This window comes from Antarctobacter heliothermus (assembly GCF_002237555.1).
GTDB lineage: Bacteria > Pseudomonadota > Alphaproteobacteria > Rhodobacterales > Rhodobacteraceae > Antarctobacter > Antarctobacter heliothermus_B.
On sequence record NZ_CP022540.1, the window covers coordinates 4,626,873 to 4,682,093 of the forward strand.

The 55,221-nt window shown below is 62.1% G+C and carries 52 protein-coding genes, 1 tRNA gene and 4 pseudogenes (2 of these 57 running past the window's edge); 27 read left to right on the forward strand and 30 right to left on the reverse strand.

Features of this window, described 5'->3' with window-relative positions:
* The 4 genes in view from ANTHELSMS3_RS22000 to ANTHELSMS3_RS22015 are tightly spaced (at most 59 nt apart) and all read right to left on the reverse strand, a layout consistent with a single transcriptional unit that may run on beyond the window.
* On the reverse strand, positions 1-947 hold the 5' portion of the coding sequence (locus ANTHELSMS3_RS22000; RefSeq protein ID WP_094036745.1) for an ABC transporter ATP-binding protein. Its footprint begins 682 nt before the window's first position; only the first 947 of its 1,629 coding nucleotides appear in the window; the start codon lies at positions 945-947; its stop codon lies beyond the left edge, outside the window.
* Positions 940-1,860: an ABC transporter permease gene (locus tag ANTHELSMS3_RS22005; protein ID WP_094036746.1), complete on the reverse strand. Its 921-nt coding sequence runs from the start codon at positions 1,858-1,860 to the stop codon at positions 940-942. Before ANTHELSMS3_RS22005 ends, ANTHELSMS3_RS22000 begins: the two co-directional genes overlap by 8 nt.
* Positions 1,861-1,863: 3 nt before the next feature.
* On the reverse strand, positions 1,864-2,778 hold the full coding sequence (locus ANTHELSMS3_RS22010) for an ABC transporter permease (RefSeq protein ID WP_094036747.1): 915 nt from the start codon (positions 2,776-2,778) through the stop codon (positions 1,864-1,866).
* A 59-nt stretch (positions 2,779-2,837) separates the two neighbouring features.
* A complete protein-coding gene (locus ANTHELSMS3_RS22015; RefSeq protein ID WP_094036748.1) occupies positions 2,838-4,343 on the reverse strand; it encodes an ABC transporter substrate-binding protein in 1,506 nt (501 codons plus the stop codon).
* Positions 4,344-4,545: 202 nt separating this feature from the next.
* Between ANTHELSMS3_RS22015 and ANTHELSMS3_RS22020 the strand changes: the two genes are divergently transcribed.
* Entirely contained in the window at positions 4,546-5,457 is a 912-nt protein-coding gene (locus ANTHELSMS3_RS22020; protein WP_094036749.1) for a LysR substrate-binding domain-containing protein, read from the forward strand.
* A gap of 17 nt (positions 5,458-5,474) precedes the next feature.
* On the opposite strand, the gene ANTHELSMS3_RS22025 is transcribed toward ANTHELSMS3_RS22020, so the two are convergent.
* Positions 5,475-6,308, reverse strand: coding sequence for a DMT family transporter (locus ANTHELSMS3_RS22025; RefSeq protein WP_094036750.1), 834 nt, complete (start codon positions 6,306-6,308; stop codon positions 5,475-5,477).
* Between the two features lie 330 nt (positions 6,309-6,638).
* On the opposite strand from ANTHELSMS3_RS22025, the gene ANTHELSMS3_RS22030 reads away from it, so the two are divergent.
* The 5 genes from ANTHELSMS3_RS22030 to ANTHELSMS3_RS22050 are packed head-to-tail and all read left to right on the forward strand — an operon-like array spanning position 6,639 to position 11,737.
* Positions 6,639-7,778 (forward strand): sialidase family protein, encoded by a 1,140-nt coding sequence (locus tag ANTHELSMS3_RS22030; protein ID WP_094036751.1) that lies wholly within the window; start codon positions 6,639-6,641, stop codon positions 7,776-7,778.
* Positions 7,775-8,722: a 4-hydroxythreonine-4-phosphate dehydrogenase PdxA gene (pdxA, locus tag ANTHELSMS3_RS22035; RefSeq protein WP_094036752.1), complete on the forward strand. Its 948-nt coding sequence runs from the start codon at positions 7,775-7,777 to the stop codon at positions 8,720-8,722. The genes ANTHELSMS3_RS22030 and pdxA overlap by 4 nt, the downstream gene beginning before the upstream one ends.
* Positions 8,719-9,624 (forward strand): dihydrodipicolinate synthase family protein, encoded by a 906-nt coding sequence (locus ANTHELSMS3_RS22040; RefSeq protein ID WP_094036753.1) that lies wholly within the window; start codon positions 8,719-8,721, stop codon positions 9,622-9,624. The genes pdxA and ANTHELSMS3_RS22040 overlap by 4 nt, the downstream gene beginning before the upstream one ends.
* 11 nt (positions 9,625-9,635) lie before the next feature.
* Positions 9,636-10,757, forward strand: a complete 1,122-nt coding sequence (locus ANTHELSMS3_RS22045; protein WP_094036754.1) for an iron-containing alcohol dehydrogenase — start codon at positions 9,636-9,638, stop codon at positions 10,755-10,757.
* An 11-nt stretch (positions 10,758-10,768) separates the two neighbouring features.
* The gene (locus ANTHELSMS3_RS22050) at positions 10,769-11,737 is read left to right on the forward strand and encodes a ketopantoate reductase family protein (protein ID WP_094036755.1); all 969 of its coding nucleotides are present in this window, start codon (positions 10,769-10,771) and stop codon (positions 11,735-11,737) included.
* Positions 11,738-11,777: 40 nt separating this feature from the next.
* Here ANTHELSMS3_RS22050 and ANTHELSMS3_RS22055 read toward each other — a convergent pair whose 3' ends face one another.
* Genes ANTHELSMS3_RS22055 through ANTHELSMS3_RS22070 form a run of 4 tightly spaced genes read right to left on the reverse strand, consistent with a single transcriptional unit; the run spans position 11,778 to position 15,158 of the window.
* Complete coding sequence (locus ANTHELSMS3_RS22055) at positions 11,778-12,518, reverse strand: FadR/GntR family transcriptional regulator (RefSeq protein ID WP_094036756.1); 741 nt, start codon at positions 12,516-12,518, stop codon at positions 11,778-11,780.
* A complete protein-coding gene (locus ANTHELSMS3_RS22060) occupies positions 12,515-13,540 on the reverse strand; it encodes a four-carbon acid sugar kinase family protein (protein ID WP_094036757.1) in 1,026 nt (341 codons plus the stop codon). The genes ANTHELSMS3_RS22055 and ANTHELSMS3_RS22060 overlap by 4 nt, the downstream gene beginning before the upstream one ends.
* Before the next feature lie 53 nt (positions 13,541-13,593).
* On the reverse strand, positions 13,594-14,403 hold the full coding sequence (locus tag ANTHELSMS3_RS22065; protein WP_198319856.1) for an SDR family NAD(P)-dependent oxidoreductase: 810 nt from the start codon (positions 14,401-14,403) through the stop codon (positions 13,594-13,596).
* On the reverse strand, positions 14,400-15,158 hold the full coding sequence (locus ANTHELSMS3_RS22070) for a GntR family transcriptional regulator (RefSeq protein ID WP_094036758.1): 759 nt from the start codon (positions 15,156-15,158) through the stop codon (positions 14,400-14,402). The genes ANTHELSMS3_RS22065 and ANTHELSMS3_RS22070 overlap by 4 nt, the downstream gene beginning before the upstream one ends.
* A gap of 162 nt (positions 15,159-15,320) precedes the next feature.
* Between ANTHELSMS3_RS22070 and ANTHELSMS3_RS22075 the strand changes: the two genes are divergently transcribed.
* The 10 genes from ANTHELSMS3_RS22075 (at position 15,321) to ANTHELSMS3_RS22120 (ending at position 27,446) form a co-directional block, all read left to right on the forward strand.
* Entirely contained in the window at positions 15,321-16,361 is a 1,041-nt protein-coding gene (locus tag ANTHELSMS3_RS22075) for a TRAP transporter substrate-binding protein (protein ID WP_094036759.1), read from the forward strand.
* A 137-nt stretch (positions 16,362-16,498) separates the two neighbouring features.
* Positions 16,499-18,574, forward strand: coding sequence for a TRAP transporter large permease subunit (locus tag ANTHELSMS3_RS22080; protein WP_094036760.1), 2,076 nt, complete (start codon positions 16,499-16,501; stop codon positions 18,572-18,574).
* 13 nt (positions 18,575-18,587) lie between these two features.
* On the forward strand, positions 18,588-18,710 hold the full coding sequence (locus tag ANTHELSMS3_RS22085; protein ID WP_094036761.1) for a dihydroxy-acid dehydratase: 123 nt from the start codon (positions 18,588-18,590) through the stop codon (positions 18,708-18,710).
* Between the two features lie 10 nt (positions 18,711-18,720).
* The gene (gene araD / locus ANTHELSMS3_RS22090; RefSeq protein ID WP_094036762.1) at positions 18,721-20,454 is read left to right on the forward strand and encodes an L-arabinonate dehydratase; all 1,734 of its coding nucleotides are present in this window, start codon (positions 18,721-18,723) and stop codon (positions 20,452-20,454) included.
* Positions 20,455-20,560: 106 nt separating this feature from the next.
* Positions 20,561-21,460 carry a dihydrodipicolinate synthase family protein gene (locus ANTHELSMS3_RS22095; protein WP_094035096.1) on the forward strand — a complete coding sequence of 300 codons (900 nt, stop codon included), beginning with the start codon at positions 20,561-20,563 and terminating at the stop codon, positions 21,458-21,460.
* Between the two features lie 124 nt (positions 21,461-21,584).
* Positions 21,585-22,310 (forward strand): ribonuclease activity regulator RraA, encoded by a 726-nt coding sequence (locus ANTHELSMS3_RS22100; protein ID WP_198319857.1) that lies wholly within the window; start codon positions 21,585-21,587, stop codon positions 22,308-22,310.
* Positions 22,311-22,599: 289 nt separating this feature from the next.
* On the forward strand, positions 22,600-24,120 hold the full coding sequence (locus ANTHELSMS3_RS22105) for an aldehyde dehydrogenase (NADP(+)) (RefSeq protein ID WP_094036763.1): 1,521 nt from the start codon (positions 22,600-22,602) through the stop codon (positions 24,118-24,120).
* Between the two features lie 21 nt (positions 24,121-24,141).
* Positions 24,142-25,536, forward strand: a complete 1,395-nt coding sequence (locus ANTHELSMS3_RS22110; RefSeq protein ID WP_094036764.1) for a hypothetical protein — start codon at positions 24,142-24,144, stop codon at positions 25,534-25,536.
* 18 nt (positions 25,537-25,554) lie between these two features.
* The gene (locus ANTHELSMS3_RS22115; protein WP_198319961.1) at positions 25,555-26,457 is read left to right on the forward strand and encodes a 5-dehydro-4-deoxyglucarate dehydratase; all 903 of its coding nucleotides are present in this window, start codon (positions 25,555-25,557) and stop codon (positions 26,455-26,457) included.
* An 11-nt stretch (positions 26,458-26,468) separates the two neighbouring features.
* On the forward strand, positions 26,469-27,446 hold the full coding sequence (locus ANTHELSMS3_RS22120) for a phosphoglycerate dehydrogenase (protein ID WP_094036766.1): 978 nt from the start codon (positions 26,469-26,471) through the stop codon (positions 27,444-27,446).
* 249 nt (positions 27,447-27,695) lie between these two features.
* Here the strand turns inward: ANTHELSMS3_RS22120 and hpaD are convergent, their stop codons facing one another.
* Genes hpaD through ANTHELSMS3_RS22140 form a run of 4 tightly spaced genes read right to left on the reverse strand, consistent with a single transcriptional unit; the run spans position 27,696 to position 31,004 of the window.
* Complete coding sequence (hpaD, locus tag ANTHELSMS3_RS22125) at positions 27,696-28,679, reverse strand: 3,4-dihydroxyphenylacetate 2,3-dioxygenase (RefSeq protein ID WP_094036767.1); 984 nt, start codon at positions 28,677-28,679, stop codon at positions 27,696-27,698.
* An 11-nt stretch (positions 28,680-28,690) separates the two neighbouring features.
* Positions 28,691-29,107, reverse strand: a complete 417-nt coding sequence (locus tag ANTHELSMS3_RS22130; protein WP_094036768.1) for an HD domain-containing protein — start codon at positions 29,105-29,107, stop codon at positions 28,691-28,693.
* Positions 29,104-30,618, reverse strand: coding sequence for a 5-carboxymethyl-2-hydroxymuconate semialdehyde dehydrogenase (gene hpaE, locus ANTHELSMS3_RS22135; RefSeq protein WP_094036769.1), 1,515 nt, complete (start codon positions 30,616-30,618; stop codon positions 29,104-29,106). The genes ANTHELSMS3_RS22130 and hpaE overlap by 4 nt, the downstream gene beginning before the upstream one ends.
* Complete coding sequence (locus ANTHELSMS3_RS22140) at positions 30,615-31,004, reverse strand: 5-carboxymethyl-2-hydroxymuconate Delta-isomerase (protein ID WP_094036770.1); 390 nt, start codon at positions 31,002-31,004, stop codon at positions 30,615-30,617. The genes hpaE and ANTHELSMS3_RS22140 overlap by 4 nt, the downstream gene beginning before the upstream one ends.
* Positions 31,005-31,112: 108 nt before the next feature.
* On the opposite strand from ANTHELSMS3_RS22140, the gene hpaR reads away from it, so the two are divergent.
* Positions 31,113-31,550, forward strand: a complete 438-nt coding sequence (hpaR, locus tag ANTHELSMS3_RS22145; protein ID WP_094036771.1) for a homoprotocatechuate degradation operon regulator HpaR — start codon at positions 31,113-31,115, stop codon at positions 31,548-31,550.
* A 129-nt stretch (positions 31,551-31,679) separates the two neighbouring features.
* On the opposite strand, the pseudogene ANTHELSMS3_RS22150 reads toward hpaR, so the two are convergent.
* Positions 31,680-31,868 (reverse strand): annotated as a pseudogene (locus ANTHELSMS3_RS22150) (IS5/IS1182 family transposase); the annotation flags it as partial.
* A gap of 61 nt (positions 31,869-31,929) precedes the next feature.
* Here ANTHELSMS3_RS22150 and ANTHELSMS3_RS22155 point away from each other — a divergent pair.
* Positions 31,930-32,773: pseudogene (locus ANTHELSMS3_RS22155) on the forward strand (transposase); the annotation flags it as partial.
* A gap of 202 nt (positions 32,774-32,975) precedes the next feature.
* Here the strand turns inward: ANTHELSMS3_RS22155 and ANTHELSMS3_RS22160 are convergent.
* A pseudogene (locus tag ANTHELSMS3_RS22160) lies at positions 32,976-34,267 on the reverse strand (IS110 family transposase).
* A 137-nt stretch (positions 34,268-34,404) separates the two neighbouring features.
* Between ANTHELSMS3_RS22160 and ANTHELSMS3_RS22165 the strand changes: the two are divergent.
* A pseudogene (locus tag ANTHELSMS3_RS22165) lies at positions 34,405-34,758 on the forward strand (integrase core domain-containing protein); the annotation flags it as partial.
* A 193-nt stretch (positions 34,759-34,951) separates the two neighbouring features.
* Here ANTHELSMS3_RS22165 and ANTHELSMS3_RS22170 read toward each other — a convergent pair.
* From ANTHELSMS3_RS22170 to ANTHELSMS3_RS22195, 6 genes are all read right to left on the reverse strand, one after another.
* A tRNA-Gln gene (locus tag ANTHELSMS3_RS22170) sits at positions 34,952-35,026 on the reverse strand.
* A 59-nt stretch (positions 35,027-35,085) separates the two neighbouring features.
* Entirely contained in the window at positions 35,086-36,084 is a 999-nt protein-coding gene (locus ANTHELSMS3_RS22175) for a GGDEF domain-containing protein (protein WP_094036772.1), read from the reverse strand.
* Entirely contained in the window at positions 36,081-36,680 is a 600-nt protein-coding gene (locus ANTHELSMS3_RS22180) for a heme NO-binding domain-containing protein (protein WP_094036773.1), read from the reverse strand. Before ANTHELSMS3_RS22180 ends, ANTHELSMS3_RS22175 begins: the two co-directional genes overlap by 4 nt.
* 110 nt (positions 36,681-36,790) lie before the next feature.
* Positions 36,791-38,365 carry a trimethylamine methyltransferase family protein gene (locus ANTHELSMS3_RS22185; RefSeq protein WP_094036774.1) on the reverse strand — a complete coding sequence of 525 codons (1,575 nt, stop codon included), beginning with the start codon at positions 38,363-38,365 and terminating at the stop codon, positions 36,791-36,793.
* Between the two features lie 83 nt (positions 38,366-38,448).
* Positions 38,449-39,156, reverse strand: coding sequence for an HAD family hydrolase (locus ANTHELSMS3_RS22190; protein WP_439098661.1), 708 nt, complete (start codon positions 39,154-39,156; stop codon positions 38,449-38,451).
* Positions 39,153-39,437 carry a DUF3572 domain-containing protein gene (locus ANTHELSMS3_RS22195; RefSeq protein ID WP_094036775.1) on the reverse strand — a complete coding sequence of 95 codons (285 nt, stop codon included), beginning with the start codon at positions 39,435-39,437 and terminating at the stop codon, positions 39,153-39,155. The genes ANTHELSMS3_RS22190 and ANTHELSMS3_RS22195 overlap by 4 nt, the downstream gene beginning before the upstream one ends.
* 112 nt (positions 39,438-39,549) lie before the next feature.
* On the opposite strand from ANTHELSMS3_RS22195, the gene ANTHELSMS3_RS22200 reads away from it, so the two are divergent.
* Positions 39,550-41,004 carry a diguanylate cyclase gene (locus ANTHELSMS3_RS22200; protein ID WP_094036776.1) on the forward strand — a complete coding sequence of 485 codons (1,455 nt, stop codon included), beginning with the start codon at positions 39,550-39,552 and terminating at the stop codon, positions 41,002-41,004.
* A 31-nt stretch (positions 41,005-41,035) separates the two neighbouring features.
* Here ANTHELSMS3_RS22200 and ANTHELSMS3_RS22205 read toward each other — a convergent pair whose 3' ends face one another.
* The 4 genes from ANTHELSMS3_RS22205 to ANTHELSMS3_RS22220 all read right to left on the reverse strand — a co-directional run bounded on the left by ANTHELSMS3_RS22205 (position 41,036) and on the right by ANTHELSMS3_RS22220 (position 43,217).
* Positions 41,036-41,578, reverse strand: coding sequence for a periplasmic heavy metal sensor (locus ANTHELSMS3_RS22205; protein WP_094036777.1), 543 nt, complete (start codon positions 41,576-41,578; stop codon positions 41,036-41,038).
* Positions 41,579-41,581: 3 nt separating this feature from the next.
* Positions 41,582-41,983 carry a hypothetical protein gene (locus tag ANTHELSMS3_RS22210; RefSeq protein ID WP_094036778.1) on the reverse strand — a complete coding sequence of 134 codons (402 nt, stop codon included), beginning with the start codon at positions 41,981-41,983 and terminating at the stop codon, positions 41,582-41,584.
* Positions 41,976-42,563, reverse strand: a complete 588-nt coding sequence (locus tag ANTHELSMS3_RS22215) for an RNA polymerase sigma factor (RefSeq protein ID WP_094036779.1) — start codon at positions 42,561-42,563, stop codon at positions 41,976-41,978. The genes ANTHELSMS3_RS22210 and ANTHELSMS3_RS22215 overlap by 8 nt, the downstream gene beginning before the upstream one ends.
* Before the next feature lie 84 nt (positions 42,564-42,647).
* Positions 42,648-43,217 (reverse strand): EF-hand domain-containing protein, encoded by a 570-nt coding sequence (locus tag ANTHELSMS3_RS22220; RefSeq protein ID WP_094036780.1) that lies wholly within the window; start codon positions 43,215-43,217, stop codon positions 42,648-42,650.
* Positions 43,218-43,432: 215 nt separating this feature from the next.
* Between ANTHELSMS3_RS22220 and ANTHELSMS3_RS22225 the strand changes: the two genes are divergently transcribed.
* The 3 genes from ANTHELSMS3_RS22225 to ANTHELSMS3_RS22235 are packed head-to-tail and all read left to right on the forward strand — an operon-like array spanning position 43,433 to position 45,379.
* Positions 43,433-43,822 (forward strand): DUF983 domain-containing protein, encoded by a 390-nt coding sequence (locus ANTHELSMS3_RS22225; protein ID WP_094036781.1) that lies wholly within the window; start codon positions 43,433-43,435, stop codon positions 43,820-43,822.
* Between the two features lie 9 nt (positions 43,823-43,831).
* The gene (locus ANTHELSMS3_RS22230) at positions 43,832-44,563 is read left to right on the forward strand and encodes an NUDIX hydrolase (protein WP_094036782.1); all 732 of its coding nucleotides are present in this window, start codon (positions 43,832-43,834) and stop codon (positions 44,561-44,563) included.
* Positions 44,564-44,611: 48 nt separating this feature from the next.
* The gene (locus ANTHELSMS3_RS22235) at positions 44,612-45,379 is read left to right on the forward strand and encodes an alpha/beta fold hydrolase (protein ID WP_094036783.1); all 768 of its coding nucleotides are present in this window, start codon (positions 44,612-44,614) and stop codon (positions 45,377-45,379) included.
* Between the two features lie 217 nt (positions 45,380-45,596).
* Here the strand turns inward: ANTHELSMS3_RS22235 and ANTHELSMS3_RS22240 are convergent, their stop codons facing one another.
* Entirely contained in the window at positions 45,597-46,562 is a 966-nt protein-coding gene (locus ANTHELSMS3_RS22240; RefSeq protein ID WP_094036784.1) for a LysR family transcriptional regulator, read from the reverse strand.
* Between the two features lie 65 nt (positions 46,563-46,627).
* Here ANTHELSMS3_RS22240 and hisD point away from each other — a divergent pair, with 65 nt between their 5' ends.
* The 3 genes from hisD to ANTHELSMS3_RS22255 are packed head-to-tail and all read left to right on the forward strand — an operon-like array spanning position 46,628 to position 49,663.
* Positions 46,628-47,941, forward strand: coding sequence for a histidinol dehydrogenase (hisD, locus tag ANTHELSMS3_RS22245; protein ID WP_094036785.1), 1,314 nt, complete (start codon positions 46,628-46,630; stop codon positions 47,939-47,941).
* Positions 47,942-47,946: 5 nt separating this feature from the next.
* The gene (locus ANTHELSMS3_RS22250) at positions 47,947-48,957 is read left to right on the forward strand and encodes a D-cysteine desulfhydrase (RefSeq protein WP_094036786.1); all 1,011 of its coding nucleotides are present in this window, start codon (positions 47,947-47,949) and stop codon (positions 48,955-48,957) included.
* Positions 48,958-48,997: 40 nt separating this feature from the next.
* A complete protein-coding gene (locus tag ANTHELSMS3_RS22255; protein WP_094036787.1) occupies positions 48,998-49,663 on the forward strand; it encodes an aspartate/glutamate racemase family protein in 666 nt (221 codons plus the stop codon).
* Between the two features lie 37 nt (positions 49,664-49,700).
* Here the strand turns inward: ANTHELSMS3_RS22255 and ANTHELSMS3_RS22260 are convergent, their stop codons facing one another.
* The 4 genes from ANTHELSMS3_RS22260 to ANTHELSMS3_RS22275 all read right to left on the reverse strand — a co-directional run bounded on the left by ANTHELSMS3_RS22260 (position 49,701) and on the right by ANTHELSMS3_RS22275 (position 53,677).
* Entirely contained in the window at positions 49,701-50,054 is a 354-nt protein-coding gene (locus ANTHELSMS3_RS22260) for an arginine transporter (RefSeq protein ID WP_094036788.1), read from the reverse strand.
* An 89-nt stretch (positions 50,055-50,143) separates the two neighbouring features.
* On the reverse strand, positions 50,144-51,811 hold the full coding sequence (locus tag ANTHELSMS3_RS22265) for a tetratricopeptide repeat-containing sulfotransferase family protein (protein ID WP_094036789.1): 1,668 nt from the start codon (positions 51,809-51,811) through the stop codon (positions 50,144-50,146).
* A gap of 67 nt (positions 51,812-51,878) precedes the next feature.
* Positions 51,879-52,064 (reverse strand): hypothetical protein, encoded by a 186-nt coding sequence (locus tag ANTHELSMS3_RS22270; RefSeq protein ID WP_094036790.1) that lies wholly within the window; start codon positions 52,062-52,064, stop codon positions 51,879-51,881.
* 320 nt (positions 52,065-52,384) lie between these two features.
* Complete coding sequence (locus tag ANTHELSMS3_RS22275) at positions 52,385-53,677, reverse strand: hypothetical protein (RefSeq protein WP_157733608.1); 1,293 nt, start codon at positions 53,675-53,677, stop codon at positions 52,385-52,387.
* Between the two features lie 114 nt (positions 53,678-53,791).
* On the opposite strand from ANTHELSMS3_RS22275, the gene lepA reads away from it, so the two are divergent.
* On the forward strand, positions 53,792-55,221 hold the 5' portion of the coding sequence (gene lepA, locus ANTHELSMS3_RS22280) for a translation elongation factor 4 (RefSeq protein ID WP_094036792.1). It continues 376 nt past the right edge of the window; the window shows 1,430 of its 1,806 coding nt (coding positions 1-1,430); its start codon is at positions 53,792-53,794; its stop codon lies off the right edge, out of view.

Below are 55,221 nucleotides of genomic sequence, written 5' to 3' on the forward strand. Positions count from 1 at the left end.
GACTTGCCTGACCCGCTTTCGCCCACAACGGCGACGGTTTCCCCGGGCAGGACGGTCAGGCTGGCGTTGTCCAGCGCCACAAATGCGCCGAAATGTTTGGTCAAGCCGTTGATTTCAAGGATCGGAGTGATCCCGGTATCAAGCGGGGCGGTGATCTCACCCGACCCGGGCACTGCACCGATCAGCTTTTTCGTATAGGGATGCCTTGGGTTGGCATAGACGTCGGACGCACTGCCGGTTTCGACGATCTGGCCCGAGTTCATCACGACGACCCGGTCAGCCACCTCTGCCACAACCCCCAGATCATGGGTAATCAGCAACAGACCCATGCCGGTTTCCTGCTGCAACTCGTCCAACAGCGCTAAGATCTGGGCCTGAACCGTCACATCCAGAGCAGTCGTCGGTTCATCCGCAATCAGAATGTCAGGCTTCAGCGCCAACGCCATGGCAATCATCAGCCTTTGTCGTTGACCGCCAGAAAACTGATGGGGATAGGCGTCGACCTTGTTGGCAAAATCAGGGATGCCGACCCGTTCAAGCAGTTCCAAACACCGCGCGCGGGCCTGATCTCGTGGTGTGCCATGGGCGGTCATGATCTCTTCGATCTGCCAGCCCACCTTGTAGACTGGGTTCAGGTGGCTCAGCGGATCCTGAAAGATCATCGCAATGCGTTTGCCGTTCAATTGGCGGCGGTCTTCATTGCTCATCTTCAGCAAATCGCGCCCGTCGAACAGGATCTCGCCAGAGACGATTTCCCCTGGTGGGCAGTCGATCAGGTTCATGATCGCAGAGGCAGAAACCGATTTCCCTGATCCGCTCTCGCCCAGAATGGCAAGGCATTCACCCCGGTCAAGATGCCAATGCACGTCACGTACCGCGTGAACGGTGCCTTGTGCGGTATGAAAATCGACCGATAGGCCGCGCACCTCCAGAAGATGATCAGCCATTCTTTTTCCTCCGCATTTCCAGCCGCCAGCGCTGGACCGGGTCCAGTGCGGTGCGCATCCAGTTCGACAGCAGGTTCAGGCTGAGCGTGGTCAGGACAATCGCCAGTCCGGGCCAAAAGCTAAGCCACCACGCGCTGGTCAGATAGGGGCGCCCCTGAGACACCATCAGGCCCCAAGTGATTTCGGGCGGTTGAATACCGATCCCAAGGAACGACAGCGAGCTTTCGACCAAAACGACCAGCGCAAAATCCAGCGTGGCGATGGTCAGGACCGTCGGCAGGATGACCGGCAGGATATGGCGGAACACGATACGCGACCCGCTGGCCCCCATGACGATGGCGGCCTGTACGAACATGCGTTCGCGGACCTCCAGCACTTCGGCCCGGGCGGTGCGCAGGTAAACGGGCAGACGGGTGATCGCCAGCACGATCACCAGATTGAAGACCGAAGGCGGCAGCATGTACAGCACCAGAACCGCCAGAAGCAGCGACGGGAAAGACATGATGATGTCGGCCAGACGCATGATGATCTGGCTTGGCAGGCGCGACGTATACCCTGCGATCAGTCCCAGACATGTGCCGATCGTGAGCGAGCAGAACACCGCGCCGGCGGCCACCATGATGGTGTTTTGCGCCGCGACGATGATCCGCGCCAACAGCGGACGGCCCAGCGCATCAGCCCCAAGCCAATAGACCCAAGGTCTGGAAAAATCAAAACTCGGAGCATTGCGCCCGCGCAGGTTTTGCTTGGTGGCGACCTCTTCAAGCAGCATCGGTCCGAAAATCGCGAAGAAGATCACAATCAGCAGGAAAACGGCGGCGACAAAGGCAAATTTGTCCCGCCAGAGCATTCGTAGCATCGAAATATAGGCAGGCGGGGCGTCTGGAGCGGTCTTGCTGTCTGTCGGGGTCATGGGTCAGTACCGGATGCGCGGATCAAGCACGGTGTACAGGATGTCGATCAGCACGTTCATGAGAAAGATCGCGAAGGCCGTCACCATGATCGCGGCCAGGATCACGTTGAAGTCACGTTGAAGAATTGAATCAATCATCAGCTTGCCGATCCCCGGAAAGCCAAAGATCGTCTCGACCACCACCGCGCCGTTGAGAATGGCTGCGGTCTGATCACCAAGCACGGTGATCACCGGCAACAACGCGTTGCGCAAGGCATGGACAAAGATGATCGGTCGGTTGCGAACGCCCTTGGCGCGGGCGGTCTTGACATAAGCCGAATTGAGCGCGGCAATCATCGACCCGCGCACCACCTGCAAGATCAACCCAAACGGCCGGATGAACAGGACGGATACCGGCATGACCCAGTGCCAGATTGTGCCGGTTCCTGACGTTGGCAGCCAACCCAGATTGACCGAAAAAACCACGATGGCGACGATTGCGATCCAGAAATCCGGTGCGCTGGCCCCGATCAGGGAAAAGAACGTCGCGACCCGGTCAAAGAAACCGCCAACATGAAATGCTGCTAGTGACCCAACGACAATGGCTGCCACTGTCACCAGCGACATGGTCACCGCACCCAGTTGCAAAGTCCAAGCAAACCCGCGCAACACGGAATCGATAGCAGGTTCGGACCGACGCACGGACTCGCCAAAGTCAAAGCGCAGCAGGTCCCCCAAATAGGAAAAGAACTGGATGATCAGCGGTTGGTCCAGCCCATGAATGGCGCGAAATTTGTCGCGCGCTTCTTGGCTGGCGTGTTCAGGTAGGAACAAGTCGGTGGGATCGCCCGTCAGACGGCTGAGAAAGAAGACCAGGATCACCAGCCCGACAAGCGATATGGCACTGGCAACAGCGCGTTTTCCCAAAAAGGATTTCATGGTGATCAGCCCCTGTGGCACGGGGGACGGACAGCATCCGCCCCCCGGCTCTATGTGGTTTACTTAAAGCCAACCTGGCTCAGCTGAAGTTCCGAGTTGGTCCGGATTGTCGGAGTAAACTCCAGACGCGGGTTGACGCGGCTGAACCCCACCATGTGGAACAACATGACATCAGCAACCAGATCCTGCTGGATGTACTTGAACGTCTCGCTCCACTTTGCTTCGCGATCCGCGCCGGTAAGGGCGGTGGCATCCGCGATCAGACCTTCCAGTGTTTCGTCGCAAGTTGCCGACTGAAGCCCGTCACAAGCATACTTGAAGTACATCGAAAACACCGGATCACCGTTGGCGTTGTCGTGCTGTGCATTGACGATTTCCGGGCCACGGCCCTCGGCAAAAGGCTGGGAATAGTGGTCCAGCCATTCCGCGACCTCGACCATCCGCAGTTCCATGTTGAACCCGGCTTCCTGCCACATGGACAGGCTCGCCTCCATTGTCTCCAGCACGTTGCCATAGTTACCGATACGGCCGATCAGGGTGATCTTGGTGTCCACCGGAACGCCGTCAGCGGCGGCTTCGGCCAGCAGGGCTTTGGCCTTTTCCAGATCATAGGGGTAAGGCTCTAGATCCGTGTTATACCCGATGGTCGACGGTGGTGTGAGACCGGTGGCCAACAGGGTGCCGTTCGCAAGGATGGTACCGACAAAGGCTTCGCGGTCGATGGCATAGTTCAATGCCTGACGCACTCGAACGTCATCCAACGGCGCGGTGTGCGTATCCGGCCGCATGTAGACGGTCTCCGAGTTTGGATAGGAATAATCCATCGCCGGATCGGTGGCATCCTGAAGCGCGATGTTCGCCGCGATGTCCGCCTCGCCTGCGGCGACCATGGCCGCCCGGACCGCGCTGTCTGACCGGAACAGATAGGTCGCGCCGGTGACAGCCGGGGTTTCGCCCCAGTAGCTATCGTTTGCCGACAACTTGATATATTCGCCGCGCGCGTATTCTTCCCAGACAAAGGGGCCGGTGCCGATAGGCGTTTCGACAAAGGAATCCATTGCCGTTTCCGACGGGACAACCGTCACGGTGGACATCAACAGCGGCAAAATCGGCTGTGCCGGATCCGCGGTGATGTCGATGGTAGTGTCATCGATGACCTCCGTCGTCAGATCGATCCCGCCAAAGAACTTGGCGCCGATCTCACAGCTAATCGCGTCGCCCTGAAAGCGGGCGATGGAGTGGGCCAGATCGCCGGCATCCAGTGCTGTGCCGTCCGAAAAGGTGACTCCCTCACGCAGTTTGAACCGCCATGTGCCGTCGCCCTTGTCCTCCCAGCTGACCGCAAGGCGCGGCTGAAGCCCAGAGCCGGGCACCAGCTCCGTCACGGTCTCCGAGATGTTTTGCAAGAGCACCCGACCAAGGTTGGAGCGTGACGATTCACATGGATCGACAATGTCCAGTTCCTCGGACAGGACGATGGTCACCGAGGTATCTTGCGCCAGCGCGGTCCCGGCAATGGTTGTGGCGAGTAGAGCCGCAGAAATGCGGCCAACAATATGGGTCATGGTTTTCCTCCCTATTCCCTTGTTCCGGTAGACGGGTTCCTCCCCCCGTCGTCCCGGTTCACCGGTTTCCGATCCAAAGATCGTTCCGATGTTCCGTTGAGTATACGATGCAAATTCAAAGCCAACGTTCCAACCTTGGATTGATACGATCCAAATCTTGTATCAGACTAACAGTCCGCACTTTTTCTTCGGAGGCCGCAACATGGGCACATCCTCGTATGAACTGTTTCAGTTGCGCTGCTTCGTTGCAGTGGCCGAAGAACTGAATTTCAGGCGCGCGGCTGGGCGGCTGAACATGACCCAGCCGCCGCTGTCGCGGCAGATCAAACTGCTGGAACACGCTGTCGGAGAGGTGCTCTTGTTCCGCACAAGCCGCGAAGTTCGACTGACGTCCGCCGGGGCAAGTTTTCTGGTCAGCGCCAACAGCCTTTTGCAGCAGGCCGAACTGGCGGTGCTGGTGGCGCGACAAGCCGCGCGCGGCGAGGCCGGCGACGTGGCGCTTGGGTTTGTTCCCTCGGCGGGCATCAACTTTGTCCCCCGCATCGCATGTGCTGTCATGGAGCACCTGCCCGATGTGAACTTTAAGCCCATCGAGATGATGAGCTATGAAATCATCCAGTCGCTTCGGTCCGGCCAATTGGACATGGGATTGACCCGCACCTCGCGGCGGCATGCAGAAATCGAAAGCCTGCAAGTGGTCAGCGAACCCTTTGTCCTGGCCGTTCCGTCCGATCATCCGCTGGCCCGATCCCCGGCGCCAGAGATTGCCGACCTCGATGGATTGCGCTTTGTCGGATATTCCGCCGACCGTGGCGGGTACTTGTGCGAACAACACAAGGTGCTGTTCATCGGCCTGGGCATCACGCCGAGAATTGTGATGGAAGTCAGCCAGACCATGACCATCCTGTCCTGCGTGAACAGCGGCATCGGTGTATCGCTTGTGCCACGCTCGTCGCTGGCCGTGCAAATGAGCAACCTCACTTTCCGTGAGATTGAAACACCGGACCGCCTGCGATCCACGCTGTACCTGACCATCGGCCCCCGCAGGCGGGACACGCCGCTGTCTAACCGGATGCGAGACATCATCGCCGACGTGCTGCGGGACGCACGGTAGCAGCGGTTTCATGGCTTTCATGGCTGCATCCTTGCTGCTGCCCGCGCGCTGCGGGCCATCAAGACAATTGCAGCAAAGATGACCGCCGCCCCGATCCATGTCGTGATCGGCGCGACCTGAGCGAAAAAGAAATAGCCCATCGCCGCGACCAGAGGCAGGCGCACGAAATCCACCGGCACGATCAGCGAAGCTTCGGCGAAATAGAACGCCCGTGTGATGCACCCCATGGCCCCCGCACCGACCACACCCTGTAGCGCGAGAATCAGCCACTCGGTCAGCGTTGGCGTGGTCCAGACCATTGCGGCGGGCAGTGCCGCAATCGGCACCATGGCAATCAGGTTCCATGCCACAAGTGTTTCAGTCGAATCGCGCCCCGACATAGGCTTGAGGATCAATTGGATCAGCGCCGTCAGCAGTGCCCCCAACAGCGCAAACGCCAGACCGCTGGAAATCCCCGCCTGACGTCCGGGGCTGAGCACGATCAGTACCCCGATGAACCCAAGGAGAACTGCAATGATCCGGAGCCTGCGGGGACGTTCCCCCAGAAAGATCCAGGCCCCGATGGTGACAAAGATCGGCGAGGTAAAGGCAATCGCGGTCACATCGGCCAGCGGCGCGGTCGTGAAGGCAACGAAAAACGCCAGCAACGAAGCCAGTTTGAGTCCGGCGCGCAATGCATGGCGAAAACGGAAACTTGAGCGCAAAATATCGGGCCGCGCAATGATCCAAGGCAGCACAATCAGCAAACCGAACAACGCGCGGGTAAAGCCCATGACAAACGGGTGCACAGACCCCGCCAAGGCGCGCACCAGAACAGAATCGATTGCCCCAAACGCTGCGGCCCCAACCATCAGACTGACCCCGAAAACCGCTGACCGATCCAAGTCCCGCCCCACCTTGCCAACACCGCTCCGCCCCGAGACAGTCCCCTTGCGAGGACGCTATCATTCGAAACCTGACAGGAGCGTCTCAACACGCTCCATATTTGTCAACATCTTTGATCGGTCGAGACCAAACATGAGTGAGATTTATTTTTATCCATATCCTGTCAGATATTTACGTCTTCATTTTGATATTCAGAATCAATTTCCAACTTGACAACTTATACTCACAGACACGATCCTGTGCCAAAACCACCTGCCTTGATCACCCGCCCCTTTTTCAGCAAAAAGCCACTCGTAATGCCCAACCCTGAAGACATCGCAAACCGTATGGACGGTCGCCCAACAGTCGTTGGAATAGGCCGGGTCGAGGCTTCTCTTCCGTCTCCTTGCGATCAGAACCACGCCGCCTTTCTGTCTTTGGGCGCGGACGGGCTGTCATGCCTGTGGTTCGGCGGCTCGCTTGAGGGCAAGGCTGACATCTCGATTTGGCGCGCAACAATGTCCGGCGACGGCTGGTCGCAGGCCGAGCGCCTCACCGACGACCCAGAGCGGTCTGAACAGAACCCGATCCAGTTTGACGCGCCGGACGGGCGGCGATTGATCCTGCACACCGCGCAGCCCGGAGGCAATCAGGACGCCTGCGTCGTGCGGATACGCGAGGACGGACTTGCCCCACGCGACCTGCCCTTGCCGCGCGGCACCTTTGTCCGCGCGCCCATCCTTGTCCGCGACGATGGTGCCTGGCTCATGGGCCTTTTCAACTGCGTGACACGCCCCGGACAACGCTGGACCGGCAGCCACGACACCGCCGCCCTGGCGATCAGTCAGGACAATGCAGAAACTTGGCGGGTGGTTCAGGTGCCGGGGTCCATGGGATGCGTTCACATGACTCCTGTCGCGCTTGGCCCGGACCACTACGCGGCGTTTTTCCGACGCCGCCAGTCAGACGCAGTCTACCGCACTGAAAGCACCGATGGCGGCGAAAGCTGGAGCGTGCCGCAGCCAACGGATGTGCCCAACAACAACTCTTCCATCTCGGTGATTCGCTTGCGCGACGGACGTCTTGCCATGGCCTGCAACCCGGTCAACGCGACGATGTTTCCCGACGCGCGACGCGCCTCTTTGTATGACGAACTTGGAGATGGCGATGACCGACCAAACGCGAATGGCGGCTGCAACCCGATCTGGGGTGTGCCGCGCGCGCCCATGGTTCTGGCCCTTTCAGACGACGACGGGCGCAGCTTTCCGCGCCGCGTACTGGTCGAGGAGGGACCGGGGGATTGCCTGTCGAACAATTCGGTGGACGGTCAGAACCACGAAATGTCCTACCCTTCACTCCTAGAAGACGCGCAGGGCACGCTGCATCTGGCCTATACCTATCACCGCCGCGCGATAAAATATGTGCGGCTGACCCGCGACTGGCTGGAGGCGCAATGATCGGCATCACCATGGGCGACCCTGCAGGGGTCGGCCCGGAAATCATCCTGAGGGCCGTGGCCGCGATGTCACCGCAAGACCGCGCCAAAACCCGCATTTTTGGCTGCCAGCGCACCCTTCAGACGGCAGAGGATGCGGTCCAGAGCGGTTTGGTCCCGGGCCGTGACGTGTCGGTCACGGACGTTCCGGTCGACGGCGCGCCGCTGCCTTGGGGGCAAGAGGACGCGCGCGCCGGCGATGCGGCGTTCCGCTTTATGCGGGCTGCGGTGGATGCGGCGCTTGATGGGCAAATCGGCTGCATCGTGACCGCGCCACTGAACAAAGCCGCGCTGAACGCAGCGGGCCATCATTATGACGGCCACACTGGCATGTTGGCACATCTGACCGGCACGCCCAAGGCATGGATGATCCTCGCCTCAGAGCGACTCAAAGTCATTCACAACTCGACCCATGTCAGCCTGCGCGATGCCATCGACCGCGCCACGCCGGACTCGATCCTACAAACCATCCGCACCGGCAATGATCATCTCAAACGGCTGGGCTATGACGCGCCGCGTATCGCCGTCGCGGGGATCAACCCGCATTGCGGCGAAGGCGGGTTGTTCGGGACAGAGGACGACACCCAGATCGCGCCCGCCGTGCACGCGGCACAGGCCGAAGGTATTGATGCCCACGGACCGATCCCCGCCGACACGGTGTTTCACCGCGCCTACAACGGGGCCTTTGATCTGGTGGTCGCGCAGTATCATGATCAGGGGCACATCCCGGTCAAGCTGGTGGCCTTTGACACGGCGGTGAACGTCTCACTGGGCCTGCCGATCGACCGAACCTCTGTCGATCATGGCACCGCCTTTGACATCGCGGGCAAGGGCATTGCCAGCCACGAGAATTTGGAAAAGGCCATCGCCTATGCGCGCAAACTGGCCACCGGGAGGGGACATTGACCCATGCAATCCAAGGCGTCCATTGTGCCGCCGCCACACCAGTCACCACCGACGGCGCGCCAAACCTGACGCTGTTTGCCGCCCATTGCCGCGCCCTGCTGGATGAGGGCTGTCATGGCATCGCGATGCTAGGGACAACCGGAGAGGCCAACAGCTTTGGCATCCGCGACCGCATGGCGCTGCTGGAGGCGGCCGTTGACCATGGCACCCCCGCCGATGCGCTGCTGCCCGGCACCTCAACCCCCGCCATCAGCGATACTGTTGAGCTGACGCGCCACGCGGTTCAGGCCGGGGCCAAGGGGGTCGTGCTGTTGCCGCCCTACTATTTCAAGGGCGTCAGCGACGAAGGTCTGTTCCGTTTTTACGCGCGGGTGATCGAGGGCGTCGGCGACGACCGCCTGAAGGTGGTGCTGTACCACATCCCCCAAGTGACGCAGATCCCGATCTCACATGATCTGATTGACCGGCTGATGTCGGCCTTTCCCGGCATTGTCTGCGCCATCAAGGACAGCGCGGGCGACATCGACAACATGAAAACGCTCTGTGCGCGCTTTCCCGATCTTGCGGTTCTGGCTGGGGCCGATCCGTTGATGTTGCCCCTGTTGCAGGCCGGCGGCGCGGGTTGCATCACCGCCACATCCAACCTGCGGGCCGATGCGCTGCGCGTGATCTGGGAGGGCTGGAACGATCCGGCCCGCACGGAACAGATTGAGGCCGCGCAGGCCCGGATCGACGATTGGCGCGGGCTGACAAATGCCTATGTGCAACTGCCCACCGTCAAAACGATGCTGGCACGGTCGCGCGATGATCTGGGCTGGCTGAACATGATGCCGCCGCTGGTCGATCTGACCGAGGCCGAACAGCAATCGGTCTGGGCGCAAATGGCGCGCCTTGGAGCGTGAAGGAGAACGGCATGGACATCTCACGCGCAATCACCCTGCACCTGCCGAAACGGTTCGAGGTCGGCACCGGAACCGCCGCGCGCCTGGGCGACTGGGTGCCCGAAGGGGCGCGCGTTCTGGTCATCGCGTTGCCGGTCACAGCGGCGATGGTCGGCAAACTGGGACTGAAAGGATCTGTCACTGTGTTTGACGCGGTTCAGCCGGAACCCAAGGACACCTGCCTGGATGCCGCGCTTGCCGCCGCGCGGGCATGCAGACCCGATGTCATCGTCGGTCTGGGCGGCGGGTCTGTCATGGACGTGGCCAAGCTGGTGGCCGCGCTGTGGAACAGCGATCAGACACTGGCCGACGTGGCTGGGCCAAACAAAGTGGCCCAAAAGGGCGCGTTGCTGGCGCAGGTGGCAACAACTGCGGGCACCGGATCCGAAGGCGGCATTCGCGCCCTGATCACCTCATCTGAGACCGGAATGAAGGTGGCGGTGGAAAGCCCGCATCTGGCGGCCGATATTGCCATCCTTGACCCCGAGCTGACGATGAGCGTCCCGCCTGCCATCACTGCCGCCACCGGCGTGGACGCACTGGCACATTGCGTCGAGGCGTTCACCAACATCAATTCGCATCCGCTGATCGACGACTATGCCCGCATGGGCATCCGTCTGGCGGGCCGCTTTCTGCAACGCGCTGTAGAAGACGGTAGCGATGCCGAGGCCCGCGCCGGTATGCTGCTGTCCAGCTTTTACGGCGGGCTGTGCCTTGGCCCCGTCAACACCGCTGCCGGCCATGCGTTGGCCTATCCACTCGGCACGCGCGCGGGCATCCCGCATGGGCTGAGCGTGGCGCTGCTTTTCCCGAATGTCCTTGGGTTCAACGCTCCGGCGCGTCCCGAAAAGACCGCCGAGGTACTGACCGCGCTTGGCCTGCAAGCCTCTGAAGATCCCGAAACCGTGGTGCAAGGCACCCGCGCCTATTGCACTGCACTGGGGATCAAGATGTCGATGCAGGACCACGGCGCGGCAGAGGCGGAGTTGCCCGGCTGGGCAGCAGAGGCGCACGCGATCCGACGCTTGATGGACAACAACCCGCGTGACATGTCTGTCGGTGAGGTCGAGGCGATCTATCGCGCGGCATTCTGAAAGGGCACACTATGCGGATCATCATCTTTGGCGTTGGCGCGGTCGGCGGCGTGATTGCGGCCTCACTGGCCCTGACGGGCCAAGACGTGCTTGGCATCGCACGCGGCGCGCGGGTGCAGGCCATCCGCGACAAGGGTCTGACCCTGCGCAACCACGATGGCAGCGTAACCACTCCCCTGCCCTGCGTCGAAAGCGCGGCTGAGATCACGCCGCGCCCCGACGACGTGATCCTGCTGACAACCAAGACACAGGACACGCCCCGCGCGCTGGACGATCTGCGGGCTGCGGGCTTTGCCGATCAGGCCATCTTTTGTGTGCAGAACGGGGTGGAAAACGAGCGGCTGGCCTTGCGTGTTTTCCCCAATGTCCACGGTGTGAACGTGATGATGCCCGCCGAATACTTGGCCGCGGATGAGGCGGTCTGTTTTGGGCGCACCAATTTCGGTGTCTTCGACATCGGGCGCTATCCGCAGGGTGCCGATCAGACCGACACCGCGCTGTCCGAGGCGCTGACAGCGGCCCGCATCAAGTGTTTTGTCGATGAGGATGTGATGCAATGCAAACACGGCAAGCTGCTGGTGAACCTTGGCAATATTGTCGAGGCCGCGCTTGGCCGGGGCGTTGCCGCGAAAGAGATCAAGACCGCTCTGATGGAAGAGGCACAAACGATCTATCGCGCGGCTGGCATCAAATGGCGTGACATGGGTGCGGGCGATCCGCGCCGGGGCACCTTACTGGTGGTCGAACCGATCGACGGCCTCGACCGCATCGGCAGTTCGACCTCGCAAAGCCTTGCCCGGGGGGCCGGTTCAATTGAGACGGATTTCCTGAACGGTGAAATCGCCCTGATCGCCAGACTGGCGGGAACGGACGCGCCGATCAATGCCCGCGCCGCCCGTCTGGCGAACCGGCTTGCCCGCGAGAAACGCCCGGCAGGCTCACTGACACCACAAGACATGGCGGCGGAACTGGGCTTCTGACACACCGACCGCGCGCCCGGCCCGGCGGACAGGGCCATCCCTAGCCGCCGGTTTGCCGCCGACCGTCGAACAAACGGGCGCGCGACCCTTTCAGGTGTCGGCGCATCAGGTCACGGGCCGTGTCCGATTGCCCGTCGCGGATTGCGTCGAAAATGGCGCAATGTTCAGCGTAGACCGCACTCAACCCGTCAACTGACGCCTTCAGCGAAACGCCGTGAAACTGCATCCCCACTGCGATGTGATCCTTGAGCGCCTGCATCGCCGTTGCAAAATACTGGTTCCCGCTGGCCTCCGAGATGGCCAGATGAAAGGCAAAATCGGCGTCTTCGCGATGGCGCGACTGCGCAGTGGCGTCGCGCATCAGATCCAGAGCATCGGCTATCGCGGCAAGCCCTGATCGGGTGCGCCGCAAGGCGGCCTGAGCGGCTGCCTCTGGCTCCAGCGTGACGCGAAACTCATAGCAGCGCTCAAGATCGGATATGCTTTCGAGGTGGCCAAATCCCAACGGCTCACGCAGACCGGCCTGCCGTATGAAACTGCCCGCGCCGCGGCGAGAATAGATCAGGCCCTGTTCGCGCAGCCTTCGCAATGCCTCGCGGATGGTCGGACGGGACACCTGAAACTCTGCGGCAAGGTCATGTTCGGTCGGCAGCCGCTCATCCGCGCCATAGGCGCCGGATTTGATCGAGCGCATCAGCTTTTGAAACACATCATCTGCAAGACTCTTGCGATGAACCCCAGCGGCAGACCCCGGAGCGGCCTGTGGCGTGCGATCCGTCATGATCCCCTGCCCTCCTGCAATCGTGTCATGTTCAGCAACCGGACAAAGGTATCCTCGGCACCAAAACCACCGGATTTGCTGATAATGCAGCGACGCCCGACCCGACAGCAAGGCAAACCCGGCAGCCCCTCTCCTTCGATGGTCAAAACCTTGATCCCCAGTGCATCAAGGACCGCCTCTGCGGTTGCGCCGCCAGACACCAGAAGGGTCCCCCTGTCGGGTACAAACCGCGCCACACCCTTGGCAAACCGCCGGGCGACCTCATCCGGTGCGGTTTCCGCGCCCGGGACGATACGCAACAACGTGGCTGCTGCATCCCTGCCGATACCCTCGGGGACCGTGCCGGACGGCGCGTCGATCACCTGCAAACCGGGGTGATGGTGCCGCAAGGCGTCCATCTGCGCCAAGGTGATCGGATCTGCTGACCCCACCGCAAAACACAGTGGCCCCGGCAAGGACGTGATGTCGGGTGCCGCCCCGGGCATAGAGACGCGCAGCGCATGGGCCAACCCGCGCGCGCCGACCAAGATCTCATCCGGGGTCAGTGCGGCAACGGCGGTCAGCATGTCCTCGGCGCTTTGTACATCGGGGATACGGGCGCGGGTCGCGTGATCGCCCAACACAGAGGAAACCCTGATCGGATGCGCGACGCCAAAACCGGTCAGGCATCCATCGACCACGACGCGCCCGAATTCGGGGATCGCCGGGGCGACCAGCATAGGCGCGGCCGCAAACGCGGTCAGTTCGGCGGCGATGTTGCCCTTCAGGCGCGAGTCGATTTTCTTGAACAGGCGGGCACCGACCGGCATCTGCCGCAGGACGGAACGCACACGCGCCAACGCCTCATCCGCAGAAATATCACGCGAGCGGGTCGAGACAGCGACAACATCAGGGTGCTCACGCAGCGCAGCGCCCAAAGCAGACGGGTGGCTGGCGACAACAACCTTGCCCGCCCCGGCAAACGGCACGGCACTGTCCAGTGCACCGCTCAGGTCGTCGGCAATGAGGGCAAGATGAGGCATCGGGGACGCGACTTGTCAAAGTTGTCCTATGGTCTGCCCTTTTTCCTTTAGTGTCAAAGGGAGACTGGAGGAAACTTGTAAAGCAACGCAAGCCCCATATGCATCAGTTCATATAGGTCCCTCCATTTGCGTTCAGGGTCTCCCCCCGTGACGAACGACGACAAATCCGACGCCAGAAACAAAACGGTGCCGGCAACGTCATCGGCCTGTCCCAACCGGCCCAAAGGGACGGCGGCCGCGACCCTATCGCGATACTCGGCGCTCCATTGGCGGGACATGTCGGTTTCGACCGGGCCGGGGCAAACACCGTTCACCCGAATGCCATGCGGTGCCATTTCCTGTGCAAGATGCATGGTCAGGTAATTCACCGCGGCCCTGGAGGCGCCATAGGCCGGGGCTGCGTTATTGTGCGGCGTCTTGGCGGTGGTCGAACTGACGTTCACGATGACCCCACCTTTTCGGTCCATCATGCCCGGCAGGGCCGCCCGACAAAAATGAAGCGTTCCATTCAGATTCACGTCAAGAACGCGGTGCCAATCCTCCAACGGCATTTCCAGCGTCGAAGAGCGCGCGTTGATCCCGGCGTTGTTGACCAGAATCGCCACCGGCCCCAATTTGCGCTCTGCCAGCGCGACCGCCTCCTGCGCGGTTGCCGGGTCGGTCACATCGCCAGCAAAGACCTGCGCCTGCCCACCACCTTGCGTGATGACCTGCCGCACCGCATTCAGCCGGTCCAGATCGGTTCCGTGCAACAGGACGGAGGCGCCCGCCTGCGACAACCGCAAGGCACAGGCCCGCCCGATGCCCCTGCTTGCGCCGGTAACAATGGCCGTCTGCCCGGCCAGTAAACCCTCCAGTTTCATTCCTCGGATCCGGTTTCGGTCCAGGTCAAGACCGGCCAGGTTTTGCCATCCGTGAAAAAATCCGGGTGCGCTGCCCGCAACGCATCGACCCGGTTGATCGTACCCGAAAGGTGCCGCCGAACCGCCTCTGCCGCGGCGGTCTGATCGCCGGACGCGATTGCGTTCAGGATGGCCTCGTGGTCGGCGACGATCATGGCCATCTTGCCCTGTGACGGTAGGTCAAGTTTCTGGCAACGCAACAGGTGACCAAGACGCCGTGCCAGCATTTTCTGGATGGTGCCGACACCCACCGCATCGAACAACGTCTGGTGAAACGACCGGTCCAGGTCCTGAAACAACTCGGGCTGATCCGTGTCGCTCATCAGTGCCTTTTGCATCTGGAGGATCGCGCGGGCGCGCGCAACGACATCTTCGCGCGGTGACGCAGCCAGCCTCCAGACCACCTCGACCTCGACCGCAACGCGCAGGAAATGCGTTTCGTTCAGTTGTTGAACGTCGATACGGCTGACCACGGTCCGCGATTGAGGGAACACCTGCACCAACCCGTCCTGATCCAGCATTTGCAGGGCCTCGCGGATCGGCGTTTGACTGACCGCATATTGTTTTTCCAGCGTCGCGCGCGACAGCACAGAGCCGGGGGCCCGCTCAAAAGAGATGATCTCCCGCCGGAGCTCGTCATAGACCCTGATTGCCGCACCATCACCGCGCGCGCCACCCGGCACCTTACCCGCGTCGCGCCCCGTATCGCTTGCCATTTCCAGTCTCCTGACCGTGATCGCATGGTGTCCGGGAAAAACACAACCTGACGTGAGAACCAATTGGACAGAGTGCAGATACTAATATATCAGTTAGACCTGTCAAGCGTGACACAGGCCAAGAATCCGGCACGCGACAGTGAAAACGGAGGAGGGAAATCCATGAAAATCAATACTTTTACCAGATATTCCATGATTGCCGCAGTGGCCGCAGCAATGGGATTCACCGGGGTGTCGGCAGAGGCGGCAGATCGCGTTCTGAAAATTCAGACATCGTCCAACGCCAGCCATGCGTCGCTGGCCTATCTGAACGATGTCTGGGTCCCCAAGCTTGAAGTGATGACCGGCGGAAGCCTGACTGTGGAACTGCTGCCGATCGACGCGGTTGTGCCGCGCCGTGAAACCGCCGAGGCGATTTCAGTTGGCATTCTTGACGGTGACCTGACCTCGATCAACTACTTTGCGGGCATCGACCCGGCCTTTGCGCTGATGGGCGACCTGATTGCCGGCTATGACAGCGCCGATCAGATTCAGGCGTTCTGCGCACAGGGCGGCGGCAAGGAAATGCTGCAAAAACTGTACGACGCACATTTCGAAGGCGTCCATGTGATCGGCTGTGGCGCCTATGCCCGTGAGGCGTTTGTATCCAAAGTGCCGGTGCGCACCGTTGAGGACCTCAAGGGCCTCAAGATCCGCTCTCCCGAGGGTCTGGCTGCTGACGTGTTTAAGCGCGCAGGCGCTGCCCCCGTATCCATGTCCGGATCGGAAACATACGGCGCGCTGGACAAGGGCGTGATCGATGCGGCGGACAACTCGGCCTATGCCAACAACGACGCCAACGGCATGCACAAGATCGCCAAGTTCCCGATCTTTCCCGGCATCCATTCGACCCCGATCCTGCAATTCACTGTCTCCGAAGCGGTCTGGGAAGAGCTGACAGCGGCAGAGCAGGTCGCGCTCGAAACCTGGTATCTGGCCGCCTACAACGGTCTGCGTCAGCATTTCGACCGTCTCGACCGCCAGTTGGTGGCCCGCGACAAGGCTGCAGGCGAGATCGAAGTGATCGATTGGCCGCAGGGCGAACGTGACAAGCTGCGCGCCATCGCTCAGCAAGCCTGGGAAGCCTTTGCCAGCCAGTCCGATCTGGCGAAAGAAACTTATGAGGCACACATTGCCTTCATGAAGGACGCGGGCCTGCTGTAACGCTGCCCAGCCCTCCACGCTGACTTGCCCGCCATACATCGCGCGGGCAAGTCAACGCCATCGCCGCCCATTGGACATCGCAGAACCACAGTGACCGTGCACCCAAAAGGCGCGCGGCCGGACAGGGACATTACCGCATGACTCGCAATCTGGACGACGCTCTGAAAGACACGGAGATCGGCATCGCGGACCAGGACCCGCTCCACGAAGAGACCGATCTTGATCGTAGCCAGTACACGATTGTGGATCATGTCAGCCATGTTTCTGGCATCGCGATATCCACATTTTATCTGATCGCAGCCACCGCGACATTGTGGGAGGTGTTTTCCCGCTATGTCCTGCACACGCCGACGCTTTGGGCGTTTGAGACCGTCATGGTAACCGTCGCCGCGGCCTGGATGCTGTCGGCCGGCTATGTGACGATGAAAAAGCGCCATATCGGCATCACCGTCATCCACAATCTTGCCAATCCCGTGCAACGCTGGTGGCTGGACCTTTTTGCCATGGTTGTGGGTGTTCTGGCCTTGTACATGTTGCTGAGTGATGCGTCCGTGCGCGCCTATATCAGCGTCGGCCGGCTGGAGAAATCCGGCTCTGCCTTCAACTCTCCCCTGCCGATGATGATGAAAAGCCTAATGGTGATCGGCGGGTTCATGTATCTGGCGCAGTTGACGGTCAATTTGCACCGGCATGTCCAGTCCAAGGCCGCGCGCCTGATCGTCAAGGCCGTCGGCCTTTACTTTGTCATCTACTTTGTATCGGCCTTTCTGGCACACGCACTGGACGTGCAAATTGCAGTCATGTTCTCTGACTTCATCTCGGAGATCGGCAAATCGATGGACCCATCCAAGGCGCTACAACTGCGCAGCATGGATCTGGGTACGATCTCTGTCATCATGGTTGTCCTGCTGATTGCACTGATGATGACAGGCATGCCGCTGGGTATGGTCACGTTGCTGGTGTCCGTCATCATGGCGGTCGGCTTCTTCGGGCCGCGGGGGTTGTTCCTTGTCAGCTCGAACGCTGTGGGCTTGCTGGAACACTACAGCCTAGTTGCGGTGCCATTCTTTGTTCTGATGGCCTCTATCCTCGAGCGCGCGGGGATCGCCGAGGATCTTTTTGATGCCATGTCGATCTTTGCCGGCAACCTGCGCGGCGGGGTCGCCGTGCAAACCACGGTGGTGGCGGTGATCCTGGCCGCCATGTCCGGCGTCATGGGCGGAGAGATCGTCATGCTGGGTCTTGTCGCCCTGCCCCAGATGTTCCGGCTGGGTTATGACCGCAAGCTGTCCATCGGTCTGATCTGTGCCTCTGGCGCGCTGGCCACACTGATTCCGCCATCCATCATCATGATTGTCTACGGGCTGTCTGCAGAGGTCGGCATCGGCGAATTGTTCATGGCAGGCGCGCTGCCAGGCATCATGCTGGCGGTGTTCTATGCGGGCTATGTGCTGATCCGCGTCAACCTGAACCATTCGCTGGCCCCTACCGCCGCTGAGGTCGCGCAGATCACAGGGTCGGAAAAAAAGCTGTCCAAGGACCGGATGATCGCCGTTGGCCTGTGTATCCTGTTGATTGGCGCGGTGATGGGCTCAATCTACGGCGGCGTCGCCTCGGTGACAGAGGCCGCAGCGGTTGGTTGTGTCGGCGCGCTTATCGTGGCGGCAGTGCGTAACAAGTTCAACTGGGACGTTCTGTCGGCCGCCATGCTGGGAACCATGACCACCGTTGGTACGATCATCTGGCTTGTTCTGGGCGCGGTCAGCTTTGTCGGTATCTTCAACCTTGTCGGCGGCGGCGAATTCATGCGTTCACTGTTCCTCGACATGGGTCTGTCGGCCATGGGCACCGTGATCGTGATGATGCTGATCCTGATGGTTCTGGGCACCTTCATGGAATGGATCGCCATCGTGCTGATCACCGTTCCGGTCTTTGCGCCGGTGGTGATGACGCTGGCCCCGGAATTGGGCCTGACAGAGGATCAGGCCAAGATCTGGTTCGGCATCCTGTTTGTCATGAATATCCAGATCTACTTTCTGTCGCCGCCCTTTGGTCCGGCCTGCTTCTGGTTGAAATCCGTCGCACCCAAGGATGTCACCTTGCAGGAAATCTTTGTGGCGGTGCTGCCCTTCATCGGGCTTCAAATCGTGGGACTCTTTCTGGTGATGTACTTCCCGCAGATTGCCCTGTTCCTGCCTGAACTGTTGAATTGAGGAGGCAAAAGCCATGATCGGACGCGACAGCCACGACGATATCAACGGCTACGGCGCTTGGCCCTGGATACTGGGTCTATTGCTAGCCGGCTTGATCATCTTCCTGATGTTCATGTTTTCGCAGCCTATATCTTGAGGGGATTGAGATGTGTGTTAAGAGACCTGAAGATCTTCGTTCCGCGCGTTGGTTTGCGCCGGATGATTTGCGCAGCATGGGTCATCGGAGCCGTGCGATGCAGATGGGGTGGTCTGCGGATGACTGGGAGGGCAAGCCGGTTGTCGCGGTGATCAACACCTGGTCGGATCTGTCGCCGTGCCACCATCACCTGCGCGACCGGGCCGAGTGGGTCAAGCGCGGCATCCTGAAGGCGGGGGGCACGCCGGTCGAGATGCCGGTGCATTCGTTTTCCGAACAGTTCCTGAAGCCGACCTCGATGCTGTATCGCAACATGGGCGCGCTGGAGGTCGAAGAGACGCTGCGCAGCCATCCCATCGACGGGGCGGTGCTGCTGGGGGGCTGCGACAAATCCACTCCGGCGCTGGTCATGGGTGCGGTCAGCATGAACCTTCCGTTCATCTTCATGCCGGCAGGGGCCATGCTGCGCGGCAATTACGCGGGGGAAAAGCTGGGCTCGGGGACCGACGTCTGGAAGTACTGGGATGAGCGCCGCGCGGGCAATATCACCAAGGACCAGTGGGACGGCGTGCAGGGCGGCATCGCGCGCAGCTATGGCACCTGCATGACCATGGGCACCGCCAGCACGATGATGTCGATTGCCGACGGCTGGGGGCTGACGCTGCCCGGCGCCTCATCGATCCCGGCGCCGGATGCGGGGCACAAACGCATGGCTGCCGCCTGTGGCGCGCGCGCGGTCGAGATGGTCTGGGAGGACATGACGCCGGACAAGATCATGACCTGGGAAAGCACGCGCAACGCGGTCACCGTGGCCATGGCGACGGGCTGTTCGACCAATGCGATCATCCACCTGATCGCGATGGCGCGGCGCGCAGGCGTCGACCTGACGCTGGATCACCTCGACGAGATCGGCCACACCACGCCGGTGCTGGCCAATATCCGACCCTCGGGCAAGGACTACCTGATGGAGGATTTCTATTACGCGGGCGGCCTGCCGGCACTGATGAAAGAGCTGGGCGACAAGCTGGACCTGTCGGTGATGACGGTGAACGGCCAGACCATGGGCGACAACATCGCAGAGGCGGTGAACTACAACGACGATGTGATCCGGCCGCTGTCCAACCCGGTGTACCAGCAGGGGTCGCTGGCGGTGCTCAAGGGCAATCTGGCCCCCGATGGCGCGGTGATCAAACCCGCCGCCATGGACCCCAGGTTCCAGACCCACAAAGGCCCGGCGATTGTCGCCGACAGCTATGCCGAGCTGAAGACGATCATCAACGACGAAGATTATCCGATGACACCGGACCACGTTCTGGTGCTGCGCAATGCCGGGCCGCTGGGCGGGCCGGGGATGCCGGAATGGGGCATGATCCCGATGCCCAAGGCGCTGCTCAAGGACGGCCACCGCGACATGGTGCGGCTGTCGGATGCGCGCATGTCGGGCACATCCTACGGTGCCTGCGTCCTGCATGTGGCCCCCGAGGCCTATATCGGCGGCCCACTGGCGCTGATCCAGACCGGCGACATCATCGAGATGGACATCCCCAACCGGACGCTCAACGTCGTGCTGACGGACGCAGAACTGGAGGCGCGCCGCGCCGCCTGGACAGCGCCCGCCCCACGGTTTGAGCGCGGCTATGGCCAGATGTTCAGCAAACATGTGGAACAGGCGGACAAGGGCTGCGACTTTGACTTTCTGCGCAGCGATTTTGGCGGCCCCGTGCCGGAACCGGAGATCAATTGATGGCTGTGACGAACACCGCCCCTGACCTGATCCGGAACCTGATCCGGGGCCTGCACCTTTCCCGCCGGGAGGTCCCGGGACAGGCCCGGGACGCGGGGCTTCTGACATGAGCGCTCTCGCCAAGGCGCTGACCGGCGTGTCCGGCATCCTTGTCACGCCGTTTGACACGGCGGGCGAGATCGCGCCGGACCTGCAAAAGCCACTGGTCGACCGCGCCATTGCCGCAGGCGTGCATGTGCTGACCGCCAATGGCAACACCGGCGAGTTCTACGGGCTGACGCTGGACGAGGCCTGCGCCATGGTTGCGGCCAGCGGCACGCATATCGCGGGCCGCGTGCCGCTGGTGGCGGGCGTCGGACGCGGGGTGCGCGACGCGCAGACCCTGGCCGAGGCGTCGCGCGCGGCGGGGGCAACTGCGCTGATGATCCACCAGCCGCCCGACCCCTTTGTCGCGCCGCGCGGCGTCATCGCCTATGTGCAGGCGGTGCGCGAGGCCGGACAGGGGTTGCCGCTGATCCTCTACCTGCGCAACGATGCCATCGGGACTGATGCCATCGCCGCGCTGTGCCGCGTCGAGGGCGTGGTGGGGGTCAAATGGGCCACGCCCAACCCCATGCGGCTGAAGGCCGCCATGGCCGCCGCCCCCGATCACATCACCTGGACCGGCGGTCTGGCCGAGGTCTGGGCGCCGACGCTCTACGCCGTTGGTGCGCGCGGCTTTACCAGCGGGCTGATCAATGTCTGGCCAGAACGGTCGGTGGCGATCAACACCGCACTGGAGGCGGGAGACTACGCCCGCGCCCGCGCGCTGATCGCCGACATGCAGGTGTTTGAGGATATCCGCGCCGAGGAACAGGGCGGGGCCAATGTGCCCGGCGTCAAGGCGGCGCTGGCGCTGATGGGCGAGGACTGCGGCGTGGCGCGCCCGCCCGCCGCCTGGCCGCTGACCGACGACCAGATGATGCGCCTGCGCGGCTTCATGGCCGGCAACGGACTGCTGGCATGAGCCGCCCGCTGCGACACAGGCGGGACCAGGCGGCGGTCGAGCCGTCTGAACCGCGTTTCGAACCGCGTTCGAAGAGTTTTTGCCAAAGCCTGTCGAACGCAGATGTCACCCGAAGGAACCAGAGATGACCGATCACCCCCTGACCCCCGACACCAAGGCCAAGCTGGAACAGGTCTCTGTCGCCACGCTGGCCACCGCGCTGTACAAGCGCGGGCTACGCCATCAGGCGATCCAGGACGTGCGCCCGGTGGCCGCCAAGGGCCGCAACATGGTCGGCCCCGCCTTTACCCTGCGCTACATGCCCGCCCGCGAGGACCGCAACCAACTGGTCGAGTTCCGCAACCCCGAACACCCCCAGCGCGTCGCCATCGAGACCTGCCCGCCGGGCCATGTGCTGGTCATGGACAGCCGCAAATCGGCCACCGCCGCCAGCGCGGGCGACATCCTGATCACCCGCCTGATGATGCGCGGCGGCGCTGGTGTGGTCACCGATGGCGGCTTTCGCGACGCGATGAACATCGGCGAACTGGAGATGCCGGCCTATCACAGCCGCCCCTCCAGCCCGACCAATCTGACCACCAACGAGGCCATCGACATCAATGTCCCCATCGGCTGCGGCGACGCGCCGGTGTTTCCGGGTGACATCGTGGTGGGCGACGACGACAGCGTCATCATCCTGCCCGCGCATCTAGCCGCAGAGATCGCCGACGAGGCGATCGAGATGACCGCCTATGAGGATTTTGCCCTGGAGCAGGTCAAGAACGGTGCGGCGATCATCGGACTGTATCCCGCCACGCAGGAGGAGAACCTGGAAAAGTTCGCCGCCTGGCGCAAGGCAAACGGCCGCTGATGTCCTGACGGGCCCCGCGCCGGTGCTGCGCAGGGGGCCCGTCACGCGGCGCGGCACCGGTCTGTGGTGATGATCTTTGGCGCCATGCCGTTGGGGGCGTCATGCGGTTTTGGAGGCCGGATGCGTTTTGTCTCCGACCGCCCAAATGCGCCCGCCGCCCAGCCCGCCGCCCGCCGGATCACGACAGACCGGATCACGTCAGACCTGACCAGACCACAAACAGCCCGACCACACCGGGCCAGACGACAAAGGGCCAGACCACAACGGCCCGCCGACACAAGGATCGACCATGCCCGACACCTACACCCCTCACGGCAAGCACCTGATCGCAGGCGAGTGGGTCGCCAGCGCGGCGACCTTTGCCTCTGACCCGGCGCGCGGCCCGTCCCATGCCTATGCCATCGGCACCCCCGAGCTGGTCGACCGCGCCTGCGTCGCGGCGGAGGCCGCGTTTGAGGTCTATGGCCAGACCGCGCGCGCCGACCGCGCCGCGTTCCTGCACGCCATCGCCGATGAGATCGAGGCCCGCGGCGCGCAAATCACCCAGATCGGCACCCAGGAAACCGGCCTGCCAGAGGCCCGTCTGAACGGCGAGCGCGGCCGCACCACAGGCCAGCTCCGCCTCTTCGCCGAGCATATCCTCAAGGGCGACTACCTGGACCGCCGCCACGACAAGGCCCTGCCGGACCGCGCCCCGCTGCCGCGCCCCGACCTCAAGATGGTGCAGCGCCCGATCGGCCCGGTCGCCGTCTTTGGCGCGTCGAACTTTCCGCTCGCCTTTTCCACCGCCGGCGGCGACACCGCCAGCGCGCTGGCCGCCGGATGCCCGGTGGTGGTCAAGGGCCATTCCGCCCATCCCGGCACCGGCGAGATCGTCGCCGAGGCCATTCACGCCGCCATCGCCACCTGCGGCATCCATCCCGGCACCTTCAGCCTGATCCAGGGCGGCAAACGCGATGTCGGCACCGCCCTTGTCCAGCACCCGCTGATCCGCGCCGTCGGCTTTACCGGCAGCCTCGGCGGCGGGCGGGCGTTGTTCGACCTTTGCGCCAGCCGCCCCGAACCGATCCCCTTCTTCGGCGAGCTGGGCAGCGTCAACCCGATGTTCATCCTGCCGCAGGCGACAGCGGCGCGCGGGGCGCAGATTGGCACGGACTGGGCGGCCTCCCTGACCATGGGTGCCGGACAGTTCTGCACCAACCCCGGCATCGCCGTGGTGGAAACCGGCCCACAGGGCGACGCCCTGGTCGCCGCTGCGGCCGAGGCGTTGAAGGGCGTTCAGACCCAATGCATGCTCACCGACGGTATCGCCGAGGCGTATAGAAACGGTAAACAGCGCTTTGACAGCCGCAATCCGGTGCGCCCGGTGCTGACCACCGACAGCGAGGGCCGCAACGCCGCCCCCAACCTCTATGAGACCGACGCCGCGCAGTACCTGCAGGATCACAGCCTTGGCGAAGAGGTCTTCGGCCCCCTGGGCCTGGTGGTGCGCGTCTCCGGCGCCGACGAGATGGAAACCCTCGCCCGCGGTTTTGAGGGGCAACTGACCTGCACGCTGCACATGGATACCGGCGACACCGACCTTGCCCGCCGCCTGATGCCGGTGCTGGAACGCAAAGCCGGCCGCCTGCTGGTCAACGGCTTTCCCACCGGCGTCGAGGTCAGCGACACAATGGTCCACGGCGGACCCTACCCCGCCTCCACCAACTTCGGCGCAACATCCGTCGGAACCATGGCCATCCGCAGGTTCCTAAGACCCGTCTGCTACCAAAACCTCCCAGACGACCTGCTCCCCGTTGATCTCAGGTGAGACGGGGGAATGGTACGGGTGATGCAAACTGAAGGAGAGAAGTCAGCGCGTCTGTCGCTGGTTTCTCTCTTGCTGCTGTCGGTCGCGGCACTGGAACTGCTGGCGCGAATCACAGGAGTGCGGGCAGTGCAGGATGCTGCCTGGATTGCCATGCTGCTGGCCGTGCTTCTGTCTATCCGTCGTCTTACGTTGCGCGAATACTACCTTGTCGCTGCCAGCGTTGTGGTCTCGGTTCTTGTCGTCGCGTTGCTCCCGAATCCCACAACGGTCCTGATTGGTGCGCTGGATCAGGCCGTGTTCCTGATGAGCTTTATCCTGCTGCTGGGTCTGCTGCAGGCAACTGCCGCGACCTCCCCCTCTGTGGCGGATCTGGGTGCGTTCCTGACCCGCCAGCCGCCCGGACGTCGCTATGCCGCGCTGTCGGGCGGGACGGCATTTCTTGCCATTCTGTTCAATATCGGTGTTGTCAGCTTTCTGGTGCCTCTGATCCAGCGGGGCATTCAGCGCGCCGCGCCGGGCGACCCTTTGAACCCCATCCGTGAACAGCGTCAGATTTCGGCCCTGTTGCGCGGGTTCGCGTGGAGCGTGACGTGGTCCCCCACCGCCATTGCGCCTTTGATCGTCATGGACCTCATCCCCGGTGTCGATCGCGTGGTCTGGATGGGGTATGCCTTTCCGCTGTTTGCGGTCCTGATGGTCGCTGGCTGGCTGGAAGACCATGTGCGGTTTCGCGCTTTCAAGCCTCGGGGCGTGTTGCCCGTCATGGTTTGGCCCCGCACCGCAGCTCTGCGCTTTGCCGCGACAACGATCTGGTTCCTGTTGCTCGTTCTCTGCTTTGTCTGGCTGTTTGACGAAAGCATCGTCTTTGGCGTGCTTGCTGCCTGCCCGCTCATGGTGATTGGCTGGCTTGTGGCGCAACAGGGAGTTGCTCACTTGCCTGCTCGGTTACGCCAAATGGTGGGGACCGATCTTACCGGATCCATCAATGTTGCCGTCACGCTGGCCACATCGGGATATATCGGGCGCGCCGCCGCAGGTCTGACCCCCGCCAACGCCGTGGCCGAGGCATTGGGACTGGCCGCCATGCCTGACTGGATGATGCTGGCGCTGATCCCGTCTTTCACCGCCTTGATCAGCCTGTTTGCCTTGTCGCCAACAATGATGGCGGTGTTTCTGGGCTCTTTCTTTGCTGCGCTGCCGGTGTTGCCTGCCGACGCGACCCTGATCGCGTTTTCGATCTCCTGCGGCTGGGCCCTGTCTATGACGTTTTCGCCCTTTGCGACGCTGATCCTGATCGTCTCGCGGGCGTCTGGCATTCCCATTTCCACGCTCACATGGCGCTGGAACCTCCTTTTCACAACCTTTGCTGCAACCCTGCTTTTCCCGGTCTTTTTTTTGCTGACCGGTGGGCACTAAACCGAGGAAACTCTCATGATTGCTCCTACTGACCTGCGCACCATCATCCGCTCCGGCCTGTTATCCTTTCCAGTGACGCCTTTCGATGGGGACGATAAATTCAACGCAAACGCCTTTGCTGCACATCTGGAGTGGCTCAGCCCGCACAAGATCGCGGGGTTGATCGTCGCGGGCGGCACAGGTGAGCTGTTTTCCCTGACCCCGTCGGAAGTGGTCGAGGTGGTCAAGACCGCCCGTGCAGCACAGCCGGATCAGCCGGTGATCGCCGGGTGTGGCTATGGCACACGGATGGCCTGCGACATGGCACAGGGGATCGAGGCCGCAGGCGGCGACGGCATCCTATTGTTGCCGCACTACCTGATCGGCGCGCCGCAGGATGGGATCGAGGCCCATATTCGCGCTGTCTGCAAATCCACCAACATGGGCGTGATCGTCTATAACCGGGGCCAATCGGTGGTCTCTGCCGAGACATTGGCGCGACTGGCCGAGGATTGCCCCAACCTGATCGGTTTCAAAGACGGGACCGGCGATATCGACACGGTCAAGCGGATCACCGTGGGACTGGGTGACCGGCTGGCCTATGTTGGCGGCATGCCCACGCATGAATTGTTCGCACAGGCCTATCGCGGCGCGGGTGTGGACACCTATTCCTCTGCCGTCTTCAACTTTGTCCCTGAAACAGCACTGGCCTTTCACGCCGCCTTTGTTGCCGGGGACGATGCCACCTGCGATGAAATGTTGCGCGACTTTTACTATCCTTTCGCAAAGATCCGCGACCGCAAGACCGGCTATGCCGTCTCAGCGATCAAGGCCGGCGTCGCGTTGCGCGGGTTTGACACGGGTCCGGTCCGCAGCCCGCTGACCGACCTTACGGGAGAGGAACGCGACCTGATGCGCGATCTCATCCAAGGTCGCAAGTGAGCAGGTCAGCCGTGACCTCTGTGATCCTTACGACGTCACCAACATTTGCCACCATCGGCGGACTTTCCGAACGGATCGCCGCCGATGGCTACACACTGGTCCGGTTTCCGCAGGTTGATGCAGGATACATGGAGGCCTTGGCCAGCGCCTCGTTTCTTGTCGCAGGGTTACCGCCAGTCGATGCGGCGACGATAGCTGCTGCGCCGCATCTCAAGGGCATTCTGAAACATGGCTTTGGTCTGGATTCGATTGACATCGATGCCGCCTCGAGGGCGGGTCTTGCGGTGACCTCTACCCCCGGAGCCAACGCGCAGGCGGTGGCGGAACTGGCCCTTGGGGCGATCTTTGCGCTGTCCAGAAATACGGTTGCCGGGCATGAATCCGTAGCGCAGGGAGGATGGCATCGCAGGCGCGGGCGCGAAGTTGCCGGGTGCACCTTGGGTATTTTGGGATTTGGTCAGATCGGCCAACGCCTGGCCCGCATAGCGCGGGGGGTCGGAATGCAGGTCATGGCGCATGACGCCTATCCCGTTCCTGACGCCGCCAGAGAGATCGGCGTCGAACTGGTGGCCTTTGACACGCTATTGGCACGCGCAGACCATCTGTCTCTGCATATTTCCGGAGGGCCATCCTCGACCGGGCTGATCGGATCACAGGCGTTGGCCCGCATTAAGCCGGGGGCCTGCCTGCTGAACTTTGCACGCGGCAGTATCGTGGATCTTGACGCGCTGGCCCATGCACTGGGGTCCGGCCATCTGGGCGGCGCCGCGCTGGATGCCTTTGTCGAGGAACCGCCCGACATCAGCCATGCCATCTTTGCCCTACCAAACACCCTCTTCTCGCCCCATTCCGGGGCCGACACCGCCGAATCCATCCAACGGATGGGCGCAATGGTCTACGAAGACATCCAGACATTGGCCCACGGGCATTGGCCAGACCGAACGGTTAATACGGCGGCTGCGGGCAGGTCGTCTGGTCCGGCTGGTTGACGCGACATCCCCGCGTGAACCGGAGCGACCGCAATCGGGACATGTACGCCAGTGACACACAGCCCTTCACATCACACCTTGCTCTTATCCGTCTCTCCTTGGATCCAAAATTACCAAGCAAAGCGTCTACAAATCTAGGGGCACCACAACCCCACACTTGGGAAGGTGCCCATCCCAAAATGCGCGTTCCCTTGCCTCTCTCGGGCGCGGCCCGCCGCACTTGCGCAGCATCCTGCAATGGCCGTCCGGCTACGGCGCGATGATCGGACTGGCCTGAATGTCGGACTCTTTGGTGGCCACCCCAACAAACCGTGTCCCGTGCTTGAACCAGCTTTCAGGTGCAGGAGCCCCCCACAAGGTCTGTCTCTGCGGGTCTTTCAAATCCCACTTGATCGGTTCCAGATCGGGGTCGACCGTCTGGTAGTCCGAACAATAGATCTCGATCCGGTGGCCATCGGGATCAAGGATGTACAGGAAAAAGGCGTTCGAAATGCCGTGCCGCCCCGGACCGCGTTCGATGTTTTTGACATGCCCGGTGGTTGCCATCAGATCCAGTAAGTCAATGATGTTCAGCGGTGTCGGCACCCAAAAGGCGACGTGGTGCATGCGTGGTCCGGTGCCGTTGGTAAAGGCCATGTCATGCACCCCGCCCTTACGGTGCATCCATGCGGCCCACAGTCTTTTGCTGTCTTCGTCCTCTGTGTATTCCGTCACGCGAAACCCGAAGTCGCTGTAAAAGGCAACCGACGCGTCCACGTCAGGACTGAAGCAGTTGAAATGGTCAATCCGCAGAGGTTTGACCCCGCGATACAGCGCATATTTCTGATGGATCGGTGCCAGCCGGTCCATCTTGTGATAGAACTCCAGCGGAATTCCCATGTTGTCCGAGGTCAGCAGAGTGCGTCCCTGATAGGCGCGCTGCACCCATTCTGTCGGGCAACCTTTTTCCCGGAAGTAAACCTCGGCCCGGTCAAGATCGTCTTCGTCGAAGGTTTTGAACCCCATGACCTCAACCGTGCCGGGTTGATCAGACTGTTGCAGGATCACGCTATGGTGGCCGCGTTCTTCCATCGCGCGCAGGTAGACATGTGCATCGTCCTCATCCGTGACCTGAAGACCGAGGATCTCGGTATAGAACGCCTTCGACGCGGCAAGGTCAGACACGTTCAGGCAGACATGGCTCAACCGGATGGTGTTGAAGTCGGGGTAGAGGTTGGGGGCAGGAACGGGCATGACGGCTCCTCTCAGCGCAGGGTCAGGGCCGCGCGGGCCTTGGTATATTTCCGGACAAGATGGTCACGCGTGGCGGCATCCAGCATGGCAAGCCGGTCCGGGTTGGCATTGTCGGCGATGTCGGACAGCTTGACCGCAAGGGCGATCGGATTGGCGCGGACGCGGGCATAATAGCTCTCGGCCGCCTCCCCCTCGCGGCGTGTGATTGCATCAACTGCGGCGGCGATCTCATCGCCGAATTGCGCAGCCACGCGAGACAACGGCACGTCGCAATCTTCGACCACGTCGTGAAGCAGGGCGACAACGACCTCGCTCTGTCCCTCGACGCCTGCGGCGACGCGTGCGACATGGCCGATATAGGCCATGCCCGCCTGATCCGTCTGTCCGCGATGCGCAGCAAAGGCCATTTCGAACGCCGCGCCGATCATTGCCCTGCGCCCAGTCTGGTGATCTTGTGCTGGCCAAGCGCAAAGCCAATGTGCTTTTGCTCCATATAGAATTCGAAAGACCAGTCACCGCCGTCGCGGCCGATGCCGCTGGCCTTGACCCCGCCAAACGGCGTGGGCAGGTGGCGCACGTTTTCCGAATTCACCCAGATCATCCCCGCCTCCAGCCCGTCGGTAAAGCGCAGCGCGCGGGTCAGATCGTTGGTCCAGACATAGCCAGTTAGGCCATAAGGCACGTCATTGGCGATCCGCAACGCCTCCTCTTCGGTACTGAACGGGATTGAGGTCAGCACCGGGCCAAAGATCTCTTCCTGCGCGATGCGCATCTGGTTGGTCGCGTTGGTGAACAGCGTGGGGCGGACAAAGTAGCCCTCCTCCCCTACTGTCACGCCGCCCGCAGCAACGGTCGCGCCGTCCTCTTTGGCGATGTCAAAGTAGCTGGTCACCTTGTTGTAATGCTCTTCAGTGACCAGTGGGCCGATTTCCGTGGCCGGGTCCAGTGGATGACCGACGTTGATGGCGTTCACCCGCTCAACCAACCTTGTCTCAAACTCCGTGCGGATGGTGTCCTGCACCAACAGGCGCGAAGACGAGGTGCATCGCTCGCCGTTGATCGAATAGATCATGAAGATCACCGCATCTAACGCACGCTCCAGATCGGCGTCGTCAAACACGATCACCGGGTTCTTCCCCCCCAGTTCAAGGTGATTACGCTTGAGTGTAACGGCACCCTGTTTGGTGATTAGACTGCCGGTGCGCGATTCCCCGACAAAGGCGATGGCCTTGATCCTGGGGTGTTCACACAACGCCTTGCCCGCGCCCTCGCCAAACCCGTTCACAGTGTTCAGAACGCCGGGCGGAAGACCCGCCTCTTCAGCGATCTCAACCAGCAAGCGTGCCGTCAGGGGCGACGCCTCGGCCGGTTTGTGAACGACCGTACATCCGGCGGCCAGCGCCGGAGCGATCTTCCATGTGGACAGCATGAACGGTGTATTCCACGGGGTGATCACCCCGACGGGACCAATCGGCACGCGGGTTGTGACGTTCATAAGGGTTGGGGATTTCAGATGCTGGCCGTCGCGCGCCTGCACCACCTGATCCGCGAAATACCGAAAATTCTCCGCCCCGCGCAGGGCCGCCTTGGACATGAACTTGTACGCCTGCCCCGTGTCCCAGCATTCGCAAAGTGCGATTTCCTCGGCGCGCGCCTCGATCCCTTCGGCAATGCGGATCAGGATTTTCTTGCGCTCCAGCGCGGGCATATCGCGCCAAGCGGCAAAGGCATCATGGGCGGCATTGGCGGCCGCGTCGATGTCGTCCGCCGTGCCATGCGCCACGTCGCAAATCACGCTTTTGTCCACCGGCGAGATGGTCTGAAACACCCCTGCCCCACCAGCCACATCCGCCCCACCGATCCGGTTAAGGATGCCCGTCATGCGGAACCGTTCCAGATAGCCGTTCAGTTTGCTGATATTGTTTTCCAGCACGGTCATGCGGACGCCTCCAGATGATCGCGGACCGTTCCGAACTTCAGGGAAAACTCGGCATCAATCTCCCGCATCTCCACCGAAAGCGCGATGGAGCGGGTTGCCATCGCTGGATCGACAAACCCCTTGAGCGCCCCAAATATGCGATCAAGTGCGTCTTTCTTGACGTCGGCGGGGCGACCGTCACGCAATCGGACGGTGAGATCGATGAACCCGTGTTTGGGGTTGCCATCGGCCATCGCCACATGATCCACCCGGGTTGCGCGGACCCGAATGCCTGCCACGGGAAAGGTTTCGATCTCTGCCGCCGCCGCGCGGATCGTTTCGCACAGGGCCCCTATATCCACGACGCCCTCAAGGTTGGCCGAATAGTCGATGTGGAAGTGTGGCATGGCAACCTCTTAACATGTTAATTATTGTCAGGTTAAATATTCCCCTGTTGCGTTGTCAAGAACAAGTTCACAGTGCATGTGACGTTTGAGACAACTTCCGAGGCCCCCATGACGTCCGAACTGCCGTCGACTTCCCGATCCCTGCCCATCGCGCTGATCCGCGCGCGTGAGGGCGTCATGTCTCCCATCCGCGACATGCTGTCCGAAACCGGGATCACCGAACAGCAGTGGCGCGTGCTGCGGGTGCTTTCTGAATACGGCGTATTGGACGCCAAGACGCTTGCGGACCGGTCCAGTCTGCTGTTCCCCAGCCTGACCCGGATCGCTGCAACCCTGCGTGAAAAGGGGCTGGTGACCCAGACCCGCGACGATCAGGACCGGCGACGGCAATTCATCAAGATCACGCCCGAGGGGCAAAAGATCATCGACGATCGCGCAGACCAAGCAGCGTTGATCGTGGAAGGGTTCAAGGCCACTCTTGGGATCGAAAACTACGAAACGCTGCTGGACTTGTTGGCGTTACTTGACCCCGGCTCTCGGGGCTAGCCCTGATGGGTTACAATGAGAACTGACGCTGCATTGTCACCAAGAACTGACCCGCCCGTTCGTTATGTTTCCCAATTCATGATTGGGTCAATGCGATTGTCTCCTTCCGTTTCTTTTTGACTGCCTAGGTCATGTTGACAAATGACGCACCCAAAGCAGGATTGACGTTATGTCGATGAAGCCCAGGAAACTCTCGGCAATCTTGTCGTAACGGGTTGCGACGCGGCGGGCGTTCTTCATCGTATTGAAGCACCGCTCAACCATGTTGCGAAGCTGGTAGAGCGAGTGATCCACTCCGACCCGCATTCTGCGTGACCTGCCCCCCGCGAAATCCCTCACCGTAATGTAGAGTCTGCGCCAACTCTGAAGGAGCAGACGAATGCGTAAGAGCCGTTTCACCGAGGCGCAGATAATCGGGATGATCAAGGAGCAGGAGGCCGGAATGCCGACGGCCGAGGTGTGCCGCCGTCACGGCCTGAGCAACGCGACGTTCTACAAGCTCAAAGCCAAGTCTGGCGGAATGGACGTGTCCGAGGCCGCGAGGCTGAAGGCGCTGGAGGATGAGAACGCCAAGCTCAAGCGACTACTGGCCGACACCATGCTCGACAATGTCGTGCTGAAGGATCTGCTGGGAAAGAAATAACGACATTGATCAAGCGGCGAGACGCGGCGCTCCGGGTGATGCGAGATCATGACATCTCGCAGCGCCGGGCCTGTCGGCTGGTCCACTGCCCGGCAGTGGTTTTGCTTGAAAACCATGAGAGGGGGTGTCGATCCCAAGACTGTCCGGCGAGAACGCCCGCCGGATTGTGCTGACATCCGCAAGGAGATGCAGGAGGTCGCCGGCAAGCGGCGTCGGTTCGGGTATCGCCGGATCGGCGTCTTGTTGGAGCGCAAAGGCATGATCATGAACCACAAGAAGCTCTACAGGATCTACCGCGAGGAAGGCCTGTCGGTGAGACGGCGGCGCGGCCGGAAACGGGCGCGCGGCACGAGGACACCGATGCCGGTTGCCGCGCATCCCAATGCGCGCTGGTCCCTGGACTTCGTGTCCGACAGCTTCGGCGCCTCGCGGAAGTTCCGGATCTTGGCGGTGATCGATGAGTACCCGGGAATGCTTGTGCCTCGTGGCGGACATCAGCCTGTCCGGCGCACGGGTCGCCCGAGAGCTCGGCGCCCTGATCCGGATCTACGGCAAGCCCGGTTGCATTGTCAGTGATAACGTCCTATGCGCGGAATAATTGGCTGATTTGGCATCAGGTCATTGTCATGCTGAAGCGTTCCAGCACGTTCGAATGTGTGTCAGTTCGGCATTTTGGTCAACAACATGTCTCTCCCATAACAAACACAGAGTACGCTTATTGCGGCTCTCACCGTCCTTAAGACGAGATCTTCGGGTCGTTGAGCAGAAGGCCTGAACATTATCTACGAGGTCGAATGCTCGCCTCTACGGCCCTTACAGAGAAAGGTCCTTCTGCTGTCAATCATCCCTCAAAGAAGGGACGATAGGGTTCGCCGCGGTTTATTATCCCATGCACGGTGCGGGCCATTTTTGCGGCGATTGCGGTATACGCCTTGCGACGTAAATGCGTGTTTTGACGATCCTTGGCGATGTAACGCTCGAACTTGTCGCGGAAGCTGTTGGTCTTTTGCATGATGGCGACCTGACCGGCCATCCAGAGCGTGCGGCGTAATCTGGCATTCCCATATTTTGAGAGCTTGGTTTGGCCACGGAATGTGCCCGACTGGATCGTTGCGAGGTCCATCCCACAGAACTTCAAAAATTGGCGGTGATGCCGAAAGCGGCGCAGATCGCCTGCTTCTGCAAGGATGGTCAGCGCGTTGATCGGCCCGATCCCTGGGATGGATGTTAGCAGTTGATAGTCGTCGTTGGTCTTGAGAAGCTCAACGGCGCGATCCTCAATCTCGTTGCGTTTGGCAATCAGGCCGCGCCCTTCACCCAAGACCAAACGGAACATCCTTGCAGCGTCGGAGTCCGGCGCAATTGGCAGGCCTACAGAGAACTTGGCGGTCTGATAAATATCTGCAAGCAAACGTTCTTTTGACACTTTGCGGCCGACCACGTCCCAAGCATCTGCAATGAAAGCCTCTTGGTCCATGGCAGAGATGAAATGCGGTGAAGGATAACGTTCGAGAAAGGCAAAGAACCAATCGCTGCGTGAGCTGCGATGAAAGCGGTCAGCCTCGGGCCAATACAGCGGCAGGTAGTGGGTCAGCACCCGATGCCAAAGTTCCGTCTTTGAGCGCGAGACTATGTCGTGCGTCTTGGACAACTCCTGAAGATCATTCGTACCGCTCAGCATTGGGTCGTGGTAAAACTGCTCGTTCCCGATCAGCATCATATGCAGGATGACTTGCGCGTCTTTCGGATCGTTCTTGTCCCAACTGTTGTTCAAAGCCTCACGGGTGCGCGCCAATGCGACCGAAGACACCAGCTTCACATCGAAACCGGCCACCCCAAGCCGGTAAGCGAGAGCGCGATGGTAATTGCCTGTAGCCTCAAAAGCCGCGCGGACAGGACGATCATACTCTGAGAGTGTAGAGATCAATCGATTGAATTCGTCGAGCTGGTTGAGAACGGTCAAACGGCGGCGGCGCTTTCGGCCCGGAACAGCGATCAAGACTTCATGGCGGGCCTTTGCGATATCAATCGCAACCAAAACAGGCTCGGTTTGTGCAATAGTGGCATCGGTCATAGTCGGTCTCCCTTGCGGCGTGGTTTGTGCAAAACCACTGTAGGGACCTGAGACCCGGCTATGATCACCTGCTGCGCTATTTGGGGGCTGCGCAGGCAATCATAGCCTCAACATCAACAACATTCCGAAGGTGTTATGGCCCGGAGTTCACCAGCCGGGCAAGCCTGAAATGGGCCGACGAAAACACCGTGCCGTGGCACTACATCGATCCCGGCAAACCGCAGCAGAATGCCTTCATCGAAAGTTTCAATGGCAGCCTCAGGGACGAGCTGCTCAACGAGGAAATCTTCGACAGCCTGGATGACGCGCGGCGAAAGCTGGGCCTGTGGCGCTACGACTACAACACAGTCAGACCGCACTCATCCCTGGGCAACCAGACACCGCAGAAAGCGCGCCGGACGCTCGAGCAATTTGAGGGCTCCGCGCCCGGCGAGCTTGCGTCAGACGGGGAACGAGAATACCCAAATCCAACCTGCAGACTCTCATTATGAATGAGGGACCAGCAGGGGGCACGTCACGCAGCCGGATCGGACCTGGCCACAAGCCTCACGCAAAGGCCCTCCTGACCACCAGAGGCTTCTTGTCGGCAGCGAAGATGGGAGGGGCAGAAGGTGGAGCATTTCCGGGGGCATTTCTCCGCCCAAAGGGCCAGAAAGAGCATCACCACGGTATGTTAGGAAAAACTGGCTGGGGTGGTAGGATTCGAACCTACGGTACACTGTACCAAAAACAGTTGCCTTACCACTTGGCTACACCCCAACCGTGGCGCGGGACATACGATGCCGGGTCACTGGGATCAAGACCATTTTTCAGGAAAATCACTTGCTCGCTTGTTGTACCGAATTGTCCCCGCCGGGGGCACCGGCAAAAAACCGGTATTGCGCCCGTCCCGCCCGCTTGGAGGCGTAAAGCGCCATGTCCGCCTGTTCCACCAATTCTGCGGGGTCACCAACCGGTCCCTCTGTTACGGCGATCCCTATGCTGGCCGAAATCTCACAGGTTTGGCCGCCGTAGATCACTGGCTCTTCTATGCGTCGGATCAGTCGCTCAGCGATTTCCGACAGCCGGTTCGGCAGGACCAGCTTGCCGAATACAATCATGAATTCATCCCCGCCCACACGCACCGCGATATCGTCCTGACGCACCACGTCCGTCATCACCCTGGCCACATGACGCAGGACTTGATCGCCTGCGGCGTGGCCAAGGGTGTCATTCACCTGTTTGAAGTGATCAAGGTCGATATGCATGAGCGAGAAGGGATCTCCACTGCGCTTCAACCGCTCCAACAAGGCGTCCAGCGCGCGCCGATTGCTCAGGCCAGTCAATGTGTCGGTAAAGGCGCGCTCTTCGGCCTCGACCATCGCGCCTTGCAACCGGGTGTTCAGGCTGCGCGAGGCGTCCATTGCCGCTGATTTCGCCTCGACGAGGTACAGCATTTCGATGGCCAGATCGGTCGGCGCAAAGTCCGAACTGGTCAGCGCATAGTCCCGTACCGCGCTCAGCACATGGATGCCAAACGACAGGTTGATGACTGCGCCGCCCTGCCCGTCTGACACCAGTACGCCGTATAGCGGGGTTCGAACGCCGCTGCGCAGCCGCAACCGGATCTTGCGGCCTTCGGTCTGCAATAGTTGTTCCATGCTGGTCACGGCACGCGGCCGAAACACCTCGAAGATCTCAAGGAACCGCGCCCCTTCCATGGGCTCGCGGCTGATCTTGTGCAGGGTCGGTCCAGCTTGGCGGATGTGCCCTGTCGGTTCCAGCAACAGGTGCAGCGGACAGAGCAGATGCAGGATTTCTTCAGGCAGTCTGCTCATCCCTCGCTGCCCCCGGTGTTCGCCGCCAGCTCGAACTCCCGCCCCTCGGCGTAGGCGGTTTCGATCACCGTAATCATCAAGATCTGCTCGCCTCGCCGGCCACCTTCGGTGTCCAGCAGCGCCAGAGCGCCATAGTCGTCGGCCATGGCGCGCAGCACCCCGATCATGACATAGCCAAAGCCCGGCAGGCCGTCGCCAACCCGCAAGCTGAACTGTAAGTTTCCGCTGTCCGTCAGTTCCAGTTCCGGCAGGACCAGATCGGCCACCGCAAGGCGCGTCCGATCAGGCAGATCGTCCAGAGAGTGCAGGAATTCGATGAAATCGACCCCGCCGAACCGCAGCAGACGGCGCAGCCCCTCACTGTTCGGATGTGACACCAGATAGGTGCCGACATCTTCCCAGATCGCCTCTGCCGGTTTGCCAAGCCCCAGCTCGGCCGCCCCGATCAGCGCGCTATAAGTTTCCGGTGGATAATTCAGCATCGGCTCAAATGCGGGGACTTCAAGGCCCGCTCCGACGACAATTTCGGCCCATGTCATGGGGCCATATGTATCCTCAATAAAAACCTGAAAGGTTCGCAGGATCAACCCGTGCATCTTTCCACACCTCAATGCCTTTGCAAGAGCATGGACAGCAGCGATTAAGAATCGGCAAACAGGTACAATTGCGCATGTTTTGGCCCGCCAACAGCCAGCGCGTACAGACGCTAGAAATCCGTCGGTGCGCCCCCCTCACGTTTGCGCCGGGCCACGAAGGATTCCAGTTCTTCCCGGATACCCGCGTCCATTTGCGGCGCTTCGAATTCCTCGATGATCCGCTTGAACATCACATGCGCCCGTTCCGGCGTCCAAAGCGCGCCAGCCGCCTCCCAGCCTTCAAAGTTCTTCCAGTCCGACAGGAACGGCTGATAGAACGCCGTCTCATAGCGATCCTGCGTGTGCTGCACGCCAAAGAAATGCCCGTTCGGCCCTACCTCACGGATAGTATCGACCGCCAGCGCATCGTCAGAGACATCGCAGATCTCCGGCTCCATGTACCGTTGCAACTGCTGCAACACCTCGCAATCCATGATGAACTTTTCCGGGCTGGCGATCAGCCCGCCTTCCAGCCAACCGGCTGCGTGATAGACCATGTTGGTGCCCGATTGGATCGCCGCCCAAAGCGAGTGTTCGGTTTCCCACATCGCCTGCCCGTCCGGCACGTTGGCCGCACAGACACCAGAGGACCGCATGGGCAGATCGTAGAACCGCGCCATCTGGCCGGTCATCTGGGTCGCGCGCATGTACTCGGGCGTGCCAAAGGCGGGCGCACCGGACTTCATGTCGACGTTTGAGGTGAACGTGCCGATCACGCAGGGCACGCCAGGGTTGATCACCTGCGCCAGCACCACCGCCGCCACCCCCTCGGCCAGCGACTGCGCCACGGCACCGGCCATCGTCACGGGCGCCATCGCCCCCGCAAGGGTAAACGGCGTCACCACCAGCCCCTGCCCCCGCCTAGCCATGCGCATCCAGCCGTCCATCATCGGATAGTCGTGCTTCAGCGGAGAGGTCGAGTTGATGTTGGTGTACATCCGCGGTGTCGCGTCGAATTCCTCGTGGGTCAGCCCGCCGGCGATACGCACCATCTCCATCACGTCCTCGACGCGTTCCTTGCCAAGGCTGTAGGCATGCATGACCTTGTCGGACAGCGTCAGCTTATCGAACAATACATCCAGATGCCGCACGCTGGCATGCACATCACATGGCTCAACCGGGTAGCCGCCCGCGAAATGGATGCAGTTGAAATACTGTGTCAACTTCAGCAGGTTGGCGCATTGCTCGCGGGTGCCGGACACCTTCTTGCCAATCTCAAGGTCATAGTAGTTCGGCGGAGAGGACACGTTGCCGAACAGGATGGTGTTGCCACCGATCGTCAGGGTCCGGTCCGGGTTGCGCGGCGTCAGGGTGAAAGTCGACGGTGCCTTGGCCACCATCTCGCGGACAAAATCACGCCCCATGCGGACGTTTTCGCCGTTCACAGTACAGCCCGCGCGCTTCAGGATCTCGACCGCCTCGGGATGCAGGAACTCGATCCCGATTTCCTCAAGGATGCGCATGCAGGCGTTGTCCAATCGCACAACGCCCTCTTCGGTCAGCGGCTCTGTCGGGCGATCAATGTTGACCGGCAGCCGCCAAGGCATCTGCTCGATAACGGGCCCGCCCCGACGCTTATTGCCAGCCCGGCCTCCGGTGCGGCGGCGTTTGTGGGCTTCGTGAAGGGGATCAGCGACATCCGTCATAACGACTCTCCATGGCAGGTGAGCCGCATCTCACCGCGCCAAGGCGGCGTCTGCCTTCGCATTACCGACCGATTAGGTCGCTTTCAGGTTACCACCTCGGCTAGCCAGCCCGGCAAATGGCCAATATCCGGCAAGATCACGTCCGCCATCGGGGCCAGTGCGTCCGCGCCCGCCATTCCGGTCAACACGCCGGCGGTCCACATGCCCGCCGCGCGCCCGGCCACCAGATCGTGCAGGCTGTCCCCTACCATGACCACCCGCTCGGGCGCATGGCCCGTCGCCGTGGCAAAGGCCAGCAATGGCAGAGGCGAGGGTTTTGCTCCATGTCCGCTATCCGCTCCGGCGACAAAATCAAACATGCCCTCGATACCGGCAGCCCGCAGATGTGCCCGCGCTACGGATTCGCTGTCATTTGTCATCACGCCCAGTGTCAGACCCCGCGCTGCCAGTCCGGCAAGATAGGGCACCAATGCCACGGCCTCGCTCAAAGGGGCAACCTCGGCCTCGGCCATGATCAGCGCCTCCAGTTCATCCACGGTGCGTCGCGGCAGGATCGGCGCAATCAAAAGTGCCACTTCGCGGTTGGTTCCGGCGATGACAGGACTGTCAGGCAGGAAACGCCCAGACTCGAGATCGAATTTCAACGCCCGTGCCAGCCCGTGCCGACGCAGATCGTCGCCTTCGGACAATTGGTCGATCAGTCGGGCCGCAAAGGTGTTCCATGTGGCGGCAAAGTCGAACAAGGTGCCGTCCTTGTCGAACAGGACCGCCTCTATGCCCCGTCCCATCATGTCCAATGCACCATCTCGCCGCCGGGCAGCAGCATGCGGGCCGCCATCGGATCTTCGGGTTTCAGGTCCAGTTCCGTGCAGAATGCCATCACCCAGGCGTCATCCATAAGCAGAAAATCCAGCACCGAACCCTGAAACGCAGGATCCTGCAACCCATCGCGGAAGTCCGCCTCTGACGCGCCCGTCGCGCCCAGAAAGACCGGCAGCAATTCGTCGTTGCCCGCCACCCAGGCGACGGCCTGAAGGCCTACGGTTTCGGCGGCTTCCCGCGACAGATTCATTTTGATTTCTTTCCGAAAGGGTTTCTTAACCAATATTCATCAAAGCTGAGCAGACAGGAAAGTGCAAGTCGGCGGACAACCGTCAATCCACCTGCCAGAGGGGAGGCCGCGAATGACCGGAAGAATACTGATCGTTGATTCGGTCCCCACCAACCGGATCATCTTGCGCGTCAAACTTTCCGCGGCATATTACGAGGTTATTCAGGCAGATAGCGGTGCGGCGGCGTTGGCCATGCTGCGCCGGACAGCCCCGGATCTTGTCATCACGGCAACTGACCTCCCCGACATGACTGGCCGCGCCCTGTGTGCCGCGATCCATGACCGCAAGGCCGGTCTGCGAATCCCTGTCGTGATCCTGCATCGTGAGGATGATCCCGGCGAACGTCTGGCGTCACTGGCGGCCGGGGCGGACGATGTACTCACCTGTCCGGTCAACGATCTTGTGATGCTAGCGCGGTTGCGCTCACTGCTGCGGGCGCGCGACGCAGAGGCGGAACTTCAGCTGCGCGACGATACGCGCCGCGCGCTTGGTCTGGCCGAACAAGGGGCCGAATTCGTGGCACCCGGGTTGGTCAGACTGGTCTCCCCACCGCGCCTGACCGAAACCCGCGCCCTGCAGGACGGGCTGGAGGCGCGTATTTCCGACCGGGTCGAGGTTGTCGACCCCGACGATGCACTGCGTGAACGGACACGCGCGCCCGATGTCGTCATCGTGGCCGAACCGCCGGGCAGCACTGGTCAGGCGTTGAGCCTGCTGCCGCAACTGCGGGCCAGCCGCGGCACCCGCCACTCTGCGCTGATCTACATTGCCCAACCACACCAGCAACGCGAGGCGGCCAGCGCGCTGGACATGGGGGCCAATGATCTGCTTTGCTCCGGGCTCGATCTCGACGAACTGGCCATCCGCCTGCGCAAACAGATCGACCGCAAGCGGACCAATGACCGGCTGCGCTCCAACATGCAGGACGGATTGCGCGCGGCGGTCTGCGATCCACTCACCGGTCTATACAACCGGCGCTACGCGGTGCCGCATGTCTCCCGGCTGGCTGACCGCGCTGCGCGGCAGAAACGCCCCTATGCGCTCCTGCTGGCCGATCTCGATTTCTTCAAGCAGGTGAACGACGATCACGGCCATGCAGCCGGCGATGCCGTGCTGGTCACTCTGGCGCAACGTCTCAAGGACAACCTGCGCGCCGCCGATCTGATTTCACGTTGGGGCGGTGAGGAATTCCTTGTCGCCATGCCCGATGCCGACAGCGACGCCGCCAAACGCACAGCCGACCGGTTGTGCCGAATCATGGCACGCCAGCCCGTCACCTTACCCGACGGCAATCGTATCACCGTCACCCTGTCTATCGGTGTGGCCATCGGCAAGCCTGCTCAGGAAAACGGACCACTAGACCTGATCGCTCGTGCGGATGAGGCACTGTATGCCGCAAAACACAAGGGGCGCAACACCGTGGTCATGGCCGATACAGTCCGCCTCATCGGTGCTCCGAAACCCACGCACAGCGCGATTTCGGACATCACCGACACCACGACCCCGCGCCGCGCCGGGCTGACCTGATCGCCAGACCTGCGCGGCGCGGTGGGATCGCTCAGTCGTCTGTAGCCCGTCCGTCCCGGTGGCCGCCCTTACCACCGTCCCGAGAAGAGTCGCGACCGCCGCGTTGGCGCATCTTTTCAAGCTCTTGCTCCAACCGGTCGGCATAGGCGCGCCGCTCATCCACCGACATCTCGGACAAGAACGTCATCAAAACCTCCTGCCCACGCAGACGCACATCCGCTGCACGGTCACCCTGCGCGTCCAGCAATGCTTTTAGCGCCGCCGGTTCGAAAGGCTCACCACGCAGCAGCATCAATGCCTGTTGGTAATCCGCCAGATAGGCCGCCCGCATCGTCTTGCCATCACGCTTGACCGATCGCCACAACGCCCGCCGCAGCTCTCGCTTCTGATCTTCATCAAAGGCACGGGTATAGGGCAGCGCCGGATCACTGCGGTCGGTACGCGGCACCGCTGGGCCCTTCAGGACCATCCCGCCGATTGCCCCGACAACAGCCAGATTCAACGCGAGGGACGCAAACAGCAACACCCGCAGCCAGCGCCCCGGCTTGCCCTTCTTTTCCACCTCAGCAGCCATTCATCACCCTTCCATCAGCGCAAGATCAAAGCTGCTCAGCGGATCGACCCCAATAGTCCCCAACGCGGCTGCATCGCCGCCCCAGAAAATCGTCAGCCCGTCCGGCGGGCTGACCCCGATCCAGATTCCTGCGGCGCAGGCCGTGGCCAAACCGGCCATCCCGGCCCATCCGCCCAGCGCGTCGCGCAATTGGCGCAACACCCCGATTGGGCTTGGGGCCGCCCGGCTCGGAACACCGCTACGCACCGCAGGCTGTTCGGCCAGCGCCTGCGCCTCGATCCGGGCAAGGAAATCGCCTCCGGGCTGCGGAGGCTCTGCCCGCGCATCCGCAAAAAACGACTCTAGCCCGGCGGCATCGGTCCCGACCTGAAACAGGTCGCCTTTGGTGTCCTTGCGCTCAGTCATCGCCTTCGTATCCCAACTCATCGCGCCGCCCGATCAGCGCCGCTTCCAATGCCCGCTTGCCCCGCGCCACCAAACTTTCGACCGCGCGTGGCCCGATGTCCATGATCTCGGCAATTTCAGGGTTCGCCAGCCCCTCGATATGCCGCAGGATCACCGCCTGACGCTGGCGGTCGGGCAATTGGTCCAGCGCCCGTTGCAGCGCCTCGGCACGGGCCTGCTGTTGCATCCCCATCGCCGCCGACGGCGCCTCGTCCTCAGGTTCCGGAACCGAATCCAGATCCGGCCCGCTGCGCCGACGCCGAATGCGATCGATGCACAGGTTGGCCGTCACCCGGTACAACCAGGTCGTGACCTTGGCCTCGCCCATGCGCCAGCCCGGTGCCGCGCGCCATAGCCGCAACAGCGCCTCTTGCGCCACGTCCTCGGCCTCGGCCCGGTCGCCGCCCAGCATCCGCATGGCATGGCCAAAGACACGCGGAGTCAACCGCTGCGTCAACGTCCGCGCCGCTGTGGCGTCGCCGGCCGCATAGGCCGCCAGCAGATCCTCATCCGCAACTGCGCTCATGGCTTCAAAGGGCATGTCCCATCCATCGTTACGCGCTACCCCGGCTTGGCCCCGCATGCAACGCTCCGGGCGGCGGAAACCGCCGCCCGGATGTCAGTGTCAACCTTCGTCCGACATGTCAGGCGCGCCGAAGAACGGGAACCCGAAGCCGTGACCACCGCGATGTCCGCGCTCACCATGCTCACCGCGCTTGCCGCCGGACCGATGTTTGCCACCGTCCCGCATCTTGCCGTGCGCCTGCTGCATTTCTTCCAGCGTCAGCGCACCGTCATTGTCTGCGTCAAGCCGGTCAAACATCGCTTCGGGCCCACGTTTGGGGCCAGCAGCGGCGATTTCCTCGGCGCTCAGCAGACCGTCGTCGTTCTGGTCAAGACGCTCGACCATCTTTTGTGTCCGGGCAAGACGGCGTGCGTCCCGCGCACCGGCCAGTTCATCTTGCGACAGTTTGCCGTCGCCATCGGTATCGACCGCTTCGAAACGCGCCGTCTTAAAGGCGTCCATCTCGTCCTTGGTGATCTTGCCATCCTTGTTGGCGTCGACCTGTTCAAACATCTTTTCCATGCCAGCGCCGCGCGGACCACGATCGTCCTTGCCTTGTGCCGTGGCGATACCTGCGGTGCCCATCACGACGACCAGTGCGCCGGTGACCCAAAGTGCAGATCTGTTCATGTCTTTTCCTTCCAGAGGTTGTCTCGGTTTTCCGAGCCGCCATTCCTCGGGCGTCTCTGCAAACTATCACGGGCCATCCCGGCACTTCCGTCGGAAAAAATTTCTCGTTTCCTTCACGCCCCCGTGATCTGTGACATCCGGACGCAAGGACGTTTTGCACCCTACCGACGGACCGCATCGACGGTCATCTTGTGGTGCTAAACGCGAGGTCGAGTATGGACAACATTCAAGAAAACAAGGGCACGGACATCTTTTGGCCGACCCTTTGGCGTGGCTGGCGGCGTCGGTGCCCCAGTTGTGGCACCGGGCATATGCTGACGGGCTATCTAACCGTGCGCGACAGTTGCCCGGTCTGCCGTGAGGAATTGCATCATCACCGCGCCGACGACGGCCCCGCCTATATGACAATCCTGATCGTCGGGCATCTCATGGCGCCGCTGTTGTTGGTGGTCTTTACCACCTTCCGGCCCGATCCACTGGTGCTGTTCACGATCTTTGCCGTTGGCTGCGTCGCGCTCTCGCTCTATCTTCTGCCTCGATTGAAAGGGGCGATTGTGGCGTTTCAGTGGGTCCGGGGGATGCACGGCTTCCCGCCCCGGATCTGAGGGGCCGACATGACCGGAACGACGAAAAACCAAACCGCCGCGAACCCCATCGACAAGACCGCATTGCGCGATGCCGCCACCGTTGTTGTTCTGCGTGACAGGGCAACGCGCCCGCGCGTCCTGATGGGGCAGCGCGGGGCCAAGGCGGCGTTCATGCCGAACAAGTTCGTCTTTCCCGGCGGCGCGGTTGATGCTCAGGACGCGGCAATTCCGCTGGCCCGTCCGCTGTCCGCGCTGTGCGCCGCCCGCCTGACCGAGGATGCGACCCCCCGGATCGCTCCGGCACTGGCCGTCGCGGCGGTGCGTGAACTGTGGGAAGAAACCGGCCAGATCCTTGGCGTTCCGGCCCCTTGGCCTGATGCCATCCCAGACGATTGGTTAAAATTCGCGGACACCGGGCACCGTCCTTCTGCCGAGCCGCTGCAATTCATCTTTCGCGCGATCACTCCTCCGGGTCGTCCGCGCCGGTTTGACGCCCGCTTTTTCCTGCTCGACGCGGATGAACTGGCCTCGGATCCCGATGATTTCGATGGGGCCGCGGATGAGCTGTCGCATCTGCAATGGATCGCCGTGGATGAGATCCGGCACTATGATCTGCCTTTCATCACAGAGGTGGTGCTGGCAGAGGTCGCCGCCCGTGCGACGGACCAGACGCCGCCAACCACTGTCCCCTTTTTCCGCAACGACGACGAGGCCAGCCTGTTTTTACGCCTGCGCGGCGTCGAAATGCGCGAGGACTAGGCACGCGCGCCTCTGGCCCTTGGGCGCGCGGCACCGTATGACACCCCCATGTTGAACACGATTTCCCATGGCACTTCTGGCCCGACTCCGCTGATCATCGTCCACGGCCTGTATGGCTCTGGTCGCAACTGGGGCGTGATCGCCAAACGCTTGTCCGAAGACCGCCATGTCCTGACCCCTGACATGCGCAACCACGGCGACAGCCCGCACACCGATAGCCACAGCTATCCCGATCTGGCCGCCGATCTGGCAGAGTTGATCGACGCCCACGGCGGGCGGGCGCATGTGGTGGGCCATTCGATGGGCGGCAAGGCGGCGATGACCCTCGCGCTGCAGCATCCCGGAAAACTGGCCTCGCTGCTGGTCGCCGACATTGCCCCCGTCGCCTACACCCACAGCCAGATCCAGTTCATCGAGGCAATGCGCGCCGTCGATCTGTCACAGGTCGAAAAACGCTCGGACGCGGTGGCGCAACTGGCCGAACATGTGCCCGACAAGGCGCTGCAAAGCTTCTTTACCCAGTCACTCGACCTTCAGAACAAGCGCTGGAAGTTAAACCTGGACACGCTGGCCGCCGAGATGCCCAAGATCATCGGTTTCCCCGAAGTGAGCGGCAGCTACGATGGCCCCACGCTGTTCCTCTCTGGTGGGCAGTCCGACTATGTCCTGCCCGAACACCGGGACCGCATCCGCACGCTGTTCCCCAAGGCGCGCTATGCCAAGATACCCAAGGCCGGGCACTGGCTGCACGCGGACGATCCGCGCGGATTCGAGGCGTCAGTGCGGGCCTTCCTTGATCATGTGGACCCTGTGTAGGGGGCCATTTACCCCGCCGCCCCGTTTCCCGCAGACATGCGCTTGGCCTGTGCATGGGCTGTGCATCCACCACACCGCCCAGCCGATTCAGGATTTCCGAAACTACACGTTTTCCTTCTGAAAACCGCCGCTTGTCCATTTACAGACCATGCCGCAACGGCATTCTGGCCCCATGCCACACGTCACACACGCGATGGCGCGCCCGGGGCGTGCGCTGTCAGCCTTCCATGACCCTCAGCTCGCCTTCCAACCAAGGCAACTGCGTCAGCGCGGGGGCAATCACCATGTCTGTCACCAGCATCCGCATGGTGCGCGCTACGTCGCGCGGCACCCGGTCGGCCCAGTCGGTGCCAGCAAACAGCGAAATGGTCCGCGAAAAGGGTTTGAACGGCACGGGATGCGCCTCCATCTGATCGTGGTAGCGCCCCGCGCGCATGTAGCCCAAGGGTGTGGTGATCGCCCACCCCATGCCGCGCGACGCCAGCGTCATCAGCGACAGATGCGCGCCAATCTCGAACCGTTCGGCAAAGGCCAGCTTTTGCCGCGCCAGATGTGCCTCGATCTGGCGACCGATCATCTGCGCCCGATCATACCGCAGGATCGGCAGGCTCTGCATCAGCGGCTCTACGCCGCCGGCCGCCTCTGCAGCCCCCTTGGCGCAGACAAGGATATAAGGGTCGCGGACCAAAGGATACTCCACGATACCGTCGATCACCTCACCGCTGCTGGCAGCGATCGCAAGGTGCAGGCGGCGCGCCTTGATTTCGGCCGAAATCTCATGACTGGGGGCCGTGATCAGCTTGAACCGGCACCGGGTCATGCTGTCGGCCAATATCGTGACAAGGCGCGGCGTCAGATCATTGTCGAAATCGTCGATCACCCCCAGACTGAGGGTCGACAGATGGGTCAGGTCCATCACCGTCAGTTCATTCTGCGCCAGCCGCAATTGCCGCAGCACCGCCTGCGTGCGCAGCAGGAACGACCGTCCCGCCGGGGTCACCCGCATCGGGCGGCGTCCATGATCGACCAGATCAACACCCAGCGCGCTTTCCAGATTGCGCATCTGCTGGCTGACCGCTGGCTGGCTCAACCCGGTCACTTCGGCGGCCTTCGCCACGGACCCGCTCTCCGCCAAGGCCTCAAAAACCTCAAGGCCCCGAAGCGTCACGCCTTTCATCAACATCGCACACTCCCCGCAGCCACAGTTTCCGTTTTTGTGAAGATACACCCCCACGTCAAGGAAAACGCATGCCTCGCCTGATCAAATCCGCCCCCGGCCTGCCCCCCGCCGCGCTGGCCGATGTCGCCGACACCGTGCAGGTTATGCTTGCCCGCCTGAAAACAGGGGGAGAAGACACCGCGCGCGACTATGCCCAACGGCTGGATGGCTGGACCGGCGAGATTGTCGTGCCCCCCGAGCAGGCACAGAAGGCGGGGAAAGACCTTTCCGATGCGCTGAAACAGGCGCTGGACTATGCGCATGACAACATCCGGCGCTTTGCGCAGGCCCAGCGCGCCTCGCTGCGCGATATCGAGATCGAACTGCACCCCGGCCTTGTCGCGGGGCAGTCCAGCCTGCCGGTCGGCGCGGCGGGCTGCTATGTGCCGGGCGGACGCTATGCGCACATCGCCTCGGCACTGATGACCATCGCGACCGCCCGCGCCGCAGGTGTGCCGCATATCACCGCCTGCGCGCCGCCACGCCGCGCGCCAGACGGCACCGCTCAGGGCATTGACCCGGCGACGCTCTACACCATGCATCTGGCCGGGGCGGACACGATCCTGTGCCTTGGCGGCGTACAGGGCATTGCCGCCATGTCCTATGGCCTGTTCGGCGCACCGCCAGCCGACGTGCTGGCCGGTCCCGGCAACGCCTATGTGGCCGAGGCCAAGCGCCAGTTGTTCGGCCCCGTGGGCATCGACATGTTCGCCGGGCCCACGGACGTGCTGATCCTCGCCGATGCCACCGCTGACCCGGCGCTGGTCGCGCTCGATCTGGCCGGTCAGGCCGAACACGGGCCCACATCGCCCTGCTGGCTGATCACCGATCACGAACCGCTGGCGCGCCGTGTCGCCGACCTGATGCCGGAAACCTGCGCCCGCATAGATGGCGAAAACGGCGCGACCGCGCGGGCCGCATGGGACGCAATGGGTGAGATCATCCTGTGCAACAGCCGCGAGGAAATGGCCGCCGAATCGGACCGCTACGCGCCCGAGCATCTGCACGTTCAATGCACCGATCTGCCGTGGTGGCAGGCCCGCCTGACCGCCTATGGCTCACTGTTTCTGGGGGCCGACACCACTGTGGCCTTTGGCGACAAAGCATCCGGTCCCAACCATGTGCTGCCCACCGGCGGCGCGGCGCGCTATACCGGCGGGCTGTCGGTGCACAAGTTCCTGAAAACCGTCACATGGCAACGCGCCACGCCCGAGGCGCTGCCCGCGCTGGCCCGCGCCACCTCTGTCATTTCCCGCGCCGAAGGCATGACCGGCCACGCCTTGACGGCAGAAGCCCGCCTTGCCACCCTGACCCCTCGCGCCTGTGTCGCCAACGAAAGCTGATCTTCATGAACCTTGCCAAATTCCCCCGTGTCCGGCTGGCACACCTTCCCACACCGCTTGAACCGATGCCGCGCCTGTCCGAACTGCTGGGCGGCCCGGAAATCTGGATCAAGCGAGACGACTGCACCGGCCTTTCGACCGGCGGCAACAAGACCCGCAAGCTGGAATTCCTCATGGCCGAGGCCATGGATCAGGGCGCGGACATCGTCCTGACCCAAGGCGCGACGCAATCCAACCACGCCCGCCAGACGGCGGCGGCGGCGGCGAAACTGGGGCTGGAGTGTCATATCCTGCTGGAGGACCGCACCGGCTACAACCACGAGAACTATCGCTATAACGGCAACGTCCTGCTGGACGTGCTGCACGGTGCGTCGATCGAACATCGTGGCCCCGATCTGGACATGAACGCCGAGATGGAGGCCGTCGCCGACCAGATGCGCACCAAAGGCCGCAAGCCCTATACCATCCCCGGCGGCGGCTCGAACGCCACCGGCGCGCTTGGTTACGTCAACTGCGCGCTGGAGATGCTGAACCAGTTTGTCGAGATGGACCTAAAGGTGGATCACATCGTCCACGCCACCGGGTCGGCCGGGACACAGGCCGGGCTGATCACCGGGCTCAAGGCGATGAATGCACAAATCCCCCTGCTGGGCATCGGCGTGCGCGCACCCAAACCCAAGCAAGAGGAAAACGTCTACAACCTTGCCGTCAAAACTGCGGAAAAGCTGGGCTGCCCCGGCGTGGTGTCGCGTGAGGACGTTGTTGCCAACACCGACTACGTCGGCCCCGGCTATGGCATCCCCGCCGAATCGACGCTGGAGGCGATCGACATCTTTGCCCGGACAGAGGCAATCCTGCTTGACCCGGTCTATTCCGCCAAAGGCGCGGCCGGGCTGATCGATCTCATCCGCAAAGGCCATTTCAAAAGCCATGAACGCGTGGTCTTTCTACACACCGGCGGCGCCATCGGGCTGACCGGCTACACCCATGCCTTTGACGTGAAATCGCGCGCATGACCCGTGCCCGCTGTATCAGTGCCATCCCGCAGAGGGCGGCATGAGGCCGGTGGGCATTCTGGGCGGGATGGGGCCACAGGCCACCATCCTGCTCATGCAAAAGGTTCTGGATAAGGTTCCGGCGCAGGACGACGCGGACCATGTGCCATTGATCGTGCACCAGAATCCGCGCGTCCCGTCGCGGATCGCCGCGCTGATTGACGGCACTGGCCCCTCACCCTTGCCGGTGTTGCAGGATATGTGCCGGGATCTCGCGGCCGCGGGCGCGACCGCGCTGGCCATGCCTTGCAACACGGCGCACCACTACGCAGGCGGCATTCGTGCCACCTGCGACCTGCCGTTTCTCGACATGCTGTCCGCAACCGCCACCGCGCTGCAAGGCAAAGGCCGCATCGGCATCCTTGCGTCACCCGCCACGCGTCTGACCGGCATCTTCGATCACTACCTCGACGCGCCCTATACCGCACCGCCCGACGATGCGCCGCTGCTGGAGATGATCCGCGCCATCAAGGCAGGTGCTCCGCCCGAGCAGATCTTGCCCGCCTTTGCCGAACAGGCGCGCCGGTTGCAGGAACGCACCGATCATATCCTGATCGCCTGCACCGAACTATCGCTTGCCGCACCTCTGCTGCCGCCGGACGTCTCGTGGACGGACAGTCTTGACTGTCTGGTCGGCCGCATCATTGCCCACGCCACGCAGGACTGAACGCCCGCCGGTCTTTGGCCCGGTCTCTGGTCCAGCCTCAGGTCGCGCGGCAAGCACTTTCTGCACGCGCCGCAAACGCCTTGTAGCGTTTCCAGAACGCCTCATTGCGCGGATTGTCGGACTGCCGAGTCTCCTGCGCCCGGTGCGGATCGGCAAAAAACGTCGCCGCCAGCCGTTGATCCGACGACGTCAGATCGCTGTTCGCCACCGACTGGATACAACCACATCGCTGCCGCGTCGCCCCTGACCGGCCCGCGCGCAGGCAGGCATCGGAAATCGGACCAGAGGACACCCTCACCTGCGGTGCCGCACCATAGCTACGTTTCGAAGAGTTTCCGCCGCCGCAGGCTACAAGCCCGAGGCAGGCAGCCAGAATAACTGCTTGTTTCATCTCACCTGTCTCTCATTGCCCGGACGCGGATTTTCCATCTGCCCAGGCGCTGCCCTCAGGTGGCATAATGCGCCAAACGGCGCCAACCTTCAAGAATCCACGCGCAGTCTGGCGAAAGCCTCTTCGACCCGAGGCGCATAGGCCACCCACGCCTCTGTTTCGGCCCGGTAGACAGGCCGCCGCACCTGCCCTGCCGATGCGGTGTGGACGACGCGCGCATTGTCTTGCGGCGACAGGCAGGCCGCGTCCCAATCCAATCCCAGATCCACAATCAGCGCACGCGTCACACCGCCCGGATCTGCCGTCAGATCCCCATACTCCAACCGTCGCACCCGCCCCGGCCAATCCGCCTCACAGCGCGCGGTCCAGTCGCGGTACATCCCGTGATAGGTGACGACATCCTCCAGATCGTAGCAGTACCCCAAGGACGACGCGGTAAAATACTGCTTCAGGTTCGACCAGCACACCGACGGCGCATCGCGCACCACATGCACAATCCGCGCCTCAGGCAGCGCCGCACAGATCAACGGTAAGAAGCAAAAGTTATGCGGCATCTTGTCAGTCACATAGCGCGCCCCGTCTGAATGCGCGGCCAGCCCCTCCAGATAGCCGCGACGCAGCGCCTGCAATCCCGCCTCTGTCACGGGCGCTCCTTCAAGAAAGCCGCGTGCCATATCCGCCAACAGCGACAATTCCCCCGCCCCGGTGACCTGCCCATGGGCAGAGATGATCTGTTCTGTCAGCGTGGTGCCGGAGCGCGGCATCCCTAGGATAAAGATCGGCGTGACCGCACCCGGCTCTGACGGCTCCAACGGCGCGGCGTCCAATTCTGCCAACCGCCGAAACAACGCCTGATCCTGGGATATATCGTACCCCATCAAGGCCTTGCGCAACGCGTTTCCCTCTTCCAGATAGGCCCACGCGCGGTCACGGTCCCCCAGCGTGTCGTAAGCATCGAACAGGCCAAAGCACAGCCGCGTCCGATCCATCGGCGCGACGGCGGGATCATCATACAGCGCAATCATCTGGTCCAACTGGCTGTCTTCGCGGGGCCAAGGCTTGATCGCGGACAGGTTGCGATGCGCCTCGGCAAACTGCGGCGCGATGTTCACCGCCTGCTCATAATGCGCCTGCGCTTCGGCGAAACGCCCCTCTTCATAGGCTGCGACGCCAAGGATGTTCTGCGCGGTCGCCACCTTTGGCGTCTTGTCGATCACCGCCTGACACAGCACTGCGGCCCCGGGCAAATCGCCCCGATCTGCAAGCACCGACGCCAGTTCCATCATTGCGCCCGCGTTGGTCGGGTCCAGATCCAGCGCCGCGCGCACCTGCGCCTCTGCCTCGGCCCCGCGTCCGGTGGCACGCAGGGACACCGAATGGTTCACCCGCGCCTCTGCCAGATCGGGACGCAACTTGGCCGCCCGCGCCAGCGACTCCTCCGCCTGCGCAAAAGCGCCCAGTTCCAGCAGGACACCGCCGTGGATCTGCCACAGCACATAACTGTCGGGATAGATCGGCAACAGCCGTGCCACCTGTTCGGCCACCAGCATGGAGTGACCGGCCTTGTGCGCCGCAACCAGCTTTTCCAAAAGATCCTGGGACGGCGCCGCCTCTGGCAATCGCGCCAATAGGGCCCGCGCCCGTGCATTGCGCGGATACCGCGTCAGCACATCGCGGCACAGGGCCTTGGCCTGCGCCGCCTCTCCCTTGCGTTCATGTGATCTGGCCCGTGCCAGCGCTGTCTCGACCATTGCCATTGGATGCCCTCATCTGTTGGGGCACCCTAGGCGGGTCAAGGTAAACAAGAGGTGTGCGCCGGTCCGGTCAGCGCGCCGCGCCCACTCCGGCAGAGCCTGCCTGCACGGACTTGCCCGTGCCCGACGCACCGTGAAAGCCGTCGATCTGGGCGGTCAGGCTCCTGTCATTGTCCATGCGCACCGTCGGCGCGGCAAAGGCCTCGGCAGAGGCAAGGTTCAGAACAAGAGCGGTGAGAAGAACCGGGCGGATCATGGCGTGTTTCCTTTGGGCGGCGTTCTCCAAACCCTACCGCTCCCGCTCAGCGCCCCACAGTCAGGCATACCTCCTTATGGAATACCTGACTTTGGTGTCCGCGCCCTGCACCCCGACCGCCCAAGACGCCTTGCACCTTGGATCGCAACAACCGGGCGGCAAACACCCCACTCCACCGGGATGTCCAAGCGACACAGGACGCGCAGCGCCCCCCCCCACCATCCCAAGGTAGGCCGGGCTTCAGCCCGGCACCCCCTTGCCAGAAAAAACTCCGTTCCATCCAATCCGTAGGGCGGGCTTCAGCCCGCCAACATGTCGGCTCAAGGTCCAATAGGCGGCTGACCAGTTCCCATGAGAACGTCACGGTACTCCACCAAAGTCTCCAACCGCTGCTGCGCGCCAACTTCATCGCCGGAAACCGTCCAAACCGCGGTCGCAAGAACGCCGAACAGATTTGCCCCGCCAATTGTCCATGCGGCCACCGTTTTCCACGACGACCTCTGCAATGCCTCGCAATCCGCCTTGGCCTTGGCCAATTCGGTTTCAAGGTTCGCAACCTGCGCATTCAACCGACCAATTTCCTCGCGCAGCGCCTGCTCTGTCGCATCGGACTGTTCCATTTTGGTCAGAATGTCGGCAATCCGGTCCAGCCCGCGGGGCAACGCCTCCAGCGGCGCAAACATCTCTGGCGTTTCGTTCAATCCTGTTTCCGCACGGAACCGCTCGAACTCCTGCCGGATCATGGCCGAAAGTGAGGAAACGCCCGCTGAGACGATGATCTTGTTTTCAAAAAGATGCGTGACATGGCGCGGCTCAAAATCGGGCCAACGCGGCTCAATGGCTTGCCGCTCCGCTTCCCACGCCGCCTCAATCTCCGCAATAGCCCCGGCCACCGCATCCGCCCCGGCCTCCCAGACCTCCTGCGGGATCAAAGCCACGCGGCGTTGCAACTCCCAGTCCATCGGCGCGCCGCGCACCATGCTGTCATACCAGCGCTTGAAGAACTCAAAACGTGGATCGGTGTCCAGCAGAGTACCGCTTAAGCCAAACGCGCTCGCGGACGCTGGCGGTACACCGTCAAGCCAAAGAGGTAGTCCCAGCACATCCGAAACGCCGAAATCGGCATCCCTGTAGGTCGCGTCTTCGATCTCACGTGCGGCCAATTTAGATTTTGTTCGAATGGCATAAACTGCGGAATTTTTGGCATTAGAGGCGTGAAGAGCTGTCGTGTAAGTTATATGGTCTGAAACCCATTCAATTCTGTAGTTTTTACCAACTGCAGCCGCAACATTTTCAGCTGCGCGTGCGGCTCTATCGAGTGAAGCAGGCATTGTGCCACTTCGCAGGGTTGCAATGGCGCTCTCGATCTCGTTCGCAACTGCTTCCAAAGACCTGCTTGTTTCTCTGGCGGCTCCAAGGGCTACAAGCATCGACCATCCAGTGAACAGCGCCAATTTTTCACGTTCCTGCGCGAATGGTGGCCCATCGTGTTTCATCTCGACAAGCAGAATAGTCCATACACGTAAAGCAGCCCGCGCTCCAATCGCAACGCACATGGACTGCGGCTGGTTCGACAACCAATCCCTAAAAGAGTCTTTCGACTCAAACTTCATATTCGTCTCCCGTCGCTGAGCAGGGTCAGTCTACGTGCCTCATCTTCTGTCGCAACCACCCCCTAGCCCCATCCCCACTTGACCAAACACCTATTCCACAGCATATCGCAGGACATGAGCACACCCCTGTCCCGCATCCGCAACTTCTCCATCGTCGCCCACATCGACCACGGGAAATCCACCCTGGCCGACCGGCTGATCCAGCTCACCGGCACCGTCGCCGAACGCGACATGAAGGCCCAGATGCTGGACGCCATGGATATCGAGCGTGAACGCGGCATCACCATCAAGGCCAACACCGTCCGCATCGATTACCCGGCGCAGGACGGTCACACCTATATCCTCAACCTGATCGACACCCCCGGGCACGTCGATTTCGCCTACGAGGTCTCCCGCTCCATGCGCGCGGTCGAGGGGTCCTTGCTGGTCGTGGACGCCACTCAAGGGGTCGAGGCGCAGACGCTGGCCAACGTCTACACCGCCATCGACGCCGACCATGAGATCGTCACCGTCCTCAACAAGATCGACCTGCCCGCCGCCGAACCCGAACGCATCGCAGCGCAGATTGAGGACGTCATCGGCATCGACGCCTCGGACGCCTGCCTGATCTCCGCCAAGACCGGCATCGGCATCCCCGACGTCCTAGAGGCCATCGTCAAGCGCCTGCCGCCGCCCCATTCCGGCGATCCCGACGCGCCGCTCAAGGCGATGCTGGTCGACAGCTGGTATGACCCCTACCTTGGCGTTGTGGTCCTTGTCCGCATCATGGACGGCACCCTGAAAAAGGGCGACAACATCCGCATGATGCGCACGGGCGGCAAATACGGCGTCGACAAACTCGGCGTCTTCCGCCCCGCCATGCAGGACGTCAAGGAGCTCGGCCCCGGTGAGATCGGCTTTTTCACCGGCTCCATCAAGCAGGTCCGCGACACCAAGGTGGGCGACACGATCACCCACGAAAAGCGCCCGTGTGAGACACCCCTGCCCGGCTTCAAACCCTCGATCCCGGTGGTCTTCTGCGGCCTCTTCCCGGTCGACTCCGCCGAATTTGAGGACCTGCGCGACGCCATCGAGAAACTCGCCCTCAACGACGCCTCCTTCAGCTTTGAGATGGAAACCTCCGCCGCCCTCGGGTTTGGCTTTCGCTGCGGCTTCCTTGGCCTCTTGCACCTTGAGGTCATCCGCGACCGGATTGAGCGCGAATACAACATCGACCTGATCACCACCGCGCCTTCGGTGATCTATCACATCTTCATGAAAGACGGCTCTGTGCTAGAGCTGCACAACCCCGCCGACATGCCCGACATGTCCAAGGTCGACCATCTCGAAGAGCCGCGCATCAAGGCGACGATCCTCGTGCCCGACGACTATCTGGGCGACGTGCTGAAACTCTGTCAGGACCGCCGCGGCATCCAGTTGGACCTGACCTATGTCGGCAACCGCGCGATGGTGGTCTATGACCTGCCACTGAACGAGGTGGTCTTTGACTTCCACGACCGGCTGAAATCGGTAACCAAGGGCTATGCCTCCTTCGATTACCAGAT

What these genes read in the sequence shown, in the direction of transcription:
- ANTHELSMS3_RS22190 (WP_439098661.1), bottom strand. Translation starts at nt 39,156, where the DNA reads ATGATGGGACGGGGCATAGAGGCGGTCCTGTTCGACAAGGACGGCACC.
- ANTHELSMS3_RS22250 (WP_094036786.1), top strand. Translation starts at nt 47,947, where the DNA reads ATGAACCTTGCCAAATTCCCCCGTGTCCGGCTGGCACACCTTCCCACA.
- ANTHELSMS3_RS22215 (WP_094036779.1), bottom strand. Translation starts at nt 42,563, where the DNA reads ATGCCCTTTGAAGCCATGAGCGCAGTTGCGGATGAGGATCTGCTGGCG.
- ANTHELSMS3_RS22180 (WP_094036773.1), bottom strand. Translation starts at nt 36,680, where the DNA reads ATGCACGGGTTGATCCTGCGAACCTTTCAGGTTTTTATTGAGGATACA.
- ANTHELSMS3_RS22050 (WP_094036755.1), top strand. Translation starts at nt 10,769, where the DNA reads ATGCGGATCATCATCTTTGGCGTTGGCGCGGTCGGCGGCGTGATTGCG.
- ANTHELSMS3_RS22060 (WP_094036757.1), bottom strand. Translation starts at nt 13,540, where the DNA reads ATGCCTCATCTTGCCCTCATTGCCGACGACCTGAGCGGTGCACTGGAC.
- ANTHELSMS3_RS22185 (WP_094036774.1), bottom strand. Translation starts at nt 38,365, where the DNA reads ATGACGGATGTCGCTGATCCCCTTCACGAAGCCCACAAACGCCGCCGC.
- hpaE (WP_094036769.1), bottom strand. Translation starts at nt 30,618, where the DNA reads ATGACCGTGCTGGAAAACAATATCAGCAAACTGAACGGCTATCTGGAA.
- pdxA (WP_094036752.1), top strand. Translation starts at nt 7,775, where the DNA reads ATGATCGGCATCACCATGGGCGACCCTGCAGGGGTCGGCCCGGAAATC.
- ANTHELSMS3_RS22025 (WP_094036750.1), bottom strand. Translation starts at nt 6,308, where the DNA reads ATGGTTGGGGCCGCAGCGTTTGGGGCAATCGATTCTGTTCTGGTGCGC.
- ANTHELSMS3_RS22100 (WP_198319857.1), top strand. Translation starts at nt 21,585, where the DNA reads ATGACCGATCACCCCCTGACCCCCGACACCAAGGCCAAGCTGGAACAG.
- ANTHELSMS3_RS22275 (WP_157733608.1), bottom strand. Translation starts at nt 53,677, where the DNA reads ATGAAGTTTGAGTCGAAAGACTCTTTTAGGGATTGGTTGTCGAACCAG.
- ANTHELSMS3_RS22020 (WP_094036749.1), top strand. Translation starts at nt 4,546, where the DNA reads ATGGGCACATCCTCGTATGAACTGTTTCAGTTGCGCTGCTTCGTTGCA.
- hisD (WP_094036785.1), top strand. Translation starts at nt 46,628, where the DNA reads ATGCCTCGCCTGATCAAATCCGCCCCCGGCCTGCCCCCCGCCGCGCTG.
- ANTHELSMS3_RS22085 (WP_094036761.1), top strand. Translation starts at nt 18,588, where the DNA reads ATGATCGGACGCGACAGCCACGACGATATCAACGGCTACGGCGCTTGG.
- ANTHELSMS3_RS22130 (WP_094036768.1), bottom strand. Translation starts at nt 29,107, where the DNA reads ATGATCGGCGCGGCGTTCGAAATGGCCTTTGCTGCGCATCGCGGACAG.
- ANTHELSMS3_RS22110 (WP_094036764.1), top strand. Translation starts at nt 24,142, where the DNA reads ATGCAAACTGAAGGAGAGAAGTCAGCGCGTCTGTCGCTGGTTTCTCTC.
- ANTHELSMS3_RS22095 (WP_094035096.1), top strand. Translation starts at nt 20,561, where the DNA reads ATGAGCGCTCTCGCCAAGGCGCTGACCGGCGTGTCCGGCATCCTTGTC.
- ANTHELSMS3_RS22265 (WP_094036789.1), bottom strand. Translation starts at nt 51,811, where the DNA reads ATGGCAATGGTCGAGACAGCGCTGGCACGGGCCAGATCACATGAACGC.
- ANTHELSMS3_RS22205 (WP_094036777.1), bottom strand. Translation starts at nt 41,578, where the DNA reads ATGGCTGCTGAGGTGGAAAAGAAGGGCAAGCCGGGGCGCTGGCTGCGG.
- ANTHELSMS3_RS22200 (WP_094036776.1), top strand. Translation starts at nt 39,550, where the DNA reads ATGACCGGAAGAATACTGATCGTTGATTCGGTCCCCACCAACCGGATC.
- ANTHELSMS3_RS22015 (WP_094036748.1), bottom strand. Translation starts at nt 4,343, where the DNA reads ATGACCCATATTGTTGGCCGCATTTCTGCGGCTCTACTCGCCACAACC.
- ANTHELSMS3_RS22075 (WP_094036759.1), top strand. Translation starts at nt 15,321, where the DNA reads ATGAAAATCAATACTTTTACCAGATATTCCATGATTGCCGCAGTGGCC.
- ANTHELSMS3_RS22230 (WP_094036782.1), top strand. Translation starts at nt 43,832, where the DNA reads ATGACCGGAACGACGAAAAACCAAACCGCCGCGAACCCCATCGACAAG.
- ANTHELSMS3_RS22270 (WP_094036790.1), bottom strand. Translation starts at nt 52,064, where the DNA reads ATGATCCGCCCGGTTCTTCTCACCGCTCTTGTTCTGAACCTTGCCTCT.
- ANTHELSMS3_RS22210 (WP_094036778.1), bottom strand. Translation starts at nt 41,983, where the DNA reads ATGACTGAGCGCAAGGACACCAAAGGCGACCTGTTTCAGGTCGGGACC.
- araD (WP_094036762.1), top strand. Translation starts at nt 18,721, where the DNA reads ATGTGTGTTAAGAGACCTGAAGATCTTCGTTCCGCGCGTTGGTTTGCG.
- ANTHELSMS3_RS22080 (WP_094036760.1), top strand. Translation starts at nt 16,499, where the DNA reads ATGACTCGCAATCTGGACGACGCTCTGAAAGACACGGAGATCGGCATC.
- ANTHELSMS3_RS22235 (WP_094036783.1), top strand. Translation starts at nt 44,612, where the DNA reads ATGTTGAACACGATTTCCCATGGCACTTCTGGCCCGACTCCGCTGATC.
- ANTHELSMS3_RS22045 (WP_094036754.1), top strand. Translation starts at nt 9,636, where the DNA reads ATGGACATCTCACGCGCAATCACCCTGCACCTGCCGAAACGGTTCGAG.
- hpaR (WP_094036771.1), top strand. Translation starts at nt 31,113, where the DNA reads ATGACGTCCGAACTGCCGTCGACTTCCCGATCCCTGCCCATCGCGCTG.
- ANTHELSMS3_RS22010 (WP_094036747.1), bottom strand. Translation starts at nt 2,778, where the DNA reads ATGAAATCCTTTTTGGGAAAACGCGCTGTTGCCAGTGCCATATCGCTT.
- ANTHELSMS3_RS22055 (WP_094036756.1), bottom strand. Translation starts at nt 12,518, where the DNA reads ATGACGGATCGCACGCCACAGGCCGCTCCGGGGTCTGCCGCTGGGGTT.
- ANTHELSMS3_RS22105 (WP_094036763.1), top strand. Translation starts at nt 22,600, where the DNA reads ATGCCCGACACCTACACCCCTCACGGCAAGCACCTGATCGCAGGCGAG.
- ANTHELSMS3_RS22255 (WP_094036787.1), top strand. Translation starts at nt 48,998, where the DNA reads ATGAGGCCGGTGGGCATTCTGGGCGGGATGGGGCCACAGGCCACCATC.
- ANTHELSMS3_RS22030 (WP_094036751.1), top strand. Translation starts at nt 6,639, where the DNA reads ATGCCCAACCCTGAAGACATCGCAAACCGTATGGACGGTCGCCCAACA.
- ANTHELSMS3_RS22065 (WP_198319856.1), bottom strand. Translation starts at nt 14,403, where the DNA reads ATGAAACTGGAGGGTTTACTGGCCGGGCAGACGGCCATTGTTACCGGC.
- ANTHELSMS3_RS22195 (WP_094036775.1), bottom strand. Translation starts at nt 39,437, where the DNA reads ATGAATCTGTCGCGGGAAGCCGCCGAAACCGTAGGCCTTCAGGCCGTC.
- ANTHELSMS3_RS22175 (WP_094036772.1), bottom strand. Translation starts at nt 36,084, where the DNA reads ATGAGCAGACTGCCTGAAGAAATCCTGCATCTGCTCTGTCCGCTGCAC.
- ANTHELSMS3_RS22070 (WP_094036758.1), bottom strand. Translation starts at nt 15,158, where the DNA reads ATGGCAAGCGATACGGGGCGCGACGCGGGTAAGGTGCCGGGTGGCGCG.
- ANTHELSMS3_RS22220 (WP_094036780.1), bottom strand. Translation starts at nt 43,217, where the DNA reads ATGAACAGATCTGCACTTTGGGTCACCGGCGCACTGGTCGTCGTGATG.
- hpaD (WP_094036767.1), bottom strand. Translation starts at nt 28,679, where the DNA reads ATGCCCGTTCCTGCCCCCAACCTCTACCCCGACTTCAACACCATCCGG.
- ANTHELSMS3_RS22260 (WP_094036788.1), bottom strand. Translation starts at nt 50,054, where the DNA reads ATGAAACAAGCAGTTATTCTGGCTGCCTGCCTCGGGCTTGTAGCCTGC.
- ANTHELSMS3_RS22005 (WP_094036746.1), bottom strand. Translation starts at nt 1,860, where the DNA reads ATGACCCCGACAGACAGCAAGACCGCTCCAGACGCCCCGCCTGCCTAT.
- ANTHELSMS3_RS22140 (WP_094036770.1), bottom strand. Translation starts at nt 31,004, where the DNA reads ATGCCACACTTCCACATCGACTATTCGGCCAACCTTGAGGGCGTCGTG.
- ANTHELSMS3_RS22225 (WP_094036781.1), top strand. Translation starts at nt 43,433, where the DNA reads ATGGACAACATTCAAGAAAACAAGGGCACGGACATCTTTTGGCCGACC.
- ANTHELSMS3_RS22240 (WP_094036784.1), bottom strand. Translation starts at nt 46,562, where the DNA reads ATGTTGATGAAAGGCGTGACGCTTCGGGGCCTTGAGGTTTTTGAGGCC.